51 protein-coding genes (1 of these 51 running past the window's edge) are annotated in these 57,073 nt (G+C 62.2%); 26 read left to right on the top strand and 25 right to left on the bottom strand.

Going from position 1 to position 57,073, the window contains the following annotated elements:
* Positions 1-2,315: 2,315 nt before the first annotated feature.
* Genes ABQM86_RS06385 through ABQM86_RS06365 form a run of 5 tightly spaced genes read left to right on the top strand, consistent with a single transcriptional unit; the run spans position 2,316 to position 11,336 of the window.
* Positions 2,316-3,503: a cysteine desulfurase family protein gene (locus ABQM86_RS06385; protein WP_369746199.1), complete on the top strand. Its 1,188-nt coding sequence runs from the start codon at positions 2,316-2,318 to the stop codon at positions 3,501-3,503.
* Positions 3,500-4,450 carry a DUF4007 family protein gene (locus ABQM86_RS06380; RefSeq protein WP_369746198.1) on the top strand — a complete coding sequence of 317 codons (951 nt, stop codon included), beginning with the start codon at positions 3,500-3,502 and terminating at the stop codon, positions 4,448-4,450. Before ABQM86_RS06385 ends, ABQM86_RS06380 begins: the two co-directional genes overlap by 4 nt.
* Positions 4,447-7,983, top strand: a complete 3,537-nt coding sequence (locus ABQM86_RS06375; protein ID WP_369746197.1) for a hypothetical protein — start codon at positions 4,447-4,449, stop codon at positions 7,981-7,983. Before ABQM86_RS06380 ends, ABQM86_RS06375 begins: the two co-directional genes overlap by 4 nt.
* Positions 7,973-8,839, top strand: coding sequence for a phosphoadenosine phosphosulfate reductase family protein (locus ABQM86_RS06370; protein WP_369746196.1), 867 nt, complete (start codon positions 7,973-7,975; stop codon positions 8,837-8,839). The genes ABQM86_RS06375 and ABQM86_RS06370 overlap by 11 nt, the downstream gene beginning before the upstream one ends.
* A 49-nt stretch (positions 8,840-8,888) precedes the next feature.
* Complete coding sequence (locus ABQM86_RS06365; RefSeq protein ID WP_369746195.1) at positions 8,889-11,336, top strand: DUF262 domain-containing protein; 2,448 nt, start codon at positions 8,889-8,891, stop codon at positions 11,334-11,336.
* 838 nt (positions 11,337-12,174) lie between these two features.
* On the opposite strand, the gene ABQM86_RS06360 is transcribed toward ABQM86_RS06365, so the two are convergent.
* The gene (locus ABQM86_RS06360; protein WP_369746194.1) at positions 12,175-13,104 is read right to left on the bottom strand and encodes an EamA family transporter; all 930 of its coding nucleotides are present in this window, start codon (positions 13,102-13,104) and stop codon (positions 12,175-12,177) included.
* 87 nt (positions 13,105-13,191) lie between these two features.
* Between ABQM86_RS06360 and ABQM86_RS06355 the strand changes: the two genes are divergently transcribed.
* Positions 13,192-13,695, top strand: a complete 504-nt coding sequence (locus ABQM86_RS06355; RefSeq protein ID WP_369746193.1) for a MarR family winged helix-turn-helix transcriptional regulator — start codon at positions 13,192-13,194, stop codon at positions 13,693-13,695.
* A gap of 91 nt (positions 13,696-13,786) precedes the next feature.
* Here ABQM86_RS06355 and ABQM86_RS06350 read toward each other — a convergent pair whose 3' ends face one another.
* The gene (locus tag ABQM86_RS06350) at positions 13,787-14,515 is read right to left on the bottom strand and encodes a hypothetical protein (RefSeq protein ID WP_369746192.1); all 729 of its coding nucleotides are present in this window, start codon (positions 14,513-14,515) and stop codon (positions 13,787-13,789) included.
* Between the two features lie 254 nt (positions 14,516-14,769).
* Here ABQM86_RS06350 and ABQM86_RS06345 point away from each other — a divergent pair, with 254 nt between their 5' ends.
* A complete protein-coding gene (locus ABQM86_RS06345) occupies positions 14,770-15,357 on the top strand; it encodes a hypothetical protein (protein ID WP_207596694.1) in 588 nt (195 codons plus the stop codon).
* Positions 15,358-16,374: 1,017 nt separating this feature from the next.
* On the opposite strand, the gene ABQM86_RS06340 is transcribed toward ABQM86_RS06345, so the two are convergent.
* A complete protein-coding gene (locus ABQM86_RS06340) occupies positions 16,375-19,269 on the bottom strand; it encodes an NPCBM/NEW2 domain-containing protein (protein ID WP_369746191.1) in 2,895 nt (964 codons plus the stop codon).
* A 333-nt stretch (positions 19,270-19,602) separates the two neighbouring features.
* Between ABQM86_RS06340 and ABQM86_RS06335 the strand changes: the two genes are divergently transcribed.
* The 3 genes from ABQM86_RS06335 (at position 19,603) to ABQM86_RS06325 (ending at position 21,846) form a co-directional block, all read left to right on the top strand.
* Complete coding sequence (locus tag ABQM86_RS06335; protein ID WP_369746190.1) at positions 19,603-20,436, top strand: FG-GAP repeat domain-containing protein; 834 nt, start codon at positions 19,603-19,605, stop codon at positions 20,434-20,436.
* 107 nt (positions 20,437-20,543) lie between these two features.
* On the top strand, positions 20,544-20,783 hold the full coding sequence (locus tag ABQM86_RS06330) for a PLD nuclease N-terminal domain-containing protein (protein ID WP_207596691.1): 240 nt from the start codon (positions 20,544-20,546) through the stop codon (positions 20,781-20,783).
* A gap of 4 nt (positions 20,784-20,787) precedes the next feature.
* Positions 20,788-21,846, top strand: a complete 1,059-nt coding sequence (locus ABQM86_RS06325; RefSeq protein ID WP_369746189.1) for a hypothetical protein — start codon at positions 20,788-20,790, stop codon at positions 21,844-21,846.
* A 58-nt stretch (positions 21,847-21,904) separates the two neighbouring features.
* On the opposite strand, the gene ABQM86_RS06320 is transcribed toward ABQM86_RS06325, so the two are convergent.
* Positions 21,905-22,210: a winged helix-turn-helix domain-containing protein gene (locus tag ABQM86_RS06320; protein WP_369746188.1), complete on the bottom strand. Its 306-nt coding sequence runs from the start codon at positions 22,208-22,210 to the stop codon at positions 21,905-21,907.
* Positions 22,207-22,650, bottom strand: a complete 444-nt coding sequence (locus ABQM86_RS06315) for a hypothetical protein (protein WP_369746187.1) — start codon at positions 22,648-22,650, stop codon at positions 22,207-22,209. Before ABQM86_RS06315 ends, ABQM86_RS06320 begins: the two co-directional genes overlap by 4 nt.
* Positions 22,651-22,830: 180 nt before the next feature.
* On the opposite strand from ABQM86_RS06315, the gene ABQM86_RS06310 reads away from it, so the two are divergent.
* Complete coding sequence (locus tag ABQM86_RS06310) at positions 22,831-24,018, top strand: TerC family protein (protein WP_207596688.1); 1,188 nt, start codon at positions 22,831-22,833, stop codon at positions 24,016-24,018.
* 14 nt (positions 24,019-24,032) lie between these two features.
* Here the strand turns inward: ABQM86_RS06310 and ABQM86_RS06305 are convergent, their stop codons facing one another.
* The 5 genes from ABQM86_RS06305 to ABQM86_RS06285 all read right to left on the bottom strand — a co-directional run bounded on the left by ABQM86_RS06305 (position 24,033) and on the right by ABQM86_RS06285 (position 28,121).
* A complete protein-coding gene (locus ABQM86_RS06305; protein ID WP_207596687.1) occupies positions 24,033-24,635 on the bottom strand; it encodes a TetR/AcrR family transcriptional regulator in 603 nt (200 codons plus the stop codon).
* A 12-nt stretch (positions 24,636-24,647) separates the two neighbouring features.
* A complete protein-coding gene (locus ABQM86_RS06300) occupies positions 24,648-25,493 on the bottom strand; it encodes an alpha/beta fold hydrolase (RefSeq protein ID WP_369746186.1) in 846 nt (281 codons plus the stop codon).
* A gap of 32 nt (positions 25,494-25,525) precedes the next feature.
* Entirely contained in the window at positions 25,526-26,521 is a 996-nt protein-coding gene (locus ABQM86_RS06295) for an NADP-dependent oxidoreductase (RefSeq protein WP_369746185.1), read from the bottom strand.
* Positions 26,522-26,606: 85 nt separating this feature from the next.
* Positions 26,607-27,062 (bottom strand): SRPBCC domain-containing protein, encoded by a 456-nt coding sequence (locus ABQM86_RS06290; RefSeq protein WP_354512606.1) that lies wholly within the window; start codon positions 27,060-27,062, stop codon positions 26,607-26,609.
* 51 nt (positions 27,063-27,113) lie between these two features.
* The gene (locus ABQM86_RS06285; protein ID WP_369746184.1) at positions 27,114-28,121 is read right to left on the bottom strand and encodes an AraC family transcriptional regulator; all 1,008 of its coding nucleotides are present in this window, start codon (positions 28,119-28,121) and stop codon (positions 27,114-27,116) included.
* 80 nt (positions 28,122-28,201) lie between these two features.
* On the opposite strand from ABQM86_RS06285, the gene ABQM86_RS06280 reads away from it, so the two are divergent.
* Entirely contained in the window at positions 28,202-28,657 is a 456-nt protein-coding gene (locus tag ABQM86_RS06280; protein WP_369746183.1) for a DUF1772 domain-containing protein, read from the top strand.
* On the opposite strand, the gene ABQM86_RS06275 is transcribed toward ABQM86_RS06280, so the two are convergent.
* Positions 28,654-30,018, bottom strand: coding sequence for an MFS transporter (locus ABQM86_RS06275; protein WP_369746182.1), 1,365 nt, complete (start codon positions 30,016-30,018; stop codon positions 28,654-28,656). The two genes, ABQM86_RS06280 and ABQM86_RS06275, sit on opposite strands and share 4 nt — an antisense overlap.
* Before the next feature lie 180 nt (positions 30,019-30,198).
* Between ABQM86_RS06275 and phnD the strand changes: the two genes are divergently transcribed.
* Genes phnD through ABQM86_RS06250 form a run of 5 tightly spaced genes read left to right on the top strand, consistent with a single transcriptional unit; the run spans position 30,199 to position 34,126 of the window.
* Positions 30,199-31,101, top strand: a complete 903-nt coding sequence (gene phnD, locus ABQM86_RS06270; RefSeq protein WP_369746181.1) for a phosphate/phosphite/phosphonate ABC transporter substrate-binding protein — start codon at positions 30,199-30,201, stop codon at positions 31,099-31,101.
* A gap of 5 nt (positions 31,102-31,106) precedes the next feature.
* Positions 31,107-31,907 carry a phosphonate ABC transporter ATP-binding protein gene (gene phnC, locus ABQM86_RS06265; RefSeq protein ID WP_369746180.1) on the top strand — a complete coding sequence of 267 codons (801 nt, stop codon included), beginning with the start codon at positions 31,107-31,109 and terminating at the stop codon, positions 31,905-31,907.
* Positions 31,876-32,739, top strand: coding sequence for a phosphonate ABC transporter, permease protein PhnE (gene phnE / locus ABQM86_RS06260; protein ID WP_369746179.1), 864 nt, complete (start codon positions 31,876-31,878; stop codon positions 32,737-32,739). Before phnC ends, phnE begins: the two co-directional genes overlap by 32 nt.
* Before the next feature lie 9 nt (positions 32,740-32,748).
* Positions 32,749-33,516, top strand: coding sequence for a tyrosine-protein phosphatase (locus tag ABQM86_RS06255; RefSeq protein WP_369746178.1), 768 nt, complete (start codon positions 32,749-32,751; stop codon positions 33,514-33,516).
* A complete protein-coding gene (locus ABQM86_RS06250) occupies positions 33,509-34,126 on the top strand; it encodes a TetR/AcrR family transcriptional regulator (RefSeq protein WP_280627246.1) in 618 nt (205 codons plus the stop codon). The genes ABQM86_RS06255 and ABQM86_RS06250 overlap by 8 nt, the downstream gene beginning before the upstream one ends.
* Positions 34,127-34,131: 5 nt before the next feature.
* On the opposite strand, the gene ABQM86_RS06245 is transcribed toward ABQM86_RS06250, so the two are convergent.
* Positions 34,132-34,869, bottom strand: a complete 738-nt coding sequence (locus ABQM86_RS06245; protein ID WP_207596675.1) for a GAF and ANTAR domain-containing protein — start codon at positions 34,867-34,869, stop codon at positions 34,132-34,134.
* Between the two features lie 265 nt (positions 34,870-35,134).
* Between ABQM86_RS06245 and ABQM86_RS06240 the strand changes: the two genes are divergently transcribed.
* Positions 35,135-35,548: a hypothetical protein gene (locus tag ABQM86_RS06240; protein ID WP_337339438.1), complete on the top strand. Its 414-nt coding sequence runs from the start codon at positions 35,135-35,137 to the stop codon at positions 35,546-35,548.
* Here ABQM86_RS06240 and ABQM86_RS06235 read toward each other — a convergent pair.
* From ABQM86_RS06235 to ABQM86_RS06220, 4 genes are read right to left on the bottom strand one after another with little or no spacing between them, the layout of a single operon-like run.
* Complete coding sequence (locus ABQM86_RS06235) at positions 35,545-36,564, bottom strand: LacI family DNA-binding transcriptional regulator (protein ID WP_207596674.1); 1,020 nt, start codon at positions 36,562-36,564, stop codon at positions 35,545-35,547. The two genes, ABQM86_RS06240 and ABQM86_RS06235, sit on opposite strands and share 4 nt — an antisense overlap.
* A 24-nt stretch (positions 36,565-36,588) precedes the next feature.
* On the bottom strand, positions 36,589-37,350 hold the full coding sequence (locus tag ABQM86_RS06230; RefSeq protein ID WP_369746177.1) for a cupin domain-containing protein: 762 nt from the start codon (positions 37,348-37,350) through the stop codon (positions 36,589-36,591).
* On the bottom strand, positions 37,337-38,359 hold the full coding sequence (locus tag ABQM86_RS06225) for a PmoA family protein (protein WP_369746176.1): 1,023 nt from the start codon (positions 38,357-38,359) through the stop codon (positions 37,337-37,339). Before ABQM86_RS06225 ends, ABQM86_RS06230 begins: the two co-directional genes overlap by 14 nt.
* Positions 38,360-38,386: 27 nt before the next feature.
* A complete protein-coding gene (locus ABQM86_RS06220; protein ID WP_369746175.1) occupies positions 38,387-39,493 on the bottom strand; it encodes a Gfo/Idh/MocA family protein in 1,107 nt (368 codons plus the stop codon).
* A gap of 200 nt (positions 39,494-39,693) precedes the next feature.
* Here ABQM86_RS06220 and ABQM86_RS06215 point away from each other — a divergent pair, with 200 nt between their 5' ends.
* The 3 genes from ABQM86_RS06215 to ABQM86_RS06205 all read left to right on the top strand — a co-directional run bounded on the left by ABQM86_RS06215 (position 39,694) and on the right by ABQM86_RS06205 (position 42,989).
* Positions 39,694-42,042: a glycoside hydrolase family 3 N-terminal domain-containing protein gene (locus ABQM86_RS06215; protein ID WP_369746174.1), complete on the top strand. Its 2,349-nt coding sequence runs from the start codon at positions 39,694-39,696 to the stop codon at positions 42,040-42,042.
* 64 nt (positions 42,043-42,106) lie between these two features.
* Positions 42,107-42,475: a hypothetical protein gene (locus ABQM86_RS06210; protein WP_369746173.1), complete on the top strand. Its 369-nt coding sequence runs from the start codon at positions 42,107-42,109 to the stop codon at positions 42,473-42,475.
* A gap of 13 nt (positions 42,476-42,488) precedes the next feature.
* The gene (locus ABQM86_RS06205; RefSeq protein ID WP_369746639.1) at positions 42,489-42,989 is read left to right on the top strand and encodes a GNAT family N-acetyltransferase; all 501 of its coding nucleotides are present in this window, start codon (positions 42,489-42,491) and stop codon (positions 42,987-42,989) included.
* Between the two features lie 122 nt (positions 42,990-43,111).
* Here the strand turns inward: ABQM86_RS06205 and ABQM86_RS06200 are convergent, their stop codons facing one another.
* The 3 genes from ABQM86_RS06200 to ABQM86_RS06190 all read right to left on the bottom strand — a co-directional run bounded on the left by ABQM86_RS06200 (position 43,112) and on the right by ABQM86_RS06190 (position 44,487).
* On the bottom strand, positions 43,112-43,237 hold the full coding sequence (locus tag ABQM86_RS06200) for a hypothetical protein (RefSeq protein WP_369746172.1): 126 nt from the start codon (positions 43,235-43,237) through the stop codon (positions 43,112-43,114).
* Position 43,238: 1 nt separating this feature from the next.
* On the bottom strand, positions 43,239-43,715 hold the full coding sequence (locus tag ABQM86_RS06195; RefSeq protein ID WP_369746171.1) for an SDR family NAD(P)-dependent oxidoreductase: 477 nt from the start codon (positions 43,713-43,715) through the stop codon (positions 43,239-43,241).
* An 82-nt stretch (positions 43,716-43,797) separates the two neighbouring features.
* On the bottom strand, positions 43,798-44,487 hold the full coding sequence (locus ABQM86_RS06190) for a hypothetical protein (RefSeq protein WP_280627228.1): 690 nt from the start codon (positions 44,485-44,487) through the stop codon (positions 43,798-43,800).
* Positions 44,488-45,057: 570 nt separating this feature from the next.
* Between ABQM86_RS06190 and ABQM86_RS06185 the strand changes: the two genes are divergently transcribed.
* From ABQM86_RS06185 to ABQM86_RS06175, 3 genes are read left to right on the top strand one after another with little or no spacing between them, the layout of a single operon-like run.
* On the top strand, positions 45,058-45,489 hold the full coding sequence (locus ABQM86_RS06185; RefSeq protein WP_337339431.1) for a VOC family protein: 432 nt from the start codon (positions 45,058-45,060) through the stop codon (positions 45,487-45,489).
* Positions 45,486-45,980, top strand: a complete 495-nt coding sequence (locus ABQM86_RS06180) for a DinB family protein (protein WP_207596666.1) — start codon at positions 45,486-45,488, stop codon at positions 45,978-45,980. The genes ABQM86_RS06185 and ABQM86_RS06180 overlap by 4 nt, the downstream gene beginning before the upstream one ends.
* A 44-nt stretch (positions 45,981-46,024) precedes the next feature.
* Positions 46,025-48,097: a DUF222 domain-containing protein gene (locus tag ABQM86_RS06175; RefSeq protein WP_369746170.1), complete on the top strand. Its 2,073-nt coding sequence runs from the start codon at positions 46,025-46,027 to the stop codon at positions 48,095-48,097.
* 279 nt (positions 48,098-48,376) lie between these two features.
* Here ABQM86_RS06175 and ABQM86_RS06170 read toward each other — a convergent pair whose 3' ends face one another.
* On the bottom strand, positions 48,377-48,526 hold the full coding sequence (locus ABQM86_RS06170; RefSeq protein ID WP_369746169.1) for a hypothetical protein: 150 nt from the start codon (positions 48,524-48,526) through the stop codon (positions 48,377-48,379).
* 175 nt (positions 48,527-48,701) lie between these two features.
* Here ABQM86_RS06170 and ABQM86_RS06165 point away from each other — a divergent pair, with 175 nt between their 5' ends.
* Positions 48,702-50,039 carry an amidohydrolase family protein gene (locus ABQM86_RS06165; RefSeq protein ID WP_337340853.1) on the top strand — a complete coding sequence of 446 codons (1,338 nt, stop codon included), beginning with the start codon at positions 48,702-48,704 and terminating at the stop codon, positions 50,037-50,039.
* Here the strand turns inward: ABQM86_RS06165 and ABQM86_RS06160 are convergent.
* From ABQM86_RS06160 to ABQM86_RS06140, 5 genes are read right to left on the bottom strand one after another with little or no spacing between them, the layout of a single operon-like run.
* Entirely contained in the window at positions 50,036-50,758 is a 723-nt protein-coding gene (locus tag ABQM86_RS06160; protein ID WP_369746168.1) for a YesL family protein, read from the bottom strand. The two genes, ABQM86_RS06165 and ABQM86_RS06160, sit on opposite strands and share 4 nt — an antisense overlap.
* A gap of 8 nt (positions 50,759-50,766) precedes the next feature.
* Complete coding sequence (locus ABQM86_RS06155; protein ID WP_369746167.1) at positions 50,767-52,431, bottom strand: extracellular solute-binding protein; 1,665 nt, start codon at positions 52,429-52,431, stop codon at positions 50,767-50,769.
* A gap of 5 nt (positions 52,432-52,436) precedes the next feature.
* The gene (locus ABQM86_RS06150; protein ID WP_089597228.1) at positions 52,437-53,306 is read right to left on the bottom strand and encodes a carbohydrate ABC transporter permease; all 870 of its coding nucleotides are present in this window, start codon (positions 53,304-53,306) and stop codon (positions 52,437-52,439) included.
* 56 nt (positions 53,307-53,362) lie between these two features.
* Positions 53,363-54,343 carry an ABC transporter permease gene (locus tag ABQM86_RS06145; protein WP_369746166.1) on the bottom strand — a complete coding sequence of 327 codons (981 nt, stop codon included), beginning with the start codon at positions 54,341-54,343 and terminating at the stop codon, positions 53,363-53,365.
* On the bottom strand, positions 54,343-56,430 hold the full coding sequence (locus ABQM86_RS06140) for a beta-galactosidase (RefSeq protein ID WP_369746165.1): 2,088 nt from the start codon (positions 56,428-56,430) through the stop codon (positions 54,343-54,345). The genes ABQM86_RS06145 and ABQM86_RS06140 overlap by 1 nt, the downstream gene beginning before the upstream one ends.
* 438 nt (positions 56,431-56,868) lie before the next feature.
* On the opposite strand from ABQM86_RS06140, the gene ABQM86_RS06135 reads away from it, so the two are divergent.
* Positions 56,869-57,073 carry the 5' portion of a metalloregulator ArsR/SmtB family transcription factor gene (locus tag ABQM86_RS06135; RefSeq protein WP_207597496.1) on the top strand. Its footprint extends 548 nt past the window's final position, so only the first 205 of its 753 coding nucleotides appear in the window; it begins with the start codon at positions 56,869-56,871; its stop codon lies off the right edge, out of view.

Raw genomic sequence — 57,073 nt, 5'->3', positions numbered from 1 at the left:
CGATGTCGTCCAAGAAGCCTAACGGCTCACGCCCATCAAGGACTTCCGATGGGTAGCGGCGGTCCGTGCCGCGTTTGGGACCAGCCACCCTCCTTGTTTAGAAATCCAAGGTTCCCTCTCAGTGAAAGTTGCTGCTGGGTACTCGTCCTCGTGAGGAGAATCGACGCTGGGCTCCACCCCGTGGTCAGTAAGGTATTTCAGCGCCCCCTCGATGGCTTCAATCTTCCGTTTCAGCTCCTTGAGCGCAGGTGCCGTCGCATCAGAAAACCCAAAGTCCCCGACTTGGCCGCCATGCTCCCCGCCGGCGTGACACGACTCCACACGCACGATTACCGCAATCCTGAGCAACTGCCAGAAGGCGTCGTGCCGATAGTCGGCACAGGCCAGTCCGGCAGATAGATCGCCGAAGAACTCTACGCCGCCGGCCGCGAAGTCCGTCTCTCCGTCTCAATCGTCCCCGAAGCGCCCCGCAGGTACCGCGGCCAGGACCTCATCTACTGGATGTTCGAAACTGGCAAGCACGGCCCCGAGTTCGGCGTCAACGCCCTCACCCGGGAAGCGCTACCCTCCCCCCGCCCGCTTCGCGCCTAATCCCCTGCACTCGGGTACCGACGGCGGCCATGCCATCCACCTTCGCGAGCTCGGCCGCCGCGGCATGCACCTGCACGGGCATATGGAATCAATCGACGACGGTGATATCACCTTCAGCGACGACCTCCCCGAACGTCTCGCAGCAGTTGAGTCCGCCTTCGGCCAGAGGTCCGGAAAAGCAATTCATGCGTATATCGCGGCTGCTGGGCTCGACGCACCGGAGCATGAGCCCTTGGCGCCGGATGAATGGCTGCCCACCAGCTCCTCCCGGGCGAACCTGGCCGAGGCTGGCATTACGTGCGTTCTATGGGCATCTGGTTACAAGCTCGATTTTGGGTTTGTAGACCTGCCACTGGTTGACGAGTGGGGATACCCAAACACACTCGAGGTGTCACGAAAATCCCCTGCATGTATGTGGTGGGATGCCCTGGCCGACCCGCCACTACTCGTAGATTGTTGGCGGGGTGGGGCTGGACACGGAGTACATGGCCGGGCGGGTTGTGGGGGCTGATAGTTGCCCTGGACCTGCCCCTGAACGGAGTGCGGTGCTGCTAACGTCGCGTCATGCTAGAGGGCCAGTCATTTCGATCTGAATTGCGCCGCATCTAGTGGACACGACAGTGTCTTAGATGGCTCGTCCCAGTCTCCGCAGATTGGCTATTCTTGGCTGTTTACATGTCTTTTTACGACACGGCAACGCCTTGTCGGGCTTTGTGCGGGCTCAATCGGAGTAGATATGAGAAGTATTTGACGGCCTCTGGATTGCCATTGGGCCGCCTGCCGGTTTTATTGCAATACTGCTAGCACTGGCCATCGCCTTACGGACCAGGGACGTTCGTCGTCGTGATCCGCAGCGTCCGTTCAAGCGGTAGCAGCAACATGCTGGAATGATGCGAGCTGCGAGGCGGTCATAGTTACCTTGGGCTCCTCAGGGATGCGTGGCTCAGGGCCGGCCGGTATACGGTCTAGCTTCCGGCTCCTCGACCTGAAATCGGCGTAGGCACGGGGAACGTAGGACGCGACAGCACCTTGGACATCGATATGAGTGTGGTACCCCGACTGGATACCGGAAGCCACGGCCGCTATCACAAGCGCTATTACAAGGCCATGGGAATGATAGCTGGGAAAACACTTATCGCTAACAATGAGGAACTGGCCAGACTCCCATTCCGCACGCAGAGCCTGGTGAGGCAGCCCTCGGAGGGGCTCAGTTATTGTGGTCTAGCTTTCATGGAGCCAATGCGGCTGTTGGCGTTAAGCTCTGACTGAAACATCCGACGTATGAGGAATGCCCGCCGACCCACGTGCACCTCTAATTAGGTACCTTCTTCTCGACCTTTCACGGGAAATCAGACGTGATGCTGCTCCTGGACAAATCTATGTGCGCGTGTCGATTGCGTCCCAGGCCCGAGGGAGGGAGATACTGAGAAGCGTGGCGATCCTAGGACTAACTGCTCTGCTGTACGCCCCGGACCGGTCAAGAGCTGCCAACGAGACAGCACGGCTCACCATCGACGGAACGGACTGCGAGATCGGCTCGTGGGCAGTCCATGCGGCCAAGCTCCGATCGACTTTTGAACATTTATGTACGAGCGGCTCGGCGATTGAGCAATCTTCGCCTTAGCAGTGAGTGAGATGGCTCTCTCGAACCGATTATTGTCGGTCCTGGACCGTAGCATTTGATCTGCGAGTCATTCCCGACCCGCGCCGACAGAGGAAGCGACATGTCTGACCTAATCTACTTAGACGCTGCCGCTGCTACCCCGATTGCTCCAGAAGCCTTGGAGGCTACGGTCGAGGCGCTAAAGCAGACGGGCAACGCTGGTGCCGCGCATGCTGCCGGGTACGCAGCTGCAGCCAAACTTGACCAGGCTCGAGAAGCCATCGCGGAGCTGCTACGGGTTGGGCCGGCGGGCGTCATCTTCGTCGGGAGCGCAACTGAAGCGAACAACCTGGCGATAAGGGGACTGGACCGTCGATCCAATAGCAACCAAATCGTCACATCCGTGGCAGACCACCCGTCGGTGCTCGCCACGGTTAAGAGTCTGACCGGCGAGAATCGCAGTCCACACCTTGTCAAGGTTGGAAAGACCGGAGAGGTCGACCTCGACCATCTTGAAGCGGTCCTCTCCCCAACTACCGCCCTGGTGTCCATCCATGCGGCGAACAACGAGACCGGCGTCATTCAGCCCCTTGACAGGATCATTGAGCGAGCGCATGAGGTTGGAGCGCTCGTCCACGCCGATGCGAGTCAGCTCATGGCTTGGGGGCCGAACTCGATCCTTGACGACTGTGACTTGGTGACGGTCAGCTCCCACAAGATGCACGGGCCCCAAGGAGCGGCGGCGCTCATCGTCCGCCCGACAGCCCGAAACTATCTCCGCCCGCAAATCACGGGTGGCGGTCAGGAGCGCGGTTTGCGGAGCGGTTCCGCCAATGCCGCGGCGATTGCGGGTTTCGGTGCCGCGGCCGAGCTTGCACTGTCCTCTGGGGACGAGTCCGTCGAGAGGGTGAGAGCTTTGCGTGGGCGATTGCTTGCAGGGCTTAAAGCGAGCGTAGGCGACATCGTCGAGCATAGTGCCCATGCGGTTCGGCGTCTGCCTGGCATCTTGAATGTGGGGGTCGGTCTCAACTGGTCGGAGAGCGTTGAGTCCGAGGCCTTGCTCGCGCGTCTGCCGAGATTGGCCGCGTCAACCGGGAGTGCCTGTCATGCCGGTGCACCGGCACCGTCTGCAGTCTTGCTTGCTATGGGGGTACCCGCCTGGGAGGCCGCCCGCTCGATTCGCCTGAGTCTGAGTCGTTACACCACCGCGGCCGACGTTGATGCCGCGATTAAAGAGTTGGGGCGCGGTTACATCGAGCTGGTCCGCCTGCTTGCGCATCCTGAGTCAAAAGAAAGGATTTTACTATGAGTGGGGCACTGCTGGGGGCTGCGGCCGAGCCAGCCTTTGCGCGGCACGAGACCTTTCACCTGCGGTTCGGGTGGCTGCGAAAGGGATTCACGGCTGCCCTCAGTGACCCTGAAGCTTTCTCGAGGCCTAACGCAACAGTCGAGCTTGGAGTCGGCAAGAACATGGTCAACGCCATTCGATATTGGTGCCAGGCGTACAAGATCCTGGAGACCACTCCAAACGAGGAACGACCTCGCATGCCGCACCTCACGCCCTCAGCTTTCGGGCGACAGCTGCTGGACGAGGACGGGTGGGATCCGTGGCTGGAGGACCCGGCTAGCCTATGGCTCCTGCATTGGAAGCTGCTCGGCCCTAAGTGCATGGCGCCTGTCTGGTGGACTGCCTTCAATCTCTTCGTTCCGGAGCAGTTCGAGGAGTACCAGCTGACTGATCTGGTCGTCGAGCTAACGGCCGCGGCGGGTTGGAAGAGCGTGATGGAGTCCTCGGTCAAGAAAGACGTTGACTGCCTGCTGCGCACCTTCGGTGTTCGGCGTACCGGGCGCCAGACCATGGACGATCTGCTCGACTGCCCTACACGTCAGCTCGGCCTGATTGCACCCGCCGCCGGGGAGGCGAGGAGCTGGCGGTTCGTTACGGGCCCCAAACCCTCGCTTCCGTCTGCCATCGTCGCGTACGCCTGCCTCGACTTTATGGCCGGTGTTGGGGGCAAGGAGCGCACTATTAGCGTGGCCCGCCTGGCCGGCGACCCGGGTGCTCCGGGGCGCGCGTTCCGACTGACCGAGAGCAACCTCTACGACATACTCATTGAGGCGGCGAAGTCCGTGCCGCAGATGCGTGTGGCCGAGCCCGCTGGGCTCAGGCAGTTCATCGTAAACGGCGACGTCGAAGCACTTCGTGACCAAATCATCAATGAATACTATCGAGCGAGGCAGGAGCAGGCAGCATGACCGCCGGATTGAGGCTGGGCGACCAAATTCGCCCCAAGGAACGGTACCTCCGAGCCGCCAATCTGGAGGCCCACCAGGAGCAGGCTGGGCACTATATTCCGACGAGTCGCGCGCTTGAAGTTCTGCGTCGTCTCGTGCATTCGATGGGTGACTCAGCCTCAGGACGGTCTTGGTCGCTTACAGGCCCGTACGGGGCTGGCAAGAGTTCGTTCGCCCTCTTCCTGCGGACGCTGCTTGGCCCTGCTGGGGCACTTCGAGACGCCGCAGAGCGTTCCCTACGGGATGCCGACGACGCTCTGCACCAAGCTTTAGTCGACGCGCGTGCAACCACAGGTGCTGCCGATGGCTTTGTCCTGGCGACGATCACATGTCAGCAGGAACCTCTGGCTGACAGCCTACTTCGGGCGCTTGATAAAGGGGCGCAGGCTCGGTGGCCCAAGCGCAAGCCCAGCGCCATCTCCGAGGCGCTGACGTCAGCGCACGCCTCGAAGTCAGCCCGAATGATCGCTGCGGCCGCGCGTGTTATTGCCGACGCAGCACCTCTACTTCTTGTACTGGATGAGTTTGGCAAGACGCTGGAGCACTTCGCTGCCCGCACAGCTCAGGACTCCGATGCCTCAGCTGACCTTTTTGTCCTTCAGGAACTCGCCGAGCAGGCGACCGGTGAACACGCGGCACCAATCTTCACCTTCACTCTGCAGCACCTTGCGTTCGATGACTACGTGCGTCAGGCGTCCACTCAGCAGCGACGTGAATGGGGAAAAGTGCAGGGGCGATTTGAGGACGTGTCGTTTCTCGAGTCCGCTGAGCAATCACTGCGCCTAGTGGCTGGTGCCTTGGATGGCAGCGGGCTATCCCCGGCGCTTGCCAAGCGTCGTCAAGACTGGGCTGAGTCGGCATTCGCGTCGGCTCGGGAGGTTGGGATTGCCAATCATCTACCCGGCGGCGCCGACACCGTGATGCAGTGCTATCCGCTGCACCCGATCGCGCTGCTGGCATTGCCTGAATTGTGCGGCCAGCTCGGTCAGCATGGCCGAACCCTCTTCACTTTTCTTGCCAGCGCTGAACCGGGGACGGCAAGGAACTTCCTCGAGTCACGACCGATTCCCAGAGAGTCGGAGCCGCTCCCGGTCATCGCGCTTAGCGATTTGTTCGACTTTTTTGCTGGCTCCGGTCAGGCTATGGCACTCAGCATTGGCGGGAGCCGTTGGCGCGAGATTCATGAACGGGTGCGCGAGGCCGCGAACCTGGATCAGCAGGATATCTCGGTCCTAAAGACCGTCGGCCTTCTCAACTTAATGGGTAGCGCGCTTGGGCTGCGTGCGTCGTCGGACCTGGTTTCCTTTGCGTTGAGCGACCCGTCTGGACCGGCCCATCCAGCTTGGCGGACCCGGTTGGATGACCTGGAGAGCCGTGGATTCCTGACCTTCCGATCATTCGCTGATGAGTACCGGCTTTGGCAGGGAAGCGATGTAGACCTACGTGGGCGCGTCGCCGACGCCCGCGAGCAGCTACGCAGTATCAACGCCGCTGATTTGCTGGCCCGGCTCCACTCCGACACCCCGATAATTGCGGCAAGACACAGTCAGCACGTTGGCATGCTTCGATACTTTTCTGTCAGCTACACGGACGACGGTTCGCGCTCCTTGCCCGTTTTATCGAAAGACAACCCCGCAGATGGTGTAGTCGTTTATCACCTCGGAACGGTCATCTCTGCGGCGGAGTTAGAGGCTGGCTCCGATCCGCGTCCGACGGTTCTAGTGACCAGCGGCCACGCTGACCGCGTTCGAAACGCGGCAATTGAGGTGGCAGCAGCGCTCTCCGTCCTGGACCAGGAGGAAGTTATGGACGACTATGTCGCCCGGCGTGAGCTCCAGGATCGCGTAGCTGACGCACGAAACCGGCTCTCCGGAGCTTTGGCAGATGCCTTTCGTCCTGGAGCGGAGGGCGTCGATTTCCGTGTGATCACGCACAACGGCATCGGCAATCCACTTCCGTGCCCCCAAGGTCTTTCCCGTCTGCTTTCCGACGTCTGCGACGAGACCTACAACCAAAGTCCGCGCGTCCGCAATGAGATGATCGGCCGTCGCGAGCTGACCAGCCAGGGATCTAAGGCTCGCCGGGTGCTTATCGAGGCCATGATCGAACACACCGACCAGGAGCGGCTGGGTCTTGAAGGGTACGGGCCAGAGCGTGCCATGTATGAGGCTCTACTCCGCCACACAGGGCTGCACTCCGAGCGCGACACTAGCTGGGCGTTCGGTCGGCCGGGCTCGGATGGCTCACTGCAGCATGCGTGGGGTTCAATTGCACAGTTTATTGACGCCGCTAACGACGCGCCCATGACAATCGATCACCTTTATGCACGTCTGATGGCGCCCCCCATCGGGTTGAAGGAGGGCCCGATTCCGGTTCTTCTCGTGGCTTACCTGCTGCAGCGCACCGACGATGTGGCCATCTATGAAGATGGAACCTTCCAGCCGAACCTTACAGCTGACCTCGTCGAACGCCTCGTAAAGGGGCCTCAGCGTTTTGCTCTCAAGTCGTTCAGCACCCGGGGCAATCGGGCGCATATCCTTTCCGCAATCTCCAAAGCGACTGCTTCTCTCGGTGTTGCTGGGCTGAGATCCACGCCGGCCCGGAGTCTGCGTAACGAGACCGTGCTTGCCGTAGCCGCACCGCTGCTTAACCTCGTGCGCAGCATGCCAACCTACACTAAGCGCACCAGCAGTTTGTCCAAGCAGACGCTCGCGGTGCGAACGGCTTTGCTTGACGCGCGGGAACCTGACCGGCTGTTACTTGTCGAACTTCCGGCAGCATGCGGGTTCCAGGCCCAGGAGTGGAAGAGCCCGACGCCGGATACCATCGCAAAATTCGGCGCGGTACTTCAGTCGTCGCTGGAGGAACTGCGCGGCGCCTACGAACGGCAGCTGCTGGAAATCCGAGACCTGTTGGCTGTCGCTTTTGATCGGCCGGCGGACGTACCGGCATTGCGGAAGGCGCTGCAGGTTCGTTCCGAGCCGCTGCAGGGGAGGGTGCTCAATCCGAAGCTCCAGGCCTTTATTTTCAACGCGGCAGACGAGTCCCCGGATGACGCAAGCTGGCTCAGTCGTATGGGGCTAACGCTGACCGCTAAGTCGGTTGAACTCTGGCTCGACGAAGACCGGACGCGTTTCCGGTCCCTGTTGACCGAGACGGTCGCTGCTTTCCATCGAGTTGAGGCGCTGTACTTTGACGCGAAGGCCAGCTCGAAGGAAAGTCCATTCACAGCGAGGCGCCTGTCGTTCACGACTCCCGAGGGGGACGAGAACAGTCGCGTTGTGTTCTATGACGAAGGCACGGTCGATGCGCTCACCGACCTTGTTGAGGAAGCGCTGGATCGAGCGGAGCAGCTCGTAGGAGGTCCGCATGGACGGGACGGCCTCACGGCCCTCCTTGTCGAACGAGTACTTCGTAGCACACCTGAGTTGAAAATTGGTTTGGATCATGGTGCCGAAGCGGCGCCCGGTAGGAAGGCACGAAGTGGCAACTGACAAGCTCAACATAACAAGCGTCACGGTCGACGAGGCGGTAGCTGACGTTGGTGCTCGCCACGTCCTCGGTATCAGCGGTGGTAAAGACAGCGCCGCCCTCGCCATCTACCTCAAGGACCGTATCCCGAACCTGGAGTACTTCTTCACCGACACTGGGGCTGAGTTGCCTGAGACCTACGAGTATCTATCTAATCTGGAGGCTGTTCTCGGGAAACGAATTGAGCGGCTCAACTCTGAGCGGGGATTCGATCACTGGTTGCAGGTTTACGGCGGAGCCCTCCCCAGCCCCCAGATGCGCTGGTGCACAAAGATGCTGAAAATTAAACCGCTGGAGGCTTGGCTCGGCGATTCCCGAACATATACCTACATCGGCATTCGGGCAGACGAGAACCGCAGCGGGTACATCAGCACCAAGTCGACGATCCGTCCGGTCTTTCCGTTCAAGGAGGACGGCATCACCAAGGAGCAGGTTTTTAAGATTCTCGACGACGCCGGCGTCGGACTGCCTGAGTACTACGAGTGGCGTACGCGAAGTGGCTGTTCGTTCTGCTTCTTTCAGCGCAAGTCAGAGTGGATCGGACTTTCGGAGCGTCATCCCGAGTTATTTGAGGAGGCGATTGCCTATGAGAACAAGCAGGGCTTCGAGGACACGGCGATGAAGGGCCGGCAGTACACTTGGTCGCAGGGGGAAACCCTGCCCGAGTTGCGTGAGCGGGCGGATGAGATCAAAGAAAAGCATGCCGCAGCAATGCAGCGAGCTGTCAGCCGCCGTACAAACCTGCTGCTCGTGGATGCACTCGATGACGTCCTCGCCGAGGAGGATGGCGACGACGGCTGCATGGTGTGCCATATTTGACCAGCTCGTAAATCAAGACATCTCGCTCGACTAGAACAGAAAGACACGCATGCCCACTCAGGCCAAAGAGATATTCGAGGCGCAGAGCAAAAGTCTCCGCGAACTGCTTTCCGATAACGGCCTTGGCCTTTATCTCCCCCCATACCAGCGTCCCTATGGCTGGGGGAAGGATAAGGTAGAAAAGCTCCTCGATGACACCCTGCATGGCCTGAAGAACCTCGGTGAGTCCCCAGACAGCTTCACCTTTCTCGGTACCGTAATCACGATCCATGACGTCAACCACGTTACGGTGCAGCCGATTGTTAAGCCCGAAGTGCCCTCCAAGGTCCTGACGGTTATCGACGGGCAGCAGAGGCTGTCGAGCCTGATCCTTCTATTGGTGTGCCTTCACAACCTGATTCGTCAGCGCTCCTGGAAGGTGTTCAAGGGAAAGACGCCGGACCCCGAGCAGACAGAGCTAACACATCTTTACGCGGAGACGATCACCATTCTCCAGACCCTGGGAACGGCTTTCTATGAGCGAAAGAACTTCGGTGATGCTCCCATCTACCCGCGCCTAATCCGTGCATTCGATGATCAGTGGGCGAAGATCGACAAATGGAAGCTATACGAGTCTCCTATAGCCCATCTTCAATACAGCTACTCGTTGCTCGCGGACTCTGAGGCTCCAACTGTCCGACCGACTGACTTCAGACCGAAGCCACGTGCGGGCGTGGGAAAGGGCGAAAGCGATTTAACGAAACGTTTTGCTGAGATTCGTGCCGCGCTGACCAAGCTTGCGTTGCGTAGGCCGATTGAGGAACTCGAGGATCTACCGCCGCTCTCCGAATTAGCATCCCGGATTGAGTTTCAGCGTGCATTGTTCAACCACGAACTGGACCCGGAGTTTTGTAACTGGCTTGGAGATCTTGATGAGGAGCCTGAGGCCGAGCTCATGCGGCTCGTAATGCTGGCTGCTTACGCCCTGAACCGCATCGCGCTAACGGTAGTGCAGGGCAAAGATGAGGACTATGCCTTTACCATCTTTGAGTCACTGAACACTACCGGTGAGCCGCTGACCGCCTTTGAGACTTTCCTTCCACGTGTGGTTATGGGTGAGCGCATTCAGGATTATCAAGGCTCAGCTGCGCACGAATACATGACGGCAGTTCAGAGCTACCTGAACCGCTACGACGTCGGGGATAAGCTCCAAAACGCGACTAGGGAACTGCTTGTGACTTTCGCGCTTGCCGAGACAGGAAAGAAGCTTTCGAAGCGCCTCTCAGACCAACGGGTGTATATGAAAGATACATTCGATCGGCACAAGGATGTCGACGAAGAACGTGAGGGCTACCTTCGACATCTTAGCGACACAGCTACATTCATGGGGTCTACATGGGAGTCCGTAGTGGGAACAAGCCGCCAGCTCGCAGGACTCCCCGCTGCCGCCATGACCGATACGGTCAAGCTATGCCTAGCGTTCTTGAAGGACCTTAACCATACAGTTGCCATCGCACCGCTTGTGCGCTTCTACTCTGAGGCAGTACACCAGGAAGAGGGAGATGCTAGGGATCAAGGCGTAGTGGAATTTGAATCTGCAATCAAAGCGATTACAGCGTTCACAGTTCTATGGCGAGCCACTCGACGTGGCACCGGAAACGTTGACAGCCAGTACCGGGCTGTCATGGCTGGGGATTCACTTACCGGTTTGGGCCCTCTTGCGAGACAGTGGGCGGTGCCGGGTGAAGACAAGGTTCAGCCAGGCGTGAGTGCAGAGGCCTTGAAAGCGGAGCTTGCGGCAAGGCTCTCGGATCCCAAACATGGAGGCATTCCGAATCTCGCTACATTTCTTGCTGCTGCAACGTCGCTCCCGCTTTACAGCCTCAGCCGACCGTTGACTCGTTTCCTTCTTCTAGCGGCCTACCATGACACGAGTGAGGATTTGGCGAATCCGGGCCTGATCGTGCCGGGCAAGGTAGGCGTTGCGCCCTGCTTCACGTCAGACGGCTGGTCCGATCAGACACATCTCACCATCGAGCACATAGCTCCACAGCAAGAGACGGCGGGATGGGATCCAGCCTTCTACAGCGAGAAAGAAACCGTCCACAGGCTTGGCAACTTAGTCCTTGCTCCAGGAGCTGCCAACAGCTCGCTTAGCTCGAGACCTTGGAATGAGAAAAAGGTACTCTATGCAGCGTTGGGTGCGGTTACCGCAGCCGAGGCCAAGTCTGTCCTTGAGGACTCCCCCCTGTCGTTCACTCAAACCACCGAGGAGCTCGCGCAGATGTCGCATTATTTGCCACACTTGCGTTCGCTGGGGCAGCGTTCGGATGAATGGGACACGAACTTCATGGATCAGCGAGCCGAGGTCCTTCTGCGGCTCGTTTACTCGCAGCTGAAGGATTGGCTTGGTCTCACGTGGTCCGAGTCGAGCGAGGAAACTGTGTTGCCGGTTGGCGATGAAGGAGATACAGATGAAGCTGATATTGACTGGGACGAGAGCGAGGAAATTGCTTAGCGAGGCTGATCAGACCAACCGCAGCCGCGTTAGGTAAGGGAACAAGGATAACGTCACCCCGATCTGGCGGGTGCGGAAACGTGACCTGATGGCCATACATCGACGCAGCGTCCGCGGAGACCGCTGAGCGCAGCAGCAGATCTCGGCATACCACGCCGCTGCTGACGACTGAACAGCAGCTGCAGATAGGGCGAAGGCCGGTACCTCGAAAAGGTGCCGGCCTTCGCCCTATCCGTGCCCCGGAACCGCATGTCTTCGCAGCTAAAGAACCGCCCGTCCACCTCCCGGTGCGGCGACCGGCTGAGTGGAGGCCTGGCCCATGAAGGACTGTGCTGCTGGTGGCCGGCTGCGTGTCCAGACTCTGCATGAGTCCGGCCCCCGGGCAGTGGGTTGTTGCCTGTGGTGACCGGGCGGTTGGGTCCCGTCCACGTGTTACTCGCGGAAACAACGCCAGCCAGGCACAAACCGCTGTGACGAAAAACGCAGCCGCACACGTGGCAACCGGCACTGGGGCTGAGTTGCCTGAGACCTCAAGTATCTATCTAATCTGGAGGCTGTTCTCGGGAAACGCTTCGAGCGGCTCAACTCTGAGCCAAGATTCGATCACTGGATGCAGGTTTACGGCGGCGCCCCCCAGATGCCCTGGTGCACAAAGATGCTGAAAATTAAACCGCTGGCGGCTTGGCTCCCCTAGGCAATCCGCTGCGGCTTCACGTCCTTGAAGCCACGCCGGCTATGGACAGGTTGCTCAAACTCTGCAAGTAAGTCGCAACTTCTGACAACGACTTACGGCTGGCACGAGTCGCCGAACATGCGCCCATCAGTCAAATGAACGATTTCACTTTCCGCGGAGGTTCCGTGTGTTCACCCGCAGCCCCCTCCCCTGCACCAAACCCACCGCCCCCAGCACCAACACCGCCCCCACAAGCTGCCACCCCGACAACGACTCCCCCAGGAACACGAACCCCAGCAGCGTCGCCACGAGCGGGCTCAGGAATCCCAGGAACGACACCACCATCGTCGGCAGCCGCTGGATCCCCCGGAACCACACCGCGTAGGCAGCCAACGCACCGATAACGCTCAAGTAGGCAAAGCCCGCCAGGTTGGGCAGCGAAACCGACCCCGGCAGCCCTTCAACAACCAACGTCACAGGCAGCAGCATGACTCCACCCATCGCTAACTGCAGGCCGGTGAACCCAAGCAGCCCCACGCCGTCGGGCCTTCCCCAGCGTTTGGTGAGAACTATGCCGGCCCCCATACTCAGTGCGGCCGCCATCCCGGCGAGCACACCCACAAAAGTCAGCGACGCGTCGGATCGCAGGACGAGCAAGCCGACACCCGCCGCGCCCACCCCGCAGGCAACCAGATGCATAAGCCGGATCCTCTCCCCCAGCAACAGCACGCCAAGGAAGAGCACGAACAAGGGCTGGATGGACATGACCAGCGCTGCGAGCCCACCCGGCAGTTGATACGCGGTGAAAAACAGCAGGAAGAAGAACAGCCCGATGTTGAGCGCGCCCAGCGCCGCAGCTTTGAACCACCAACTCCCCCGCGGCCACGTTCGAGTGACCAGCATCAGCACAATACCGGCCGGCAGGGCCCGCACAGTTGCGGCCAGGAGCGGCCGATCGGCGGGGAGGAACTCCGTGGTCACCAGGTAAGTGGAACCCCAAACCATCGGAGCAAGGGCGGTGATAAAGAGGTCGCGAGGGGATGCCTTGGACGCCCCAACTCCCGCCCTGCTGGCAACCGCTGCAGATGAACTCATCTTTCACTTCCATACATTTCGATATCGAACTATTTGATGTAAGACAATGTAGATGCTGTACTGTTTGAGGTCAAGCATTGGAGGACGATGGACCGCGACGCAGTGGACATGATTCTTGAGCAGTGGAACAAGGAGCGACCCGACGTGGACGTCAGCTCCATGGGCGTTCTGGGCCGGCTCAACAGGGCGAGTCGCCTCGCCTCTCTGGACGTGCAGAAATTCATGAACCAGTTCGGACTGGAGCCGTGGGAGTTCGACGTCCTGGCAACACTGCGCCGGTCGGCTGCCGAGGCGCCGTTGACGCCGGGTCGACTCGCCAGCCTCACCATGATCGGTTCGGCGGCCATGACCAACCGCGTAGATCGGCTGGTATCGCGCGGCCTGGTTCATCGCGAGACCAACCCCGAGAACCGCCGTCAACTACTCATCAGCCTCACGCCAGAGGGACTCGCCCTGGTGGACGACGTCGTGGAGCACCACGTCGAAAACCAACAGAAGATGCTAGAAGGCCTATCCAAGACCGAGCGGGTGCAGCTGGCGAACCTGCTGCGCAAGTTCCTGCTGACAAACCACGACGGCGACCCCTCCTAAGCGGGTAGTGTCACCCATGCGAGGATGAGGCGCGGAAAACCACCTTGGCCTCCGTCGGATTCATAGAAGCCGTGCCTCCAAATACGCGAACTCAGTTCACGTCAGCCGTTCGATAAACCTCGCGGCCTGAGACATACCGCCAGATCACGTGATCAAGCTTGCGCGCTGCGGTCGGATAGAGCCCAGCGACGTGGCTGATCAAGCTCGCCGCATCTTTTGGAGTAACAGTGCGATCTTCAAGGCCCGCGTGTTCTTGAATGAAGCGGATCACCATCCTGTCAGGCTTAACGGATTGTAGACCGACAAGAATCAGTAAGTAGTTGAAAGTAACTCCCGAGGATTGGCTCGGAAGGCGTAGCCATGCCTTCTTGATCCTCTTCAATTCGGGGTCCCGCTGGAACGCCTCCCGCACGTCAGCCGCGGTCTCGATTGGACGATCTTCAAGTGAAGCTAGAGTCAGCGCAGCGCGATAGACAACCTCGGCTTTTAGGAGTGCACCGTCCCCCGTGTGCGCCGGTTTACGGTTGTTGACCGCTTCGGCCCATCCGGCGCTGCCGCCCAAGGCGTCGAACGAGGCCAGTAATTCTCGGACGCCGTCGCTATTCGGATCGCCGGCCTCTGCCCGCCGCATAGCGCGATAGGCCGTTATGACGTTCACGACACTTGTGTAATGCGATCCGGTCGAGAAGATGGAGTCAATAATGCCCAGCGCGAGACTGTCCGGATAACCGTCCGCTTCGATCCATTGAGATTCATCGTCGAAAATAGAACGGCAAACTTCAGTTAGTCGTACTGCCGCTTCGCTGGGTTCAGTCGTCATAGACGGACTCTAGCAAGCACCCGTTACTTTACGGGTTGCGACATCTGGCTGCTACGACAGTTCCCTCGCCATAGTTAGTGTGCGCCAGGAGACTTGCCATGGTGGAGCATAACGTCGAGAACCAACAGAAGATGCTAGAAGGCCTATCCAAGACCGAGCGGGTGCAGCTAGCGAACCTTCTGCGCAAGTTCCTGCTAACAAACAACGACGGCGAACCCTCCTGAGCGGGCACGTCACCCGTGCGAGGATGAGGCGTGGACACTTCCTCTGAGCAGCTGGCGATCGCAATCGGCAAAGCGCTGGGCGGCGGACAGGCAAGCGCCTACACCGGCACCTCGTATTGCCAGAGCGGCAACCACTTGGTGAGGCATGCAGTTTCGGTGCACCCAAGGGCCTTCATCTGGTCTGCGAAAGAGCTGCCGGACGGACCTACGAGAACGTTCGATCCCCGCTCCCTCACTCTGCAGACAGATGGCGTCGATGATTTCAGCCTTTCCATCGACCGCATCCCGTTCTCGTTTCCTGAAGCTGTACAGCTCTCTTTCCCACTCTCCCTGCCCATTTGGGGTCGGCAGCTGGACGACTATCACCCTGTTGCTTGTGAAGTGAACGGTTCCGACACGACGCTCCTGCTGAGGCACAGGGTAGATCGGACAATTTTCGGGTCCTTCACTTTCGATACAGAAAGCGGAATCGCGAAAACGCTGTTCACGCCGACGACGGCACTAAAACTGGAGCGTGAGATCCCACCGGAGAACGGAAAGTACGACTTCGGATTCGTGTCCGGCTTCGGTGACCCAGATTTGCAGAATCGCCTTCGCCCCGACGAAAACACCCATTAACAAAGAGATGGCCCGCGGACGTTAGTCCACAGGCCATCATCAACTTTCCGTTCACTCAAGCTCGCTATGCTCCTTGCGCCTGCTCCGTCGCAACACATAAACGCCGTAGCAACCGAACCCCAGCATGAGTACAGCAGCAGCGACACGCCACCACGCGAAAGGCTGCCAAGTCGCGAAGATGACGGCCATGACGAATGACATCACAACTTGCAGCGGATGCGGAACCTTGCTCATCATTCCCTCTTTCGATTGGGCGCCGCGTGGCCGGCAGGTACATTCATGACGAAGGCGGTCTGACTCGGACCTCGCGCTCAGGCGAGGTCCGGTCTCTTTGAGCTCACGAAGCGCCCGTGTCTGGTCAGCCAGTGGAACATGCCAACGGTTCCCGCGACGCTGAGCATGGGAATGAGAACGAAACTCCATTCGCCTCCCCTGAAAATTGATGCCGCACTCATCACCGCCACGCACCCCACGCCCAAAGCGGCCGAACGTGCCGACCCCACCCCAAGTGGAACCCATCGCCAACGCCGGTAGTACTTGGTGGCAACGATAAGGAGACACATAAGGAGGAGGCCAACAAAGTACACGAGCGGCGCAGGGACCAGACCCACGGATGATACGCCCGCGCCGAAAATCAAGGACAGACATAGCGAGAACCGTTTAGCCCTACACATCGGCCATTTTCACCAGATCCTTGCGCTGGAAGGCCACGAAATGTCTGTTTGCCTGCTCCGACATCATGCTTCCTCCTAGTGAAGAACGGTCTTTGGTAACCCGCACATTGTGCGCCCGCCATATGCCGGCTAGGTGGCGAAATACTCCTAGCTAGGTGCTGTCAGAGCGAAACTAGGTGCCGAAGCGCCCAAAAATGAGTGGCCGCTAGCCGCGTCTAGGGGTTCGCGAGGGAGCCTGGATGGCCTCTTCCGGGAACCACCTTCACTAGCCCCCACGATGAAACAAGTGTGGGATCCGCCCCTCCAGCGGATCCCACACAATGCTTTCAAGCAACCAACGAAACTACCTCAACCCAGGCGGAACATTCCCCACAGCAATACCCATGATGTTCAGCCCCTCGTTCACCAGTGCGCTCCCCTGCGGCAACGTCACGCTGGACACCTCAAAAGTAGGGGGAATGTCGATCTTCGTGGCAAAGATGCGGGCCGGCTCATCAACCCGCACCACCGTCGACGGCCCGCCGATGTAAGCCTGCGTGTGCCGCTGGTGATATGCCGACTCCGCCACCATCACCGCAGCATCCGTAGCAACCCCAGTGCGCCAGTTCGGCAGCGAAATGGTCACTGTCCTGCTCTGCCCGTTGGTGAAGTGAACGGTCGCCACTCCGGATGTCACGTTGCCTGTGGAGAATCCCGTCACTAGCAAGGTCCGCCCGCGGCCGGACAGAGCTACTTCCTGGCCCGCAGCCTTCACGGTGTCCGGCGTCCCCACAGCCGTCGGATGCCACACGGATGAGACGCCAAACGCCGAATACGGCTCGCCCGAGCCAAGCCCGGCAGCGGCCAATGCCTCCTCAGAGAACGTCCGACGGTCGGACGTAACAGCCCCATTCCGGGGATTAGCCGAATTCGCAACCGAGGTTTGATTCACCAAAGAAGCAAAAGGCAACGGGGAAACAGCAACACCAGGCCCCTGATAGGCCCCGATATTCGGCGCCGCCCCCGGCACCCCAACGGAACCGGCACCAGAGGTGGGGTTACCGAAGAAGTCCTTGCCGCCGTCGTCGTTAAGCCGAACACCGGCACCGATCAGCGGTGACCCGGAAGCAAGCCGGTACCCGGGAACGTCCAACGTTGTCTGGCCGCTGCCACCGGCAACCAACTTAGGATCACCCAGCACCGAACCAGCCTCCCCCGAGGGCGGGACAATACCGCCAAAGTACGCGTTGTTCGCATACACAGCAGCAGACGATTTAAGGACACCACCAGGTGCCACAAACAGGTTGTTCCGTACCTCGCGCGGACCGGTCATGTCATCCAAAAACACACGCGACGGGCAGTAAAACGTGTTGTTGTAGATGTAGTGCTTGCCGGTGCCGCTGCTGCTGCCGCCCAGACGGCAGTCGTCCTGTGCCACGTTGTAACGCAGCACCACGTTCGCCGTCGTTGCGCCGCCGCCGCAGTTGGAGATGCAGTTGAGGTAGAAGCCGCCGGCGTTCCCGTAGGAGTAGTTGTACTGGAAGAGGCAGGTTCCCACGATCTTCATGTCGCAGTCCCAGGCGGTGGAGTCGTACGTGGAGGTGGTGCTGTTGCCCACCACGTTGAACTGGAACACCGGGTTCTTGGAGTTGTACGGCCACATGCCGGCGAAGTTGCCGCCTTCATACGGGTGGGCACCTTGGCCGAGGTTCAGACCCCTGTTGTGCTCGATGAGCGGCGCGTCAGAGTTATGGATCACGATCGCGTCGCCGCCCACATCATGGATCTCGTTCCGTGCAACGTAAACCTTGGTGTTGTAGCGCTCGGTGGTATCGGGAGCTGAGATCTTCACGCCACCTCCGGCAGCGTCGTTGACCTCGTTATCGGTGATGGTGATGCCGTCCACCGATCCCTTGCCCCAGGTGCGCACCATGATGCCGGCCGACTGGGCAAATCCAGCCCCGTTCGTGGCCTTGTTCCGCCACCCTGCCACGTCCTCCACGTGGTTTTCCGTGACCACAATTCCTGCAGTCTGCGCCGTTCCGCTGTTCTCGAAGAGGATCCCAACTCTGCGCACCGGAGTGTCCGACGGGTTCACCACATGCAATCCGCTGACGGTCCAGTGACTGGCATTCGTGATCCGGATGGCCGCCACTGCGCCGTTGCCGTTAATGGTCGGCTTATCGCCGTCGCCGTAAGAGGAGAGCGTGATGGGATGGTTGGCGACGCCGGTGCCCGCCGGCGTGAGTGCGCCGATGCAGTCAGTGCCGGCCCGGAACAGGATCGACTCGCCGGCGTTGAACGCGCTGTGGCCGTTTACTTGGGCGATCGAGTTGAAAGGGCTTGCCTGGCTGCCGTCACCTGGCGCAGGGGCCGAGCAGTCCACATAGAACTTCGCATCGCTGATCTGCACAATGAACGCGCCGATCCTGCCCGTGGTGGCCACATCGAACGGCCCCGTGCCCGTGGCGACCAGTTCTGTCGCCCCGCCTGCGGCTCCGGCCGGCACCACAAAGGTGATGGCTGCCGCGCCGGTGGCGTCAGCAACGGCGTCGGCCATCTTTTCGCCCCGGAGGCCCAGGCTGACGGGACTCAACGGCTTGAGGTCACGCACGACGACGGTAGCTGGCGTTCCGGGGACCAGCCCGTTGAGATTGGTCCCGGCTGAGCCCTCGACCCGCAGCGGTACTGCGATGAACGCGTCCGAGCAGTTGATTTTGGCATCGGCCCAGTCGGCGTGATCGTTGCCGTTCCCCTCCGGGCCGGTCTCCACCTTGAGCTGCAGCGTGCTGCCGCCCTGCAGGTTCACGTTGACGGGCAGGGCGCCGTCCGTCCCCCTTCGCTCTCCCGCGAAGCGCTCGATGCCATCAACCAATACCTTGAAGTCCACTCGACCGCGGTCACTCTGAGTGTCATCCACACCAACTTGGGCGAGGAACTGCCGGCATTGGCCGCCAAGGTTGTAGGTAATGGACGACGCTGCGTGGGTACCAATGCCCTTCGGGTACACAGTGCCGCCGATAGTCAACGGCCCGCGGTTCGCATCGCCCGCCGCTTGGCCACCGTTGCTCATGTCCAGTTCCGCCGGTCCCCAACCGTTGGTCATACTCGACCACGGAACGTCGCTGGCATAGACGACGCCGGTGGGTGGCGGGGGTAGTTCGGCTGCGGTTGCGCTTGGGCTGGCTGCGATTCCGGTTGCCAGCGCTGCTGCCGTTAATGCGGTTGATGCGGCTACTGCTGCCAGACGTCTGGCCATGGGGTGTGGGTGCAAGTGGGGCTCCTCATTGAGTGGGTTTCCTCAAGGAGTTTCTTGCGGTTGCGAGGCCGAGGCAACGAAATGCACAGGGTTGAACATGCGGACCGCAGCGTTACCCGGCGACCAGTAACGGGCCGGCCGAATCTCCAGCCCCTAACAAAAACTACCCAACAGGACTAGGCTCCGGTGAATCGTTTGATATCCGTGTTGCTACTGGGGGTAACAGTGATGTTCCGATCAAATTCGAGCAATAATTCATGCCATAAAACACCCGACAATCGAAGGCGCCCACTTTTCATAGGGACAACTCTGGCCGCGACCGCGGCATTGCTCTTGGGCACAGCTGCCATTCCAGCACAGGCAAGCCAGCCGGGCACCCGTGCAGCAAATGTCCCAACAAACAACTGGGACTACGTCAACATCAACACGGGCTACAACGACGATGTCCTCGCCAGAGATACTGCAGGCGACCTATGGGTTTATCCCGGTGACGGCCAAGGCGGTTGGAAGAAGCCCCGCTTCAAGATGGGCGAGGGCTGGAACGTGATGACTGCAATCATCGGTGCGGGCAAGTTCCAAAGCGAGTTCAACGACGACATCCTTGCCCGCGATATCAATGGCGACATGTGGCTCTACCCCGGTGGCTACGGATACCTCAAACCCCGGACCAAGGTGGGTGTCGGTTGGAACGCCATGACCGCCATCATGGGCCCTGGCGACTTCGACGGCGACTACTGTGCCGACGTCATCGCCCGCGACGCCGAAGGCCGCCTTTGGTTGTACCCCGGGGATCACACCGGCGGCTGGAAACCCAGGCGCCAAATAGGTGTCGGTTGGAATGTGATGACAGCCCTGATCGGCCGCGGTGACTTCAACGAGGACGGCAAACGCGACGTCATGGCACGTGACACCAGCGGACGGCTGTGGCTCTACCCCGGTGACGGCAAGGGCGGGTGGCTGCCCCGCATGCAGGTAGGCGAAGGCTGGAATGCCATGACAGCGATCATTTCCACGGGAAGATTCGACGGCCACTACCCGGGCTACTCGCAGATCATCGCCCGTGATGCCAACGGGGACCTCTGGCTCTACCCCGGCGTCGGCAGCCGAAACCTCGAACCACGGAAGAAGATCGGGGAAGGCTGGAACGTCATGACAGCGCTGATCTGACCCAACCGAAGCGCGACTAAGCGGCAGGCACCCAAGGCGGCTCCGCCGTCGTGCATCTGCAGCGCCAGTGCTACGTTGTACGGAAGCTGCCGGTTCAGGGGGATGGCATGGAAGCTTGGGAATGGGTCTTGGCGTCGCTGGCGGGATTGTCCGCGGTGTTCGTCATGGGAGCGAACATTTGGGCTATTTTCGATGTCCTACAGCAGGACCGTCTCGATCAAACTGCCCGGATCATGTGGGTGTTGCTGTTTTTCGTGGTGCCGCTGTTCGGAGTTGTGGTGTGGCTCTACGCGAAGCCTCGGCTGACTAACATGAGCGGAGGCCTACGCCTCCGCAGAACCCTTTAGTGCCATGGATTCACTGCTGCAGGGCCCGCGAGGCCGTCGCCTGTGCCTCGAACTCGCGATGGAGCTGGACCAGGACATCCGGATCGCCGTCTTCCATCTGGGATACAACCTCGATCCCGGCGCCGGCAGGTCACGCAGAATGTTGACCATGGACCCCTTGGGCGAAGCACCGCCTCCGCTGCCGGAGCCAACCATGGATGAGCTCGCGGGCTTGATCACGTCCTTAGACCTCAACGGCATCACCAACCAACTGGTTCACTATGCGCTACAGCGCGCAGTGGACACCGCCAGATACTGGCAGGAACCCGAGGGCGAGGACTTCCTCGCCGCCACCGAGGAAATCACCGTGCCCCTGGCACGCGTCGCGGAAAGCCTGGCTTATTCACCCACAACTCAGTGGTGGGTCCAGAAGGCGCAACCCGGGCAGTGGGCTATCGACTGGCGCTCAGCGGACGATCCCACACCGCTCCCCCGGGACCCGCAACACACCTTGGCCGAATGGGGACGGAAGGAACGGGCCCAGGAGATTCGTGCGGCCAAGGAACGACCAAAAAACCCTCACGCCAACTTCAGTGGCGAATGGTGGTCGATCCCCCATGGACTGATCCACACTGTGGCGCGGATCCCTGAGGGGCTCAGCCTGGTGGAGGATTCCCTCGGCTGGGAAGAAGCCACCGTCATCCCCGTCGCAGGAACAGGCAGGATTTTGGAGATCACCACAGAAGAGGACTGGATCAACTTGTGCCGGGCTTTCCCCTTGGAAGTCACCGCGTCCCGTCGTCACGACTGGTTCCGCACCACTGGCCGCCATGGGCGCTGGGTCATCCCCGACTGGGAGCAAGCTGCCACGGAGTGGGATGCCGTTCACCTCACTGTCACCGGCTACCTCAGCCTTGCCGGCCGTGCGCTTCCAGTGAGCGAAGACACCTCAACTGTCATCGCGGGGTGGGACCTTGGCACCACGTTCTGGCTCAACGACGTAGTCCGTGAAACGGAGGAACCCCGCCAACACTGGCACGGGCCTCACAACGAGGACCAATGGGTGTTGGTCTCAGGCGCCTAAGCGCGAAACCGGACGCGGCCGCCGTCGTGCGTTCCCGCCATGGAACCGCTGCGGCGGGTCACCCGCCCGCAATATCCCGCAGCGTTTGCTGGTGAGCCGCCCAAACTTCACGCCCTGCAACCGTCAAACTCGCCGAAGTCCTCGGAAACTTCCCGGCGAAGCTCTTCTTGATCTTCACAAACTCGGCCTTCTCCAAAATCGCGAGCTGCTTACTCAGCACAGAGTCGCTGACCTGAATCGCATCGCGCAGGTCCTTGAAGTCCAGCGACTCGGCCTTAGCGAGCGCAGCCATGATGGAGAAACGGACCGGTGAGTGGACGACCTCGTTGAGCTGGTGGCGCGGGTGTTCCGCCGGAGTGCTCATGCGCGCAGCTCACGGAAGGCGGCGGCGAGGCCAATGCCGGCCAACGCGACAGCGGCCGGGATGTAGAACCACAGGTTTCCGTCGCGGAAGAAGTAGGCACCAACCACCAGGGCTACGACGTACAGCGCGAAATACCCGACCAGCGATGTCACGAACCTCTTGGTGTACCCGGCCTTGGTGGACCGTTGGAACATGGGCCAGATGCTGGCGGTGATGGCGCCCCAGGCGCCGACAGAACACGCCAGCAACGCAGCGCCGTAACCGGTATGGGCGACGATGTGCATCCCGATCATGAGCAGTGAACCCATGATGGCGAGGCTGGTGAACAGGACGGCGACGGGCCAAGCTGCTGCGTTGATTGAGGCGGCACCCACTGAGTCAGCTCTCGCAAGGAGTTCGCGGGCCTCGGCTGCTGACATATTTCCGGTGGTCTCGTTCATGGTTCCCCCAAAGTTGTGCGGATCAATGATCCCAACCTAGGAAAGTACTTTCCATATTGTCAAGTACTTTCCCATGACGGTCTAGTTAGCGCCCGCCCCACCACTCCCGGTAAATTTGATTCCAAGAGTTTGACCCTCGGTGAGCAACACCACTCGCGCGCCTCACGAAAGCAGGATCATATGACCGTCTCTCCCCTCATCTGGGGCATCACCATCGTCGTCATTTTGGCGCTCTTGGCCTTCGACTACTTCTTCCACATCCGCAAGGCACACGTCCCCTCGCTCAAGGAAGCGGCCATCTGGTCCTCCATCTACGTGGGCCTGGCTGTGCTCTTCGGCGTCCTGGTGCTGATCTTCGGCGGCGGCCAAATGGGGTCCGAGTACTTCGCCGGCTACATCACGGAGAAGGCCCTCTCGGTCGACAACTTGTTCGTGTTCCTCATCATCATGGCGAGCTTCCGGGTGCCGCGTGAGGATCAGCAGAAGGTCCTGCTCTTCGGCATCGTGTTCTCACTGATCGCCCGCACCGGCTTCATTTTCCTGGGCGCCGCGCTGATCAACTCGTTCGCGTGGGTCTTCTACATCTTCGGCCTCATCCTGCTGCTCACGGCAGGCAACCTGCTCAAGCCCGGCGACCACGGTGACGGCCAAGCCAACAACTTCATCATCCGGCTCGCCAAGAAGCTCTTCCACACCACGGATAAGTACGACGGCGACAAGCTCTTCACTACCGTCAACGGCAAGCGTGCCCTGACTCCCATGCTCCTGGTCATGGTGGCCATTGGTGGCACGGACATCCTGTTCGCGCTTGACTCCATCCCGGCAATCTTCGGCCTCACGCAGAACGTCTTCATCGTCTTCACCGCTACGGCGTTCTCCCTGATGGGCCTGCGCCAGCTGTACTTCCTGATCGACGGCCTGCTGGACCGCCTCATCTACCTCTCCTACGGCCTGGCAGCCATCCTCGCGTTCATCGGCGTCAAGCTGATCCTGCACGCCCTGCACGAGAACAACCTGCCGTTCATCAACGACGGCGAGCACGTCAACGTCATCGAGATCACCACCGGCCTCTCGCTGAGTGTGATCATCGGCGTCCTGATCGTCACCGTGGTGCTCTCACTGATCAGCCCGGCGGGCAAGGCCCAGACGGCCATCAACAACGCCCGCCGCCATGCCGTGGACTACCTGGACCTCGACTACACCGCTGACGCCAACGAGCGCGAGCGCATCTACCGCGCACTGACCGCCGAGGAAGCGCAGATCGTCCAGATGCCGCTCAAGTATCGGAACAAGGCCAAGGACGTGGAGGCGATCCGCGAGCAGGTGAAGGAAGCCCACCGCCAGCACGAGGCTTTCCTCAACCGCTAAGCCCAGCTAAGAAGTCAGGCGCCCAGGAGCACGCTGATCTGATCCCGGATCTCGTCGCCAACCTGGGCGTCTGTTAGTTCTTTGGTGGCCGAGGACGTCATGCTGATGAACATGATCGCTGTGATGATCCGTGCCAGCTTGGCGGGGTCGCGGGCCAGCAGTTGCTCGTCGCGGCCCAGGATGCCGGCAATAGCTTCTTCCGTGCGTATGGTCAGCGACAAGGCTTCTGCGTGGTGCGGCTCCGCCGGATCCCCGAAGACAATCTCCTTCAGGTACGTCCGGCCGTTCTCGATCTGGACGCGGTTGCACTCGATGATGGGGCGGATGATGGCCATCACCGCGTCGAGCACCGCCGTTTCAGCGGACGCTGCGTCCACCCCATTGGTCAGCGCTTGGGCGTATTTGACGTTGTGCACCAGCAGCAGCAGCTCCGCCTTGGTCTTGGCGTACAGGAACAAGGTTCCCGAACCGACGTCGGCCTTTTCAGCTACTTGCTGGGTGGTGACCTCATCCACTCCATACTGGGTGAAAAGCTCACGGGCTGCCGCCGTGATGCGGTCAAGCTTCTCCTGCTTATTCCGTTCACGTCGGCCAAGGGTCTGGGGCGCAGGCTGCATTCAGCTACCGTATCAGCGGCCCAGGAATTCGAGGGCTACAGGGACAAACTTGTCGTGGAACTGGAAGATGCCACCGTGCCCGGAGTCGGGGTAGATGACCAGTTCGCTGCCCGGAATCCGGCGGTGCAGGTCACTCGAGAGGACAGATGGCACCATGCGGTCATTGTCACCGTTGGCGATCAGCGTCGGTTGGGTGATGACACCCAGATCTGCCGACGGCGACAATCCCCACCGGCGGATGGCTTTCAGTTGCGTCTGGAATGCGGCGAGCTTGAAGGGTGCCTCGCGGTTGGTGGTGCGTTCCTTGAGACGATTGATGAAGGCCCGGGCGGCCGGCTTACCGGCGGCGTTCCGGTTGAAGAACAGGAACTCCTTGGGGTCCTGCCGGGTAAGGGTGCCCCGAAGAACGTCGTAGTAGGTGATTCCGATGATGTTCTGGATGCCTTCCCCACCGGCAGGGCCCGTGCCTGCGAGCACCATCTTGCGAACAAGCCCCGGGTGCTTGAGGACCAGCGCCTGGGCGATCATGCCGCCAAGGGAGAACCCGAAGAGATCCACCTGAGGATAGCCGAGGGCCTGAATGAAGGCAGCGGCGTCGTCGGCCATGCCTTCAATGCTGTCCGGAACGCTGCCCGTGGAGGCGCCCACTCCGCGGTTGCTGAAGGTGATCACGTGGTGCTCGGCGGCGATGGGATCGATGATGCGTGGATCCCAGTTGTCCATGGTTCCAGCGAGGTGAATCAGGAAGACCACCGGAACCCCGCCCTTGGGACCCATCTCCCGATACGCGTAGGTAACGCCGTTGGCCGTCACCGTCTTCGCCGGCACCTGCACATACCTCTGTTGTTCACTGCTCATGATGTTTGTCCTGTCGGGGTGTTGGTTTGTGGTTAGAGATGGCTGACGACGGTCTTACCGCGGACGCCGCCCTTTTCCAGGGCAGCAAGGACATCGGCTGTCTGATCGAACGGCACCACGCGTCCCAGTACAGGCTTGATGTGGCCGGCATCGATGAGCGCAGCAATTTCCTTCAGCTGGCCGCCATCGGCGCGCATGAAGAGGAACTCGTAGGTGACACCGAGTCGGCGGGCCTTGCGGCGAATACCCGAGCTCAGCAGGGTGGTCACACCCAGCAGTACAGGGTTACCACCCAGCTGGCGGGCGAAGTCGGCATCCGGCGGACCCGCGATGCCGATAGCCTTGCCACCCTTCTTCAAGACCTTCAAGGACCGCTCCAGGTTCTCGCCGCCAAGGCTGTCCAGGACGAGGTCGTAGTCGTGAAGGATCTCCACGAAGTCCTCGGTGCGGTAGTCAATCACCACATCAGCGCCGAGCTCGCGGGCAAAGTCCTTGTTCCCGGCGCTGACCGTGGTAGCTACCGTTGCGCCCAAGTACTTAGCCAGCTGGATGGCGATGGAACCCACTCCCCCGGCACCGGCATGAATGAAGACCTTGTGGCCAGGGCCAACGTTCCCGCGCTCCACCAGCGCCTGCCACGCCGTCAAAGCCACCAGCGGAAGTGAGCCCGCTTCCTCCATGCTGACGGTGGCCGGTTTGATGGCCAGGTCTTCCTCGGCCACGGCGATACGCTCCGCGAAGGTGCCAATGCTGTCCTTGCCGGGGCGTGCGAATACCTCGTCGCCGGGCGAAAAGGAGCGCACTTGGGGCCCCACCTGCAGAACCACACCCGCAACGTCATGGCCAAGAACCTGCGGCAGTTTGTACGGGAGGATCTGCTTGAACTCCCCCTGCCTGATCTTCTCGTCCAGCTGGTTCAGGCCGGCCGCGTGAACCTCAACCAGCACATCGTGGTCACCGAGCACCGGCTCCGGGACGTCGATCTGCTGCAGGGGTTCCTTGTACTGATTGAGGACGAAGGCTTTCACGGGGGTTCTCCAATGACTAATTAACTGACTTAACTCAATTATGAGTTCACTCAGTTATTTAGTCAAGGGGGCCCCGCCTCTGACGTCAGTCGGTGTTCTCGGCGGCAGCTTTCAGGTCGGCGGCGAACTGTTCAAAGCTGGCGTCGAACGACGGAATCTTGCTGGCGAACAGCGGAAATATCGGCCCGCCGATGCGCTCGTTCATCTCGAACAGGGTTCCGCCGCCGTTGGTTTCCGTGAGCGTGTACACGCGGGTTCCCATCGCGTCACCCCAGGCCAGCCGGCTGGTGGGCTCGAACTCCTTGACCTTGAGCTTGAACGTGCGGTTGGGATCCAGCGTGGAGACCAGCTGGATGGTGGATCCGGGCTTAATGTCGCCGTCCACCGAAACGATGGTGGAGTTCCACCGCGGATAATCCGACGCCGTGGTCAGCAACGTCCACACGGTGGCCGGGCTGGCGTTGACGGTGGTGGACACCTGGGTGGTGCGGCTGAACGTTTTGCTGACGGTGGTGGCAATTCCATCGGGACTGGGTGACATGGTGTTCCGCTTTCTCCGAAGTGCACGGTTGTTGGCCGTCTCCTTCAGATGCTACATTTCGCGACGCTCACCGGTGCCGGTTCCCGCGGATGATTTAGCTGCGCCTTCCGTTCTGCCGTTTGCCGCCTGCGCGGACCGCCGGTAGCCACTTGGGCTGACGCCATATTCACGCGAAAACGCGGCACTGAACGTGAACGCATTGCTGTAGCCAACCTCCTCCGCGATGACTGCAGTAGTGGTATTGCTGGAGGCCAACCTGTCGGCAGCCAGCGCCAGCCGCCAGGCGCTGAGATAAGCCATGGGGGACTGCCCGACGGCGGCACGGAAGCGGGCGGCCATGGTGGCCCTGGAGACGTGGCACCTGAGCGCCAATCCGGCCACGGTCCACGGCGCCGCCGGCACTTGGTGAAGCAGTTCGAGAGCCTGCGCAACCACTGGTTCACGGGATGCCTTTGCCCACGTTCCATGGGGCGCGTCTCCCCGGTCCACGCAGGCACGCACAAGGTTCAGCAGGAGGAGATCCAGCAGCCGGTCCAGCGCACTTTCCTGCCCCGGCCGTTGATGGGTGAGTTCGCGTTCCAACATTCCCAACAGACCGCCGTCGAGGTCTTCTTCCCCAAAGACCGCCACCCTGGGCAGCACTGACGTGACCAACTGGCCCACGGCCGCCGGCGACTGGTACGTGCCGATCAGCAGGACTGTTTCACCGACGGCACTGTTGCCCCACGTCAGCACACCCCGGGAAAACGCGAGCTCCAACTTTTCGCCCCTGGGGGTGCGGCAGGACTGGTCTGGATCGATGACTACCGTGGGTTCCCTGCCGGGAGCATCAGCAACGACATAGGGTTCCGGCCCACGGACTGTCGCCGCCTGGCCCTGCCGAAGGAGTTGAGGTTCAGCGCCTTCCGCAGTGATCCACGATCCCCCGCGCACCACGACGATCACCGTCAGGGCGGCCTGGTCCTGAACGTCAATGGCGAAGGGCGGATCCATCACCACGCGGAGGGCAAATGCCGCCTGCGCCCGAGGACCGGTGAGGAACTGCGACAGTGGGTCCATGCGGCCAGCTTAGACGTCCGCGTATGAAAAGTGGATCCCTGACCATTCATCGTCCACTTCGGGGAAGGCAGGCTTGAGGCATGACAACTTTGAGCACCTGGCTTCCCGTAGCAGCCGGAACGGGTTCGGCCCTGGTGGGCGGCTTCTACTTCGCCTTCTCCACCCTCGTGATGCCGGCCCTTCGCCACCGGCCAGCGGGTGAAGCGGCCACCACCATGAACTCCATCAACCAGAAGGCTGTAACCCCGCCATTCATGGTCTTGTTCTTCGGCTCGGCCGCCGCCTCCGCCGGCGTGGTGGTCGCCGCCGTCGTCGATCCCGGAAGCCAGCCTCCGCTCCGGGTGGCAGGCGCCGCGGCCTGCCTGGCTGGATTCCTCTCCACCATGGCGATCAATGTGCCGCTCAACAACCGCTTGGCCCAAGGCTCCAGTCAGGATTGGAGCCAGTTCCTGCGGGGCTGGGTTCCGGCCAACCACCTGCGCGCCGCCCTGTCCATCGCGGGCGCGGCGGCGCTGCTGATTCCGCCGAATCTCTAAACAGCGGGTTTTCGCCACATGACAGCCAGCACCAGCACCACGGCGCTCAGACCCAGCATCACCAGGACCATGATTCCCCAGTTCGCCTGGTTCACGCCCGGGCCGTAGAGGACACCGATCAACACGGTGGCCGTGATGGCTCCGAGGTAGCGGCAGGTCTGGAAGATTCCGGCGGCCACTCCCCTTTCTTCGGGACGGGCTGACACGTACAGGCCCTGGTTGGAGGCAGTGCTCACCACGCCATAGGGAACGCCCATCAACGCAGTCAGCGCGAACACCAGCGGAGCCCACAGCGTCATGGTCAGGAAGCCGAGCGTTCCCGCAGCAACCGTCAGAATCAGGACTCCGGTGATCAGGACGGAACGTACGCCGAACCGCTCGATGAACCTTACCGTCAGTGGCGTCACCACCACCGACAACGCCGCAAGGGGCAGCATCAGCAGGCCGACCACACCGGCGTCGTACTGTCCAGCTTCCTGCAGCAGTTGCGGCAGGCCGAAGAACGCTAAGTAATAGACGCCGCTGAACACGACGAAAAGCAGGTAGACCAGCAGCAGCGGTCGGTTCCGGCCGAGCAGGCGCAAGTCCAGGAACGGCGGCTGGAAGCGCAGCTCACGCCAGGCGAAGAGCGCTCCGATCACGGTGGCGGCGCCCAGCAGGTACCAGCGGTATCCCGGCATGACATTGAGCAGGGCCATCATGGCGAGCATCAGCGAGGTGACGAACGCGACGATGCCGGGGATGTCGGAATCGCGGATCAGTTGGCCGAGCTTGCCGGTCTCGCGGCCGGAATCGACCGGCGCCACTTTGTAGACCACGATCATGGCCAGCAAGGCGATGGGCACGTTGATGGCGAACAACGCCTGCCATCCCACCAGGCTCACCAACAGCCCTCCCACTACTGGTCCGACGGCAGCGGCCGAGGTGTTGGCCATCTGGATCCGGCCCAAAGGCCGCGTCGACGGCAGGTTAGCCAGCCGGCTCAGTTCGGTGACCATCACGACGGCGGACGGGTACGCCGTCGCGGTCCCCACAGCCATGAGCGCGCGGGCCACGCAGACCAGCGCGAAATTGGGCAGGAACGGTGCGATGGCGCAGGTGACCGCAACCAGGGCCATGCCGAACATGAACAGACGCCGCGGACCGAAGCGGTCGGCGAGCCGGCCCATGAGCGGCTGACCTGCGGCGGACGCGAGGTAGAACGAGGTGATCACCCAGGTGACCGTGGCGACGTCGAGCTCGAAATGCTCCCGCAAAACCACCAGTGCGACGGCGATCATGGACGAGTTCAGCGGATTCAGCGCCGTCCCGAGACTCAGCGCAGCGATCGCGAGGCCGGGGCGGGGTTTGTTGACGGTCACCCGCCTAAGTCTGCTCCATGGTTGCCTAGGGTTACGAAACGGGGCCACAGGGCGGACTTTCCAGGCAGGCGCAAACAGTTAACCTTCCCGCCATTTCAAGTACGGCAGTCTCGTAATTCCGATTCAGATACTGCTGGTTTCGTAATTACGTCACCCCAACACATGACGGAAGGCATCACCATGCACGCTCGTGCAGGCATCATCGCAACTTCGTTCATCGGCCTCCTGGCCATCGGCGCACTCGCTGGCTGTTCCGGAGACGCCAACGCCGCAGGCGCCGACAACAAAAGCAGCACCGAGCTCGTCTTCGCCACTCCCCCAGGCACCGACGATCCCGACGAACAAGCCATCATGACCGACCTCGCCACCATGGTGGGCGACGCGTCAGGCCGCACCGTAACCAACCTCCAGCCCGCCGACTATCTGGGCGTCGTCGAAGCTGTCCGCAACGGATCCGTGGACATTGCCGTCCTCAGCCAGTTCTCCGCAGCGCTCGCCTACAAGACCGACAGCGTGGACCCGCTCCTGGTATGGCCAGCCAGCACCGAACCTGCCAGCTTCTGCCTGGCCCGGAAGGACAGCGGCATCCAGTCCGCGGCCGATGTGAAGGGCAAGCAGGTTGCCTTCATCGACCCCGGCTCCACTACCGGCTACTTCATGCCCAAGTCACTGCTGGCCAAGGCCGGCCTCACGGACGGCACCGACTACAAGAGCACGTTCGCCGGTTCGCACGACTCCGCAGTCCTGGCCCTCGCGAACGGCAACGTGGATGTTGCCTGCACCGCCCGCCAGCTGTACCCCACGTTTGTGCAGAAGGGCGTCATCAAGGAAGACGAGATCGGAGTCATCGCCAAGTCGGACCCCATTCCCGTCGGCATCTCCATCGTGGTGCGCAAAGGCCTGGATAACGAAGCCCGCGAAGCCCTCAAGGCCAAGCTCCCTGCCCTGATGACCGGCAACGAGAAGGTGTCCAAGACCTTCGGCATCACCGGCGAACCCACGGCCGACCCGGAATTCAGCACGTACGCACCCCTCGTGGACGTGGCCGAGTCCATCGGCGTGGACCTCCAGGACCTCCGATGAGCCTCATGTCACCAACAGAAAGCACGACGGCGGCACTCGCCCCGGCCGGGTCGCCCACCGTCCGCGCACGTCGCTTGCGGGTCCAGTACGGCGAGCAAGTTGCCTTGGCCGGGATCGACCTGGACGTCTACCCGGGCGAAGTCGTGGCGCTGCTGGGCCACTCCGGCTCGGGTAAATCGACGCTCATGAAGACCCTCACCGGGATCGCCCCCTTCACTGCTGACGCACTGGAAGTCGCCGGCCGCTCAGTAGCCCAACAGAACTCGACCGGCCTGCGCGAGCTGCGATCCGACGTCGGATATGTCTTCCAGCACTTCAATCTGGTGCCGCGGCTGACTGCCCTCACCAACGTGCTGACCGGCGGACTGCACTCGGCAGGGCCGTTGAACATGCTGGGCACGTTCAGCAGGGCGCAGCGGACCATGGCGTTGGAACTGCTGGACCGCGTGGGCCTGGCGCACAAGGCCAAGCAGCCGTGCCGGAGCCTGAGCGGCGGTGAGCAGCAGCGCGTCGCAATTGCCCGCGCCTTGATGCAGCAGCCGCGCCTGATCCTCGCCGACGAACCCGTCGCTTCCCTGGACCCGCGGCTCGCCGGCACCATCCTCGGACTGCTCCGCGACATCGCCCGCGAGGAACAGATCCCCGTGATCGTCAGCCTTCACGTCGTGGGTCTCGCACGCCGCTACGCCGACCGCGTCCTGGGGCTGCACTCCGGTGAACTCGTCTTCGCCGGCCCCGCCACCACCATCACCGAAGAGGAGGTGCACCAGATTTATGGAACAGACACTGAGCTCCTCGAAAACTGAAGCCCCCGCAGATGCATCCAAGACCATCAATACCAGCCTCCCTGAAGCCGACCGCCTCCGGCTTTCCCGCCCCTTCGGCCTCCCCACGCCACGCGGCGCTGCGCTCTGGGTGATCGTCGCCGTCGTGCTGGTCTGGGCCGGTATGGGCGCCGGGTTCAACCCCGACAAACTCCTCAGCGGCATCCCCAACATGGGCAACTTCCTGGGCCGCCTTTTCCCGCCGACGTTCGACAAGTTCGGCATCATCATCAAGCTGCTCGTCGAAACCCTGCAGATGGCTTTGGTGGGCACAGTCCTCGGCGCCCTCGCATCGCTGCTTCTGAGCTTCGGCGCGGCCAGCAACATCGCCCCGCGCTGGGTTTACACCTCCTGCCGGGCGGTGCTGAACGTGTTGCGATCCGTCCCGGAGCTCATCTTCGCGCTGATGTTCGTCTCGGCTGTTGGGTTGGGTCCGTTTGCCGGCATCCTCGCAATCGTGCTTGGCTCAGTAGGATCCATCGGCAAGGTGTACGCCGAAGCCATGGAATCCGTGCAACCCGGGCCGGTGGAAGCACTGACCGCCGTGGGCGCCAACAAACGCCAGATCATCAGCTATGCCGTCCTCCCCCAGGCTGCGCCGCTGCTGGTCAGCTATACGTTGCTCCTCTTCGAAGGCAACGTCCGCGGTGCCACGATCCTCGGTTTGGTGGGTGCCGGCGGCATCGGCTTGGAGCTTACTACCGCAATGCGCATGTACGATTACGGACACCTCTGCGCCATCATCATCAGCATCGTCGTGCTGGTCACCATCATCGACCGGGTCAGCGCCTTCATCCGCGCCAAGCTCAGCTAGGACTCTCTTGTGGAAACTTTGGATCTCTCTCCCGTCAACCTGCGCGACCTTGGCGGCCTGCCCGTTTCCGGCGGTACCACCCGTCCCGGCGTACTGCTCCGCAGTGATGATGTCTCGGTGATGCCGGCGGCTTTCGCCCAGCAAATGATCGACGACGGCGTCACCTCGGTGATCGATCTCCGCTCACCGGAGGAAGCACTCTTCACCGGGCGGGGCCCGTTGACTGTACCGGGCGTAAGCTACCACCACCTTGCGTTGACGGCGTCGGTTTCATCGCCGGAGGACATCAGCCACGAGATGATGACCTCCGCCACTACTCCTGCACATGTGGGCGCTTGGTACGCCAACCTGCTCGAGACCCAGGCCCGGCAGCTCGCCCTCGGCGTGACGCTGGTAGCCATGGCCGACGGCGCCACCGTCTTCCATTGCGCGGCCGGCAAGGATCGTACGGGAGTGTTCGCCGCCGTCGTGCTGTCAGCATTGGGCGCTACGCCGGAAACCATCTCCGCCGACTACGCCGTGACGGCCACCCGCCTGCCGCAGCTGTTCCCCCGGCTCCGGGCGATCATGGGTGGTCTCATGCCGGACCGGGTCCTTGACGAGGAAGCCATCAAGGGCATGGGCGCCATGATGGGCGCCCATGTGGAATCCATGGAGGCGATGCAGAAGGTGCTGATCGAGCGGCACGGGAGTGTGCTGGAGCCTGTGCGGCGTGCCGGGCTGTCGGACGCGACCATAGAGCAGTTGCGTGAGCGCTTGGTGATTGCCGATGCCTGACACCGCCGCCGTTGCGGATCGCCGGCCGGGCAGGCCGCGTGACACCGCACTGGAGTCCACCGTCCTTTCCTCCACAGTGGAGCTGTTGCTTGAACGCGACACGCGGGACGTCACCATCTCAGCGATTACCGAGCGTTCAGGCGTGAGCCGGGCCGCCCTGTACCGTCGCTGGAGCAGCCGCGAAGAGCTGATCGCCGCGGCTTTGGACAGCGTCCGGTCCAGCATCGGCTTCCGGCGAAAGGACACCACACTGGAGACGATCCTCGCCTCGTATGAAGAAGCAGCGATCGACGTCGACGGCCGCGTGGGCGCGCTGGTGAAGAAGCGTGTGGCCATGGGCCTGGAGAACGATGAACTCCGTGCGTTGTCCTGGAACCGCCACGTCTCCCGGCGCCGCGAACCGATTGCGGCGGAAATCCGCCGCGGAATTTCCGCCGGTGAGCTGGCGCCGGACGTGGATGTGGAGGCGATGATCGACCTCATCAACGGGCTGTACTACTACCAGTTCGTGGTGCGGCCTGCAGGTTCCGATGCCGCGTCCATCGCTGAAACCCGGGAGCGTGTGCGCAACGCCGTGAAGCTGGTGTGGGACGGGGCGTTGCGGCGGTAGGGCCCCTACTCCTCGAAGTGCGTGGTGATCTTTCCTGACGAGACGGCCGCGATGATGGACTTCGCCAAGTGCCGCAGCTTGATGTTGCGGTTGCTGGACGCGGTGCGAAGGATGGTGAAGGCCTCTTCCTGGCTGCACTTGTTCTGCGCCATGATCGCTCCGACAGCGAGGTCGATCACGGTGCGGGACTGCATGGCTGCCGCGAGGTCGTTCCGGGCATCGCTGAGTTGCGCGATCTTCAGGGCGAGGCGCAGCGACTTCGAGGCGTGCGAGGCGAAGACCTCTGCATGCTCCACGTCGGAGTCACTGAACGCATTTGCCCGCTCCGAGTAAAGGTTGAGGGCAGCACGTGTATCGCCCTCCACCAGAAGCGGGACACTGAGGATTGACCTCAAACCCTGGTGCGATGCAGCTTCGACGTAGTCCGGCCAGCGGTGCTCACGCAGGAGGTCCGGCACCAGGACGGAAGTCAGCTTGTCCATGGCCGTGAGGCAGGGGCCCTCAAAGTCGTTTTGAAGCTCGTCCATCACGCGGGCACGGTCGTCACTGCTGGCCGCGGTAGCGGACTTCTTACGGCGCAGGACGGTGATACCGCAGAAGACGGTGGAGTCAGGATGCGAGAGGCTTTCGGCTGAGAAAGCCGCTAAATCGCTGAGAAAAGCCTCTACATCTTCGCTGCCCAGGACGAGATCTAAAAAGTATCCATTCTGGAGAGCTTCCTGCTCAGGGCGGGGGTTGACCATGCACGTTCCTACTGACTGAAATGCGTCCCCAGCAGACAGCAAAGGAGCGAAAAGGGCCGCCCTCTGCAAAACGGTCTGGCAATACCTTATCGCCCAACGATCAACGGTACAAAGTGCGGCGCGTAAGGTCCTGACCTGCGGCGACGCAACCCAAAAGGAGCCACTTTGTCAACCCCGGTACGGGTTTCACATCACCGAAAAAGTAAGTAGGCTTACTATGCAATCGGGTCCGGCACACGGGCCTTTCGTGCAAAGGAGTTATCTGATGGGCGTAGAAGACAGCATCCGCAAGGCAACCGAAAACGCGATGGAAGACCTGGCCGGCACGTCCGATCCCGTGGACGACGGCCACGTCCCCGAGCCGGGCAAGAAGGACGACGACATCCAGGTCCATTCGTCCATCAGCGAGGGTTCCAACGCCATGGACGAGGACCTTTCTCCGGAAACCAACTCCAAGGGCCGCCACCGCGGGCCCGGAGAACCAGACGCCGGCACCACCTCACGCCGGACAGGGTCCGACGGCGACACCCGCCAAGCCAGCGAAACCGACGACGACGTTCCGGCGGCCCCGGGAGACGTCCCGGGACCGGCGGGGTTGCCCGACGGCGATCCCGACGACCTCCGCGCAGACCCCTCAGAGGGCGGCGGGGATCCGTCCACGAGCATGGGCCGGGGCTAAGAAACAGGAGCCGTCGAGCCCCTCACCACCAGCTCCGTTCCCAGCTCGATCCGCTGCGGCAACTCCTCGTCACCCTCGAGGTGCCGGAGGAGCGCGCGCATGGCGGTTTCAGCCATCTGCACCACAGGCTGGCGGACGGTGGTGAGGCCGGGTTCGATCCATTCCGCAGCGGGGATGTCATCGAAGCCGATGATGGAGAGGTCCTCGGGAATACGCAGGCCAGCCGAGCGCGCGGCACGGTAGGCGCCGAGAGCCTGGGCGTCGTTGCCAGTAAAGATCGCGGTGGGCTTGTCTGCCAGGGAAAGCAGAGCCTCGGTCCCCCGTGCCCCGGATTCGGTGGAGAAGTCGCCGGGCACCATCAACGACGGATCAACGTCCACGCCGCCTCGCCGCAGCGCAGCCAGATACCCGTCCTCGCGTGCACTGCTGCACTGCAGATCCTCACGGCCACCGATCATGCCGATCCTTGTGTGGCCAAGCTTCAACAAATGTTCTGTGGCCGAGAACGCACCGTCCCAGTTGGCGGCACCCACGGTCATGAGATCCGGTCCCGGCTGCCCCACGGGGTCGATCAGGATCACCGGAATGCCGAGCGACTTGATGCGCTGAATCTGCTTCGAGTCCAGTTCGTACACGGCGAGCAGCACGCCGTCGGACTTCCGCTCCGCAAGGTTCGCCAGCCACGGGCGGATCCTGGACCCGTCCAGCGACAGGCTGCTGACCACAGTGCCGTACCCGGCTTCCTGGGCGACCCGTTCCACGCCTTCGATGATCTCGCACGCCCATTCAGAGCCCATGCCCGGGAACACGAGGTCGATGAGCCCGGCCTTCTTGCTGCGCTTGGCGGGGCGGCGGGCGTAGTCACGCTTGGCGATGATTTCTTCGACCCTTGCGCGGGTGGCTGCCGCGACGTGGGCATGGCCGTTAAGGACTTTGGAGACAGTGGGAACGGAAACGCCGGCCTCCCGGGCGATCTCGCTGATCGTCGCCCGTCCCGAGTCCTGCTTGGTTACCATGGTCCCCACCTTCCCGGCCGGGAATCACGTCCCGGCGATGACAGTTTCGGAAAGTTCCCACGCCTGGATCCGACCGCACATGCCGTAGATCCTGCGGGTTTTCCGTTCGCCCATCGTAGTCCTCGCGTCCTGCATGTAGAAACTTTCCATGGACTCGAGAGACAGCAACTGCTGCCCTGTCAGGGTGGCCTGCCGCTCTGCGCCGTCCGTGAGGTACCCGCGCCACGTCCCGGCTTTCCCCTGTACCAATCGCGCGGCGGCAGCGTAAAAGTCGGCGAGCGCAGCGGCCCCGGATTTTTGGACTGCCGTTTTCAGCTCCAGATAACCCTCCAACGCCAGGTCACGACGGCGACGCGCGGCCGCCTCCGCAGCCGCGTCACCGCCGTCGGCGTTCTTCGACAGCAGCGCGGCGGCGCGTGCGTACGTCTCGTGATCCACCAGGTGCCTTGGCGGGAAGGTCATCACGGCGTCACCGTTCTCGGGGAGCCCGGCGTTCTGCATCACCACCAGCACCCTGAGGTCGCCGGAGTCATTGATGGCGCGATGCACCGTACCCGGCGTAAACCAGACCACCGTCCCGGGTGCCAGCGGCGTTGAGGTGAAGCCGCGGGAATCCAAGGTCTCCAGGCGGCCGAAACCCTGCTGCACCACGTACGCCTCAGTGGACGCAGTGTGCAGGTGCGGGGAGCCTCCGGCCGCGCCATCCAGCCCGGGCCAATCGTAAATGCTGACCTCGGAAACCGCAGTGGCTCCCGGGAACGATGTGCACATCTCAGGCCCAGGCATCCAGTGCAGCTTTGGCAGCGTCCGCGAGCGCAGCTGCCTTTTGGTCTTCCAGCGCCCCGTCAGCAATCACGACGGCGTAGCGGTACGTCAGCGGCTGGCCCTCCTTGAGCGGGACTACTTCGCTGAAGAACGGTGCCGAGCCGAGGCAGGCAAACATGGACGAGCGGGCGAACCACTGGTTGGACGCGCCAGGGTTGGCCTGGTCCTCGACGAACAGGATGCTGGACTTCCGGCAGGTGACGTCGTGCTGGCCGGTAAAGGCGATCCACGGAGAACGGGTGCCCATGAATTCGTCGGCACCGGTCCCCTTGTCGGATCGGAACTGGCCGCCGGTGAAGGACCTGGGTCCGCGCCAGAACAAGCCGCCATACCCTGCGTTGTCGCGGCCCTCGGTAGTGGGGCTGCCGATTCCGATCTCCGCACCGGAGACGTTGTCCATGGTGGTTTCGAAGAGCAGAGCCCACGCGTTTCCGGTGGCGAGCAGTTGGATGGCGAAACGGCGCTGTTCCCTGATGAGGGGTGTGCCGGCCTGCCCTTGTGTGGCCGGCTGGGTTTCGGCAGGTTGGGTTTCGGCAGGTTGGGATTCGGCAGGCTGGGCAGTCCACAGCAGCGATTCCGCTGCGGTGATCCCCGTCCCGAGTTCTTCGATGCTGGTGAAGGCCTCGTGGTTCATGGCCCCGTTGTTGTCCAGGTTCGAGTAGCCGGTCTCGCGGGTGTACGTGGCTCCGCCCCAGAAATTGTGCTCGCCCACGTTCGGCAGGGCCCACGACAGGCCCTTGTGCCACACGTGATCCCACGGCCTGGAAATAGTGACCTCGTCTCCCTCCAGTGTGGTGAGGGGATGGAAAAAGGGGCGGGGGCTTTCGTACTGGTCGTCTGTGGGACGGTACGTGTACGTCGCGATCTGCTGGTCTCCGACGGTGAACGTCAAGGAATGGCCGTTGTCGGTGTAGCTGACGGTTTCGGTCAGGGTGGCTTGGGCTGTGGTGGTCTGGGCTGTGGTGGTCATGTGGGGTCTCCGGTTCGGGTGTGGGCTTCAGGCGCGGGCTGTGGAGGCCAGGACGCGGGTGCCGCGACCTTCACCGTCCATGCCCTCGTAGAAAGCGTGGCCGGGGACGATGTCCCCGCGCCGCACGGGGTGGCCGGTAAAGGCCGAGGCGTAAATCGCGGCAGCGAACTCCAGTGTTTGCCGGGCAGAGTCCGCGTCGGCTGGTAGCGGCAGTCCGGCGTCGAGCGCGTCATACATCGCCAGGAACTGGGCGGAGTGTCCACTGCCCCGCTCCAACGGCTTTGCGCTCCAGGCGGCAGACACGGCGTCTTCGTGTCCGGGCGCGGCCGTGATGGTCCAGTCCTTGGTGCCGTAACCGTAGAGGTGGCTGAGTTCGATGGTGGCGAATTCGCAGTCGACGCGGATGTCCGAGGTTTCCCTCGGCGAGAGCAGCGAGTTGATGACCGTGGCGGCGGCGCCGTTCTCGAAGCGGACCAAAGCAGCGGAGAAGTCTTCGGTGGACGTGGCGCGGGCTTGCCGGGATGCGATGGCGGTGACCTCCTCCCACGGGCCGAGCAGGTGGAGGAGAAGATCGAACTGATGGATGCCGTGGCCCATGGTGGGTCCGCCACCCTCGGCCTTCCAGGTGCCACGCCAAGGGAGGTCGAAGTACTCATCGGGCCGGTACCAGAGCGTGTCGCAACGGGCCACGAGCGGACGGCCAAAATCGCTGCCCCCGATCAGGGCCCTGGCGGCAGCCGAAGCGTCACCGAAACGGTGCTGGAAGACGCACGAAAACTGGGCCCCGCCCTGTGTTTGCGCGTCGTCGAGGCGATCGAAGTCGGCCAGGCTGAGCGCCGGCGGCTTCTCGGACAGGACATGGACGCCGGCTTCGAGGCACTCAATAGCTTGGTCGATGTGCATCATGGGCGGCGTGCAGAGGTGCACGATGTCCGGTTTCGACTCTGCCAGTAGCTCGGTGAGGCTCTGGTAGCGGCCGGCAATGCCGTGGGCATCAGCGAAGGCCTGCAGGCGGATTTCGTCAACATCGCACGCGGCCACCAACTCCGCCCTGTGATCGGTCCGGGCCAGGTTGGACGCGTGGACTGCCGCGATCCCGCCAGCGCCGACGATGGCCACTCTGTAGGTGTGCATGGTTCTCCGATGGTGGTTTCATTTCCGAAAGTTTCTTATTTTCTCGCGAGGCCGGCCGCGCCTTTGGACGCACTGCTTCCGCCTCAGTCCTCAACGCTATGAAGATGCCGCGGATGAAGTCAAGGTTTTTCTACTATGGAAAGTAATTGGATATTTCTGATAGTTTCTAAAAATCATCTGCAGAATCCAAGGAGAAGCCTGTGAGCACCGGCGCCGCCGATCAGCAATCACTTGCCCGCGTTCCGGCGTCGGCCGTCGTAGAGCACCTCATCAGCGAAATGACACTGGAGGAGAAGCTCGCCCAGCTGGTGGGCGTGTGGGTCAATGCCTCCACCGACGGCGATTCCGTGGCTCCGCTGCAAAGCCAGATGGCGGGAGACGCCCGCTCCTGGGATGACATCATCGCCGACGGACTCGGGCAGATCACGCGTATGTACGGCACCGTTCCGGTTGACCCCGCTGAGGGCGCGCACCGGCTGGCGGCCGCGCAGGAGCAGATCATGGCCGCTTCCCGCTTCGGCATCCCCGCGCAGGTCCACGAGGAATGCTTGGCCGGGCTGGCCGCGTGGAAGGCAACGGCTTTCCCCGTTCCGCTCGCGTGGGGCGCCACCTTCAACCCTGGCTTGGTACGGGAGATGGCAACCCGGATCGGTGCGGGTATGCGGTCTTTGGGCGTCCATCAGGGCCTGGCCCCCGTCCTGGACGTGGTGCGGGACCTCCGTTGGGGTCGCGTGGAAGAAACCATCGGCGAAGACCCGTATCTGGTAGGCACGGTGGCCACAGCGTACGTGCAGGGCCTGGAATCCACCGGCATCGTCGCCACCCTCAAACACTTCGTGGGCTACTCAGCCTCCCAAGCCGGCCGTAACCACGCGCCCGTCTCCATGGGCCCCCGCGAACTCGCCGACGTCATGCTGCCGCCGTTTGAAATGGCGATCCGCCACGGCGGTCCCCGCTCGGTGATGCACGCCTATACCGACGTCGACGGCGTACCAGCCGCCGCGAACCGCGCCCTGTTGACGGGGCTGCTTCGTGAGGAATGGGGCTTCACCGGGACCGTGGTGGCTGACTACTTCGGCGTCGCGTTCCTGGACGTCACGCACGGCGTGGCCGCAGACTCCGGTGACGCTGCAGTGCTGGCCCTGAGCGCGGGCGTCGACGTTGAACTTCCTACGGTGAACTGCTTCGGTGAGCCGCTGCTGCGTCGCATCCGCGAGGGTGCGTTGGACGAGTCCGTGGTGGATGACGCCCTGCGCCGCGTCCTGAGGCAGAAGGCGGAGATTGGGTTGTTGTCGCCGGACTTCTCCCCTGTCCCCGAAGCGATGTCCGGTCCAATCGACCTTGATCCGGCGGAGAACCGGGCATTGGCGCGTGAGCTGGCCTCCCAGTCCCTGGTGCTGTTGAGCAACCGGGAGTTCGATGGAGCTCCGGCGTTGCCACTGCCTGTCGCGTCGACCGGTTCGCTGGGTGTTGTCGGTCCGCTGGCTGACGATCCCTTCGCGATGCTTGGGTGCTATTCCTTTGACGCGCATGTTGGAGCTTCACATCCGGACGTGCCGATGGGAATCTCGGTTCCGTCCGTGGCCGGCGTTGCTTCCGGACTGTTCGGGCCAGTGGCTACCTCGGTCACCGGAAACTGCGAGGCCGCCACTGAGGAGCAGATCGCCGAAGCCTGCCAGGTGGCGTCCTCCGTGGACACGTGCGTGGTGGTGGTTGGCGACAACGCTGGCCTGTTCGGCCGGGGTACGTCCGGCGAAGGTAACGATGCCGCCGACCTTCGCCTTCCCGGCGACCAACACCTCATGCTGGACCGCATTCTCGCTGAGTGCGCAGATTCGGGAACGCGCACCGTGGTGGTGGTCCTCAGCGGGCGCCCCTACGCGCTGGGCGACTTCGTGGAGCGTGCCGACGCGATCGTCCAAGGCTTCTTCCCAGGCGAAGAAGGAGCCGAGGCGCTCTGGGACGTGCTCACCGGCGTCGTCAATCCGTCCGGAAAACTGCCCGTATCAGTGCCGCGCTCCCCCGGCGGCCAGCCCGGCACGTACCTGCATTCGAAGCTCGCTGGACCCTCAGGGGTAAGCGCCCTGGACCCCTCGCCGTTGTTCGGTTTTGGGCATGGCCTGTCCTACACAACGATGGAGTTGTCGGAGCACCAATGCAGCGCACCCACCATGTCGACGTCGGATTCGGTCACCCTCAGCTGCACCGTTACGAACACCGGTCCCCGGGGTGGCGCAGAGGTGGTGCAGCTGTATCTGTCAGATCCGGTGGGCGAAGTGGTCCGTCCCCTCCGTGAGTTGATCGGCTACGCCCGCGTCGAGCTGGAAGCCGGCGCGTCCGCCGTCGTGGATTTTATGGTTCACGCCGACCGGACCTCTTTTACCGGCCTGGACCTTCAGCGGGTGGTGACGCCGGGTTTGGTGAAGCTGCACGTCTCGACGTCCAGCACCGCTGACGCCCACACTCATGAAGTGATCCTTCACGGGCCGCGCCGTGTGGTGGGGTTCGAGCGGGAGATGCTGACGCCGGTGGAAGTGCGGCACGGATAGATATCGTTGTGGGTCCCTGCAGCGGATGCTAGGTTCGATTGATTCGTCTGATGTGGGGGGACCATTGAACATATTGAAGCTGGTTAAGGATCTGCCGAACCCCCAAAGAACCATCATGGTTTGGTATCTCGTTTTGGCCGGAGTGTGCTTCGTGGGGATGGTAGTGGCTGCGTTTTACGGCGGGGCCGGCCGCGCAACGCTGATCTCGTGGATATCACTGGGAATCGGATTTCTGGCGTTCGCTTTCGGCCTCATTCTCGCAACAAACTATCGTGGCTCAGCCCAGGTCTATGCCTCCATGTTCAAAAGCCTGAGAATAGGCCCGATTGAATACTCAGCCACGCCATTCTCGACAGCCAAGTTTCTTAGGATCTTTGGCGCAGTGTTCTCGGCGATGGCCGCATTGGTCACACTCTTGACGCTGACGAACTAACCACAGGTATGTGATGCTCCCCCACCCGACAGCCCGGCTGCGCTTCCGCGAGATGACACTCTCTGATCTGGACGTGATGAGCTCAATGCTCGGCGATCCCGACGTGATGACCTACTACCCCTTCCCCAAAACCCGTGACGAAGCAACTGCCTGGATCGAATGGACCCAGGCGAACTACGCGCGCCACGGGTACGGGTTGTGGATTGTGGAAACACACGACGGCGACTTCGTGGGCGACTGCGGGCTGACCTGGCAACAGGTCAACGGGCGGTCCGAACTCGAGGTCGGGTACCACGTCCGCCGAGAACTTCAGGGACGCGGGTATGCCTCGGAAGCGGCGCTGGCGTGCCTGGAATTCGCGCGCGACGTGGTGGGGGTTGGTCTGCTCGTGGCCATCGTCCACCCGGACAATGCCGCATCACGCCGAGTAGCTGAGCGGCTGGGGATGCGGCACCTCGAGGACGATCTGGGCGGATCTGTGGTGCGAACAGTGATGGGCGTGGAGCTGGGCTAATGCGCGTACCGTCCCCACCCACTTTGGCTGCAGGCAGGCCCAAAATCAGTCGATATGGGTTGCACATCGGCCTAACAGTGGTCAAAGAAGGTCATGAAGGCACAGCCTGATGTTGGGCGCCGCTACCAGGCGAGGTCGGCCGCCCCGAGTGAGACGAAGCGCGGTGATGTGCTGTCACCGGAATCAACCAGTTCCCGCAACTCTCGGGCCGCGACCCGCGGATCCTTGGAGGCGTCAGACTGCCCCATGTCAGTGGCCCAGCTTGCCAGGGTGAACCGCCCAGCAGCGGACCCTGCCAGCAAGGTCGTGGGCGAGGGAAATGGTCAGCATGTTCTGCGCAGCCTTGGAGATTTTGTACGCGTAGCTCGTGGAGAGCTCCGAGTAGTCACCCCGTGCCTGCGCCGCCATCGAACCCAGGCGGGACGTGACGTTTATGATCACCGGATCCGGTGCGGCCAGCAGGTTCGGCAGGATGGCCTGCACCATACGCAGGGGTCCAGCGACGTTGACGTCGACGGCGTTGAGAACGCCTTCCGCTGCTATGTCACCGGGTTCGGCGTGCTGAGCCCCCTGGGCAGCATTGTTGATGAGTACGTCAACGGATCTGCCCCCGATGGCTGACAGCAGCTCGTCGGATGGCTGGTGCCGGACATCCTGGGTGACCGCGGTGACATGCTGTCGGCCGGCCCACGTGATGGGGTGCGCGTGACTGCGACAACCGCCCAACCGGCGTCGGAGAATTCCTCCACCAACGACTTCCCCAGACCGCGGCTGGCACCTGTAATGACGGCGAGCCTTCTGCGTGGCGTCAAGCGAACCGCACGTCCGTGTCCGGGTCCTTGCGGGAATCCAACATGCTGATGATCTTGCTCTCGAGCGCGGCAACGGTCGCCTCCGGCAGCACGATCAGGCCATCGAGTTCCTTGCGTGCCCGCTTGTAGGCGGTTTGCCGTTCGGCAGGGGTGGCGGCAGTGTCTTCGGCGATGCGCAGCAGCTTCCTTGCGGTCGCAAGTCGTTGCCGTTCGGGGCCACTGAAGTTGCCGTCCTTGATGCGCCGGGCCTCCCGCTCGGCGACATCGAAAGCGAGTTCGTAACTGTGGACAGCTGCGCGGTACTCAGCCAGCCGGGCCGGCGTCGAAATCTCTTCAGGAGTGGCGGGCCGCAAGCCGTCGGCCTCTTTCTTGGCGCGCAGGAACGCGACGGTGAGCGGCTCGCGCACGTCAGTCATGAGGGGGAAGTCAATAAGGTTGCCGACGTCGAGCTCGTAATCAAGCCATCTGTGGTTCACCGAATCATGCGCGTCAATCAGCGAGACTACCTCGGCCTGGTTGGCCTCCTCGTGCACTGCCAACTGGTTCTTCAACTTCAGCAATTCCACCTTGCGGCGGTGCCGTTCCTCGCTGGCTTTCGACCACGACCTCGCCCAGCCACCAGCCATCCCGCCGATAGGGAAAATGAGCCACCAGTAACTGCCAAGGAAGTCGAAGAGAGGTTCCACTGCTCCATCCTCCCACCGGCCCGGACCGGGGCTCAACAGGACTGGCCAAGTTGGCTACCTTGTGATGGTCAGTGGCTTCATCGGCTCCGCACAAGAGGCTCTCTCAAGCTCCGCCTCACCCTGGTTCGCCCGGTTGTTCGTGCCTGTGTCATCGCACCAGTCGACACCATAGGGCTCGGCCTTCACGGCCATGACACCCGGAGCTGCGCGTTGGGTCCATAACGGGGATTGCATTTCGCCTCCGGCGCCGACACCGTCACCATGTCACCCGGCCTCGCCGACGAAGGGGACACTTGGTAATCCGGAGGCATGCACGGCAGCGAACTTAACGAAGGGCTACACCCGGCAGCCCCCATCGTAGGAAAAGCGCCGACGCCAGCATCCATGACTCTGTGCCGCGTGACTTGGACTGCGCTGGTTTGGCCATACCTTCATTGTTGGCGGTTCCGGCAACGCGCGGACACGGTCGGCATCGAATGGCACCCGAATCGTTGCATGGCTCCGCCAACGTTGTTGCACCAACCGCCCCAGGCGAGTGCCGCCGTCGTACCCTCCCGCTAGGCTTCCCCTATGGACCAGCGACTGCATTTCCTCACGTTCGCCACCAAGGATCTCGACGCCGCCCGCGCCTTCTATAAGGACGGGCTCGGCTGGGATCCGGCCATGGACGTTCCCGGCGAGATCCTCTTCTTCCAGATCGGGCCAGGGCTGATGCTCGGCCTGTTCGACGCCGATAAGTTCGACCAGGACCTCGGCGCCACTGCTCCGACGGCGGGAGTCAGCGGAGTAACGCTGTCTCACAACGTCCGCAGCCCCGAGGAAGTCGCCAGCACCATCGATTCCTTGGTGGCGGCCGGCGCGTCGGTTTTGAAGCCGGCGCAGGCAGGCGCGTTTGGCGGCATCTTCCACGGCCACGTCAAGGACCCCAACGGCATCGTCTGGGAGATCGCGCACAACCCCGGCTGGGGAATCAACGACGACGGCACGGTGGTTTTCGGATGAGCGCGCTCCCGCACACCTCCACTGAGGATGTCATCAACCAGGACGCCCGGACCCAGTTCGACACATTCCTGGATGAGCATCGCAGGGCCCTCACCGAGTGCCTCGATGGACTTACTGAGGAACAAGCACGACGCCGGCTGGTCGCCTCGCGCACCACGCTCCTGGGCCTGGTGAAGCACGCCACCTTCGTCGAAAAAGTGTGGTTCGACGAAGCCATCACGTGCAGGACCCGGGCCGAGATCGGCATCCCAGCGACGCCGGACGATTCGTTCATCCTGGACGATAACGACACCATTGCCAGCATCCGAAGCGCCTATGCCGCGGCTTGCTCGGCATCCAGGCAGGCGGCGGCCCAATTGGGCCTCGACGACCTTGTGCTAGGGAACCGCCGCGGCCCGCTCCCCCTCCGATGGGTGTACCTGCACATGCTCCGCGAACTCGCCCAGCACTGCGGGCACGCGGATATTTTGCGGGAGCAGATCACCCGGTAGCCGGGCGCCCTAATAATGTCGGACCCCCCTGAGATGCTTGATTCATGGGAGCAATCGGGCAGGTATTGGCAAGGCGGGCAGGCTCGCCCCGCGGCCATGCGCTGCTTCGTCAAAGAGCCCTCACATCTCTTAACGGGCCTGCCCGGGTCCCGGCATTCAAGCTCACGACGGCGGTAGGCCAGGATGCAGATACGTCCAGCGGCACTTGGCTGCTTCTCGGTCTGAGTCCCATGGCACGGTCCTCGGAGTCGGGCTACGCTGGCGGCCTGAGCTCCGCAGACGTTGCTCCGGGCTTGCGTGTAGTTCCGGTTGCGGACATTAAGCGCGCGGCTGGCTTTGTCGATGCGGGCCAACCCTCTCCCGACGTCGTAGACGTACCACTTGCGCAGGCCGGTGCAATCCTGACATCCCTTCGCCAATCCGTCCTTCATAAAACCCGGTTGTTTGGGTTCGTTGAAGCAGCGGATTTTGCCGGCAAGGTCGAGGAGATCGCCCGGTCGGTGGAGTACTTGCAGGTGGTCGCGGCGCAGGCTGTGGAACGGACCCGGACCGAAGCCCAGCAAACCAAGCCCGGACCCTCGGCGGCAGCACCGCAATGGCGGACCGGCTGGACCGAACCAGAGCCAGGAACCGACACAGCGGCAGCTTCGCAGAGCGCGGCTTCGCAGAGCGGAGCTTCCCTCGGTAGGACGGGAACCGACACCGCTGCGGCGGCCGATGGTGGAACAGGATCAGCACGTTGGGCATCGGAGGCCAAGGCCAGTGTTCTGGATGACGGGTACCGGAACGCGGCCCAGTTCCTGCGCGCACGGTTGCGGATCAGCATCGGAGAAGCCAAGCGCCGGCTCGCCCTCGCCCCGGACGTCCTCCCCCAGACCGGGATGGCCGGGCAGGACATCCCGGCCCGCCACGCAATACTCGCCCAAGCGGTTGGTTCCGCACTGGTGCCTTCCCGTTCGGCCTCGATCATCAGCACCGCCCTGGACAAAGTCCGGCACCTCACCGACGAGGACACCCTCACCCGGATGGAACACGCCCTCACCACCACCGCGGTCGAGACCGACCCGGACTTCGTCACCACAATGGCCAAACGCTGGATCGACGCCATCGACCACGACGGCCCCGAACCCACCGAAGAAATCCTCCGCCAACTCCAAGGCGTGTTCCTCCGCCGCCGACGCCGCCACGGCCTCCACCACCTCGAAATCTTCGCCACCGACGAACAATACGAAATCCTCACCACCGCCATGAACGTCGCCACCAACCCCCGCCTCACCACCCCCGGCACAGGCACCACGGAGAACACCGAAACCGGGGACAACCCACACAACAACCCAGACAACGGCCCAGGCACAGGCACAGGCACAGCCACCAGCCCGGACCTGGACCTGGACCGGCGCAGCCGCCCACAGAAACTCCTCAACGGCCTCACCAGCGCCTGCAGCCTCGCCATGCGCACCGAAAAACTACCCGCCAACGGCGGCCTCCCACCCCAACTCACCGTCACCATCGGATACCAAGAACTCCTCGAACAAGTCCACAACCACCACAACCCCGGCACCGGCACCGGCACAGCGGCTGGGATAGGGACAGGCACCGGCACAGTGGCTGGGCTAGGGACCGGAGCCGGGACAGCGCCAGTAACCGGGATAGGGACAGGGACTCGGATAGCGACCGGGGCTGGGATAGGGACCGGCACCGCGACCTTCACCGGCCCGATGCACCCGAACACCATCCGCAAAATCGCCTGCGACGCCGACATCCTCCCCGTCGTGCTCGGCAGCGACTCCCGCATCCTGGACATCGGCCGCACCACCCGGATCTTCCCACCCCACATCCGCAAAGCCATCACCGCCCGCGACCAAGGATGCGCCTTCCCCGACTGCACCATGCCCGCACCCTGGTGCGAAGCCCACCACACCACCTACTGGTCCAACGGCGGCACCACCTCAACAGACAACGGCACCCTGCTCTGCAGCCACCACCACCACCTCATCCACAAAGAACAATGGCGCATCGACATCAAAACCGGCATCCCCTGGTTCATCCCCCCACCCCACATCGACCCACACCAAACACCCCGACGCAACCACCACCACACACCCCACAGAACATAGGAAAGCGTCCGCAGAACAACAACACGCCCAACCGGTGACGCCGGGTCACGCCCAGCACCGTCCCAATAGCAGGACGACCCGTCCGATAAAACGGTGCGCGGTCGGGGCGGGATTGGGTGACGAGCGAACTTTGGTGTCGGAATATCGGGAGGGCCAGGGCGATACTTTGTTCGCTCCCGGGCCCTCCCGTGCCGGCGCGTGCCCAACCCCCGCGGGCCTGCAACTGCAAACACCGGCGCGTACACAGTGCCGACTCCCCGGGAGTGAATCGCCAGCCGTCTATTCGGCCACGGTGAGCCTTACCTCTACCGACACCAGCAGCGGCCTGGCGTTCAGGCACAGCAGGGAGACCCGCAGGCCGCCGACGAACACCATCGGCCGCACGCTGAGGAGATCAGCACGAGCCGGCCATGCAGAGGATCCCCGCATCCCCGACAACCAAGTCCATCCATTACCTGCACAGCTTGGCATACCAAGCATTCAAGCTATCTCAACAATTTCAGCAGTTGCTTGCATCACACCACAAGCCTGAGGCATTCTGGAATACCAAATGCTCAACCGCAGCCAAGTAGCGGCCCAGCAGCTCGTCCCCAGGAGTCCAACAATGTGCCTTCACGATCACACCTCAGCACCCAAGCCCCAGGGTGAGTTGCCCCGCCGAGGCATCCTCGCCGGAGCTGCAGCACTGGCCGGGATCTCCGTTGCCGGCATCGCCGCGCAACTGGCATCAGCACCAGCTGCCCTTGCGGACAACACGCAGTCGGGCCCAAACTACCCCGGTCGTCCGTTGACCACCCAAGCGCTCATCATCGAGGGCGGCACCGTGGTGGACCCAAAGACCGGCGATGCTGTGGCAGATGGCGTGGTGGTGCTCGACGGCGGCAAGGTCACCGCCGTCGGCACCCGGGACGAAACACGCAAGGCTGTTGCCGCCGTCGCGAACCGTGCCCGTAGGCTCAACGCCTCGGGTAAATGGGTCCTTCCGGGACTCGTCGATGCCCACGTCCACGCGAACGCACTGGCAGACGCGCGGGCTCTCCTGCAAGGCGGAGCCACCAGCGTACGGAGCGGATCGAGCACTTTCTACCAGGACATTGCTCTCGCCGCGCTGCCGTCGTGGGCTCCTGGCCTCTCGCCGAGGATGACTCCGGCGGGGCTGTTTATCTCACCGGATCAGGGAGATTCCCTCCTGGCTGATCCGGACTTGGCACCTCTGGCGACGCTCAGCGGTGGCGTGACGGAGCCGCAGGACCTCGCGTACCTGACCCGCGTCAACCTCAAGCGCGGCGCCGAGGTCATCAAAACCCGGGCCAACCCGCGGGCTGGCCTTCCCGAACAGGATCCCCGCGAGTTGGTCTACAACGTGGACCAGATCGGTGCGATTGTCAAGGCAGCCAAGGGAGCCGGAGTCCTCTGCCACGCCTACAGCGCCGAAGGAATCGATGGCGCTGTCCGAGCAGGCGTGCGCAGCATCGAGCACGGCGTCTTCATGACGGAAAAGACCATCCAGGAGATGGCCCGGCGCGGCACGTTCTTCACACCCACCATGGATGCCATCACGAGTATGGCCCGCTCCGCCAACCCGATCCTGGCCGCACGCGGAACGGAATACACACCCATCCTTCAAGCTGCCGTGCGCGCAGCCAAGGACGCCGGAGTCACGATCGTGGCCGGCACCGATTCCTTCGGAACGGACGTGACGCCGATCGGCACGGAGGCCCGCTTGCTCGCGGAAGCCGGACTGACCCCCTTGGAAGCATTGCAGGCAGCCACCACCAATGCGGCGCGTTTGCTGGGACGCGGCGAAAACGTTGGCCGTTTGGTTCGCGGTTCAGCGGCGGATGTCGTGGTGGTGGATTCGGATCCACTGACCGATGGCTCTGCCTTGGAAAAGGTCAGCACGGTGATCGCACAAGGTGCCGTGGTCCGGACAAACCTCTAGTCCACCGGGGCGGATCCCGCCAAGGAACCTGCCGCGCTGGCAGCCACCGAAACGGTGAACTTCTCTTCCACCAACGCCAGCAGCGGTCGGGAGTTCATGCATAGCAGGTAGACCAGCAGCCCGGCGGCAAACAGCATCAGCCACACGCTGGTGGAGATCAGCACGAAGCCCGTAATGAAGAGGATCCCCACGTTCCCGAGCGCTACCCGTTTCCGGACACCAATGCTGTAGATGGATAGCCGGTAGATGTCCACGGTGCGGAAATCGAAGCGGGCAAGCAACAACATCGCGTGCAGGGCAGCCGTGCTCACCAGAAGGCCAAGCCCCACCAGCCCGATCCGGGCAGCAACCGCTTCAAGGTTGCTGCCCGGCAGGCTGGCGAGGTTCGCGGCGATGACTGCAAGGAGGGCGGCGTAGGGCAGCCAGACCGCCAATGCCTGTCCAAAATTGCCCCGATAGGCCTTTACGAAGTCGTGGAACACCCCCGTGTCCTCACCAGCGAGAAGCCGGTTGAAGGCATAGCAGGAAGCCACCACGGAGGGGCCCACCAGCACGAACCCCACCAACGCCCCAGGACCCACCAGTCCAGCCAGCAACGGCATGAGCACTACCAGCGCGTTGGCCAGCACCAGCAAAGCTCCACCCACCATGACGCCGTACACCACGCCCGCCGCCCTGAACAGAGCGCCGGATCCGTACTGTTCCTCCTTCGCAGCCATCAGAAGAGCTACTTCTTATCCGCGTATGCTTTGTACGCCTTGTTCGCCAACTCCACGTATTTCGTCTGGCCCTTGCTGTCGAGTTCCTTCACGTAGGCGTCGAACTCGGCCAGAGCACGCTGACCGGTGATGAACTTGAGGGTGTTCTGCTTGACGTGGTCCTTGAGCGGGGTGAGTGCAAGGGTCGCCTGCTCCCGGTCCACGTCGTTGAACGGTACAGGAGGGGGCACGGGGCGCGGCTTCTTGGACTTCATGGCTTTCTGGAACGCCAGCTCCTCGTCGTTGAAGGTGGACTGCAGCAGTTCCGTGGCCCCACCGTAGGCGAAGTTGCCGCCGGAGAATCCGTACTCCACCCGGAGGTCCTTGGTGCCGGCGGGATTGAGGCCTTGGAAGTTAATGTCGGATGCGAGTTGGCGCTTACCGCCGGACTTGGTGAAGGTGGTTCCTTCCACGCCCCATTTGCTGAACTCCTGCCCGGCGTCGCTGTAAAACAACCAGTCGATGTACTGGATGAGCGCCACGAAGCTGTCTTTGTCCTTCACGGACGAGTTCAGCATGATGCCGTTCTCCAACCGGGTTCCGCCGATGACGTCTCCGGCCGGGCCACCCGGAACCGTGATCTTGCCGATCTCGAAGTTGCCCTTGCCCAAGGACTGCTCCATTGAGGTGCGGTAGGTGATGACGTTCTGCGAGTTGGCACTGATGACGAACGACTTGCCGGAGACGAACTTCTGGATGGCGGAGTCGTCGGTCTGGGTGAAGCTTTCAGGGTCCATCAGGCCTTCGGACACCAGGGAGTTGAAGTACGTCACCAGGTCTTTGAACTTATCCGAACCAGCGGCGAAGCCGAACTCCTTTTTGTCTTCGTCGAACTGCAGGCCGTCCACCAGTCCCCAGCCGGCCACGGTCCCGAAGGCTGCACTTGCGATGTTCAGGACACTGTCACCCTTGAACCGGTCGGAGTAGGGCACCACGTCCGGGTAGGCCTTCTTCAGCGAACGCAGCACGTCACGGAATTCGTCCCAGGTAGTGGGCTCGGCGAGGCCTTCCTTCTTCAGTACATCCTTGCGGAAGCACAGGGAGTAGTCGGGCCAGAGTTCCTCATGCAAACCGGGCAGGACGTAGTACTTGCCGTCTTCCTGGGTCAGTCCTTCAATCTCGGGCTCGAGCTTCCACTTCTTCACCTTCTCCTGGAAATGCGGCATCAGGTCCACGTAGTCGCTGACGGGCAGGACGGCACCGGCGGAAACGAACGCTGCTTCCTGTCCTGGATAGGTCTTGGCGATGATCTCCGGCGCGCTGCCAGAGCTGATGAGGAGGCTGCGTTTCTGTTCATAATCGCTGTTGGGCACGATGGTCGGTTCCAAGGTGACATTGTTGTCGCTGGCCATTTTGGTAAACAGCAGCCAGTCCTTCTTGTACGGGTAGGTGGGCTGATCGGAGAACAGGAAGGTGAACGTCAACGGCACCGTCGCCTTGAAGGTATCACCGACATTGAAGCTGTCCATCGCACCGTTGCGGGACTTGGACGTATCCACCTTTTCGGTGGTTTCGGCGTCGCAACTGGTCAGCATGAGTCCGATGGTGGCAACAGAAGCGAGTCCAAGAAAATCGCGCCTGCGGAATTCTGGTCGGCGGAGCTCAGGTTTGTGGATCATTGGATGTCCTTTCATAAGGGTTATTCCTTGACGGAACCGAGCATGACGCCCGAGAAGAAGTACTTCTGCACGAAGGGGTAGACGCAAAGGATCGGGATGACGGTCAGGACGATGGTGACCGATTGGATGTTGGCGGCGATCTGGCCGACGTTCTCCGCTGTTCCGCCGGCTGAGCCCGCTGTGGTGACTCCGGCGATCATGTTGCGCAGGTAGATGGTGACCGGGAAGAGGTCCGGGTTGTCGAGGTAGAGGAAGGCCTGGAACCAGGAGTTCCAGTTGGCTACGGCGTAGAACAGGATCATGGTGGCCACGATTGCCTTGCTGAGCGGCAGGACCACCCGGAACAGCACCCCGTACTGGGTGAGCCCGTCAATCGATGCCGCTTCCTCCAGTTCGCGGGGCATGTTCTCGAAGAAGGACTTCATGATGAGCAGGTTGAACACGCTGATGGCGTTGGGCAGCACCACGGCCCAGATGGAGTCCCGCATGCCCAGGGAACTGATGAGCACGTAGTTGGGAATCAGACCGCCGTTGAAGAACATGGTGAACACGGCAAGGCCTATGAAGACGCTGCGTCCTTTAAGGTCCTTCTTGGCGATGGCGTAGGCGAACGACGTGGTGAGCACCATGGAGATTGCCGTTGCCACCACCGTGTACAGCACGGTGTTGCCGTAGTTGTTCCAGAAGGTGGAATCGGCCAGTATCAGCTTGTACGTCTCGGTGTTGAAGCCCATCGGGAACAGGTTGACCTGTCCGGCGTTGATGAACCCTTCGCTGGAGAACGACTGGGCAATGATGTTCAGGAACGGGTACACCGTCAGGAACACCACCAGCAGCAGGAACACCAGGTTGAACGCCCGGAAGATCCGCATGGCGCGTGAGACTTTCATGTCCTTCACCAAGACGCCTTGGGCGGCGCCGCCCTTGATGGCAGTAGCTGTCTTGTTCACCACAGGCTCGTTCCTGCGAGGCGCTTTGAGATCGCGTTCGCTGAGAGGATCAGCGTGAGGCCGATGACGGATTCGAACATTCCGATGGCGGCCGCGTAGCTGAAGTTGCTGGATTCCAGGCCCACCCGGTACAGGTAGGTGGAGATGACGTCTGAGGTTGCGTAGTTGAGCGGGTTGTAGATGAGCAGGATCTTCTCGAAACCCACCGCCATGAAGGTGCCGATGTTCAGGATCAACAGGGTGATGATGGTTGGCCTGATGGCTGGGAGAGTCACGTGCCAGGTCTGCTGCCAACGGTTGGCGCCGTCGATCCGGGCCGCCTCATAGAGCGATTCGTCCACGCGCGTCAGCGCTGCAAGATAGAGGATGGCGCCCCAGCCCATGGTCTGCCAGACCTCGGAGCTGATGTACATGGGCCTGAACCAGCCCGGGTCCTGCGTAAAATTCACGGTGGTTCCGAACAACGACTCCGCTATTTGGTTCACGGTGCCGGTCATGGAGAAGTTCTGCAGGATCATGCCGGCGATGATCACCACGGACATGAAGTGCGGCAGGTAGGCCACGGTTTGGACGAACTTCTTGAACTTCTGCGACCTCAACTCGTTGAGCATGAGCGCGAAGATGATGGGCATCGGGAAGCAGAACACCAGGGTCAGGACGCCAAGGATGATGGTGTTCTGGAAGGCCTGCCAGAAGCTGGGATCGTTGATGAACAGGGTGATGTATTTGAACCCCACCCACTTCTCGCCGAAGATGCTGCCTCCGGGCTGGAACTGACGGAAAGCGATCACATTGCCGGCCATGGGCAGGTATCTGAAAATCAGGAGATACAGCAGGGGCAGCGCCAGCAGTGTGTACAAACGCCAGTCGCGTTTGAGCGCCAGCTTCCAGCTTCCGGGCTTGTTGCGCCGCTTCTTCTCTGAGCCGGGTTCGGGGCCCGCGACGGCCTTGGGTGGAACATCCAGTCGCAAAGCCATCAGTCCGCCTCCCGTCCGGCAGTTTCGTCCGGAATTTCGTCCAGAATGAGGACTCCGTTGGCAGGGAGCTCAACCAGCCCGCTCACCGCGCGTCCGCTGAGGCGGTCCGTGCCGCCGTCGAGCACGTCCACGCTGGACGGCGCATCGTTGTGGTTGAGCACCATGAGGAAGCTTTTGTTGGTGCCGTCCGCGGCAGTGGAAGCACGACGCCGGACCTGGACTCCTGCAGGCGCCTTCAGTTCCGGCTCCACACCGGCCGCGCGAAGTTGGTCCTCCAGAAGCTGGTTCAGTAAGTCCTCGTCAACGCGTGCCGACACGTACAGTGCAGTGCCAAGGCCGAACGAGTTGCTGGTGACGGCCGGAGCACCGGCAAGGCGGCCCGAGGAGTAGCTGGCCAGGACCTCCGCAGATTCGGCGTGCAGATGCTCAGTCCAGTAGCTCGCGGAGGAGGTGCCGCCGTCGGGCGTTGAGAGCTTTACGTGCTCGTCCGCGCCGGCGAGCGGGTGCATTTCCTCGCTCCATGCCCCCAGGACCTTCCTCAACGCGCCCGGGTAGCCGCCCAGCCGTATGGTGTTGTCCTGGTCCACGATGCCCGAAAGGTAGGAGACCACCAGCCTTCCACCGTTTGCCACGTAGTTTTCGAAGCTGGCTGCCGCGTCGTCCGTCAGAAGGTACGACGCCGGCATGATCACCAGGCTGTACCCGGAAAGGTCGCTGTTGGCGTTGACGAGATCCAGGGTGATGTTGGCCTCGAACAGGGGGCGGTAGAACCGTTGGACCTCCTGCGCGTAGTTGAGGTCCGACCTCGGAGAGTTGCCGAGTTCCAATGCCCACCAGCAGTCCCAATCAAAAACGATGGCCACTTTGGCTGTGGATCGCGTTCCCGTCAGGTCGCCCAACGCCTTGAGCTCCTGGCCGAGCTCGCACACTTCCCGGAAGATCCGGGTGTTTGGGCCGGCATGGTTCACCATGGCCGAGTGATAGCGCTCGGTTCCGCCCTTGGCCTGCCGCCACTGGAAGAACAAGATGGAATCGGCGCCCTGCGCTATGGCCTGGTAAGAGCCGAGGCGCATCTTGCCCGGAAGCTTGGAGACGTTGACGGACCACTGGCTGACCGCGCCGGTGGCTTGCTCCATCACCATCCACGGCTGGCCGTGACGGAGTGAGCGCATGAGGTCGAAGTTCAGCGCTGCGGCAATGTGGGCGTCGTCTTCGCGAGGATCCGGGTAGATGTCCAGCGCCGCAGCGTCTTCCTCAGCGGCCCAGGCCCAGTAGTCGTTGGTCTTGTAGAAGCGCATGAAGTTGGTGAGGATCGGCAGGTCCGGGCTGTGACGGCGAAGGACATCACGCTCGGCCTTGAAATGTTCCAGCATGCTGTCCGAGGTGAAGCGATGGAAGTCCAAGCGGCGTGACGGGTTGGACCAGGTGCGGGGTTGGGCAGGGACGCCGACCTGGTTCCAGTCAGAGTAGAGCTGGCCCCACACCGTGGTGCTCCAGGCCTGGTTGAGCTCATCCAGGGACGAGTACTTTCGCTGCAGCCATTCCCGAAACGCCTTCTCAGCCCACGGACCATAGGACACAGGTCCGTATTCATTGCCGACGTGCCACATCCGCAGCGCAGGATGGCCGGCGTAGCGCTCCCCCATCTTTTCTGCGAGGGCCAGTGACTTGGCGCGGTACACGGGGTGGGAAACATCGAAGTGCTGCCTGGAACCGAAGCCAAAAATGCTGCCGTCGGGGCGCTCCGGCATGATGTCCGGGTGCTGCTCCACCAGCCAGGCCGGCGGCACAGCGTCCGGGGTTGCCAGGTCCACGCCGATGCCGTGCGAGTGCATCAGGTCCATGACGTCGTCCAGCCAGCCGAAGTCGAAGACGTTGTCACTGGTTTCCAGCCGGCTCCAGGAGAAGACCGCCAAAGTCACCAGGTTTACCCCGGCCTGCTGCATGAGTTTGGCGTCCTCGAACCACACTTCCTGTGGCCATTGCTCGGGGTTGTAATCCCCGCCGTAGGCTATGCCGCCTATTCGTTGGTGCAGTTGCTGGAGCCGCGCCTCGGCAGTCCGCAATTCCTCAGGGTGGATGGTCATCGTTGTCCTTCACTCGGCTTCGTCGCCCCACATCACTGTGCGACGCACATCACAGAGAGAAACTATCGTAAAGTTTACGCAATAACAACAGGTCAGTATCGGAAACTCGCGAGTAACAACGCCCTCTGAAAATAGCCCAACGACGCCTGATTTCCAGAGTTTCGGAACAGCTGTTGCCAGGCGCAGCGGGCGAAATCGAGCAATGAAGCGAGCAAGTTTCCGAGGTTGAATGGAAACTATCGGACCATCTTTGCGGAGACCTGTGCCGTGGCCTGATCTCAACGGGAGCGCGGGAGCTGCGGGATCGCCGGAAAGGAACGGCGGTTTCGCAGCGCACCCACGGTCTCGGCGCCCCGCCCCGGTCCACGCGCGGCGCCCCGCCCCCAGTGGCCCTGGAAACCGTTGACACGTGACCATATGGTCACCTATCCTGACGCCATGGACATCGTGTTCAAGGCCTTGGCAGACCCCACCCGCAGGGAATTGCTGGACGAACTCTTCCGCGAGGATGGCCAGTCCGCCTCCGCCTTGGGAGCCCGGTTCGAGATGACCCGTTTCGGCATCGCAAAGCACCTCAAGCTGCTGGAAGATGCGGGATTGGTGGTCACCCGCCGTCGGGGACGCGAAAAGCTGCACTTCCTGA

The organism is Paenarthrobacter sp. AMU7 (assembly GCF_041200195.1).
GTDB lineage: Bacteria > Actinomycetota > Actinomycetes > Actinomycetales > Micrococcaceae > Arthrobacter.
The sequence above is the reverse complement of the archived record's forward strand: the minus strand, read 5'-3'. Positions and strand labels throughout refer to the sequence as shown.

Coding starts and splice junctions, on each gene's coding strand:
- ABQM86_RS06365 (WP_369746195.1), top strand. CDS start 8,889: ATGCCCACTCAGGCCAAAGAGATATTCGAGGCGCAGAGCAAAAGTCTC.
- ABQM86_RS06220 (WP_369746175.1), bottom strand. CDS start 39,493: ATGCACACCTACAGAGTGGCCATCGTCGGCGCTGGCGGGATCGCGGCA.
- ABQM86_RS06140 (WP_369746165.1), bottom strand. CDS start 56,430: ATGACCATCCACCCTGAGGAATTGCGGACTGCCGAGGCGCGGCTCCAG.
- ABQM86_RS06325 (WP_369746189.1), top strand. CDS start 20,788: ATGGATTCACTGCTGCAGGGCCCGCGAGGCCGTCGCCTGTGCCTCGAA.
- ABQM86_RS06230 (WP_369746177.1), bottom strand. CDS start 37,350: ATGCCTGGGCCTGAGATGTGCACATCGTTCCCGGGAGCCACTGCGGTT.
- ABQM86_RS06375 (WP_369746197.1), top strand. CDS start 4,447: ATGACCGCCGGATTGAGGCTGGGCGACCAAATTCGCCCCAAGGAACGG.
- ABQM86_RS06145 (WP_369746166.1), bottom strand. CDS start 54,343: ATGGCTTTGCGACTGGATGTTCCACCCAAGGCCGTCGCGGGCCCCGAA.
- ABQM86_RS06380 (WP_369746198.1), top strand. CDS start 3,500: ATGAGTGGGGCACTGCTGGGGGCTGCGGCCGAGCCAGCCTTTGCGCGG.
- ABQM86_RS06290 (WP_354512606.1), bottom strand. CDS start 27,062: ATGTCACCCAGTCCCGATGGAATTGCCACCACCGTCAGCAAAACGTTC.
- ABQM86_RS06315 (WP_369746187.1), bottom strand. CDS start 22,650: ATGAACGAGACCACCGGAAATATGTCAGCAGCCGAGGCCCGCGAACTC.
- phnE (WP_369746179.1), top strand. CDS start 31,876: ATGGAACAGACACTGAGCTCCTCGAAAACTGAAGCCCCCGCAGATGCA.
- ABQM86_RS06280 (WP_369746183.1), top strand. CDS start 28,202: ATGACAACTTTGAGCACCTGGCTTCCCGTAGCAGCCGGAACGGGTTCG.
- ABQM86_RS06235 (WP_207596674.1), bottom strand. CDS start 36,564: ATGGTAACCAAGCAGGACTCGGGACGGGCGACGATCAGCGAGATCGCC.
- ABQM86_RS06360 (WP_369746194.1), bottom strand. CDS start 13,104: ATGAGTTCATCTGCAGCGGTTGCCAGCAGGGCGGGAGTTGGGGCGTCC.
- ABQM86_RS06250 (WP_280627246.1), top strand. CDS start 33,509: ATGCCTGACACCGCCGCCGTTGCGGATCGCCGGCCGGGCAGGCCGCGT.
- ABQM86_RS06225 (WP_369746176.1), bottom strand. CDS start 38,359: ATGACCACCACAGCCCAGACCACCACAGCCCAAGCCACCCTGACCGAA.
- phnD (WP_369746181.1), top strand. CDS start 30,199: ATGCACGCTCGTGCAGGCATCATCGCAACTTCGTTCATCGGCCTCCTG.
- ABQM86_RS06240 (WP_337339438.1), top strand. CDS start 35,135: ATGGGCGTAGAAGACAGCATCCGCAAGGCAACCGAAAACGCGATGGAA.
- ABQM86_RS06155 (WP_369746167.1), bottom strand. CDS start 52,431: ATGAAAGGACATCCAATGATCCACAAACCTGAGCTCCGCCGACCAGAA.
- ABQM86_RS06150 (WP_089597228.1), bottom strand. CDS start 53,306: ATGAAAGTCTCACGCGCCATGCGGATCTTCCGGGCGTTCAACCTGGTG.
- ABQM86_RS06185 (WP_337339431.1), top strand. CDS start 45,058: ATGGACCAGCGACTGCATTTCCTCACGTTCGCCACCAAGGATCTCGAC.
- ABQM86_RS06350 (WP_369746192.1), bottom strand. CDS start 14,515: ATGACGACTGAACCCAGCGAAGCGGCAGTACGACTAACTGAAGTTTGC.
- ABQM86_RS06320 (WP_369746188.1), bottom strand. CDS start 22,210: ATGAGCACTCCGGCGGAACACCCGCGCCACCAGCTCAACGAGGTCGTC.
- ABQM86_RS06245 (WP_207596675.1), bottom strand. CDS start 34,869: ATGGTCAACCCCCGCCCTGAGCAGGAAGCTCTCCAGAATGGATACTTT.
- ABQM86_RS06165 (WP_337340853.1), top strand. CDS start 48,702: ATGTGCCTTCACGATCACACCTCAGCACCCAAGCCCCAGGGTGAGTTG.
- ABQM86_RS06340 (WP_369746191.1), bottom strand. CDS start 19,269: ATGGCCAGACGTCTGGCAGCAGTAGCCGCATCAACCGCATTAACGGCA.
- ABQM86_RS06285 (WP_369746184.1), bottom strand. CDS start 28,121: ATGGACCCACTGTCGCAGTTCCTCACCGGTCCTCGGGCGCAGGCGGCA.
- ABQM86_RS06330 (WP_207596691.1), top strand. CDS start 20,544: ATGGAAGCTTGGGAATGGGTCTTGGCGTCGCTGGCGGGATTGTCCGCG.
- ABQM86_RS06160 (WP_369746168.1), bottom strand. CDS start 50,758: ATGGCTGCGAAGGAGGAACAGTACGGATCCGGCGCTCTGTTCAGGGCG.
- ABQM86_RS06170 (WP_369746169.1), bottom strand. CDS start 48,526: ATGCGGGGATCCTCTGCATGGCCGGCTCGTGCTGATCTCCTCAGCGTG.
- ABQM86_RS06300 (WP_369746186.1), bottom strand. CDS start 25,493: ATGAGCAGTGAACAACAGAGGTATGTGCAGGTGCCGGCGAAGACGGTG.
- ABQM86_RS06305 (WP_207596687.1), bottom strand. CDS start 24,635: ATGCAGCCTGCGCCCCAGACCCTTGGCCGACGTGAACGGAATAAGCAG.
- ABQM86_RS06175 (WP_369746170.1), top strand. CDS start 46,025: ATGGGAGCAATCGGGCAGGTATTGGCAAGGCGGGCAGGCTCGCCCCGC.
- ABQM86_RS06180 (WP_207596666.1), top strand. CDS start 45,486: ATGAGCGCGCTCCCGCACACCTCCACTGAGGATGTCATCAACCAGGAC.
- ABQM86_RS06310 (WP_207596688.1), top strand. CDS start 22,831: ATGACCGTCTCTCCCCTCATCTGGGGCATCACCATCGTCGTCATTTTG.
- ABQM86_RS06385 (WP_369746199.1), top strand. CDS start 2,316: ATGTCTGACCTAATCTACTTAGACGCTGCCGCTGCTACCCCGATTGCT.
- ABQM86_RS06200 (WP_369746172.1), bottom strand. CDS start 43,237: ATGGGGCAGTCTGACGCCTCCAAGGATCCGCGGGTCGCGGCCCGAGAG.
- ABQM86_RS06205 (WP_369746639.1), top strand. CDS start 42,489: ATGCTCCCCCACCCGACAGCCCGGCTGCGCTTCCGCGAGATGACACTC.
- phnC (WP_369746180.1), top strand. CDS start 31,107: ATGTCACCAACAGAAAGCACGACGGCGGCACTCGCCCCGGCCGGGTCG.
- ABQM86_RS06355 (WP_369746193.1), top strand. CDS start 13,192: ATGGACCGCGACGCAGTGGACATGATTCTTGAGCAGTGGAACAAGGAG.